Origin of the sequence: Sphingomonas beigongshangi (assembly GCF_016820445.1) — a bacterium.
GTDB classification, from domain to species: domain Bacteria; phylum Pseudomonadota; class Alphaproteobacteria; order Sphingomonadales; family Sphingomonadaceae; genus Sphingomonas; species Sphingomonas beigongshangi.
Genome location: NZ_JADHDT010000001.1, coordinates 448884 through 505220, shown reverse-complemented (window position 1 = coordinate 505220; position 56337 = coordinate 448884). Strand labels below are relative to the sequence as shown.

The 56337-nt window shown below is 68.4% G+C and carries 52 protein-coding genes and 1 tRNA gene (2 of these 53 running past the window's edge); 23 read left to right on the top strand and 30 right to left on the bottom strand.

Annotated features, from left to right (window positions below; all coding sequences use genetic code 11):
- The 7 genes from IQ292_RS02350 to IQ292_RS02320 form a co-directional block, all read left to right on the top strand.
- Positions 1-42, top strand: the final stretch of a protein-coding gene (locus IQ292_RS02350; RefSeq protein ID WP_238940718.1) for a glycoside hydrolase family 130 protein. 1077 nt of this gene lie to the left of the window's left edge; 42 of the gene's 1119 nt are visible here — the last part of the coding sequence; its start codon lies off the left edge, out of view; the stop codon is at positions 40-42.
- Between the two features lie 120 nt (positions 43-162).
- Complete coding sequence (locus IQ292_RS02345) at positions 163-1731, top strand: alpha-amylase family glycosyl hydrolase (RefSeq protein ID WP_203308688.1); 1569 nt, start codon at positions 163-165, stop codon at positions 1729-1731.
- Positions 1732-1897: 166 nt separating this feature from the next.
- Complete coding sequence (locus IQ292_RS02340; protein ID WP_203308687.1) at positions 1898-2908, top strand: glycosyltransferase family 4 protein; 1011 nt, start codon at positions 1898-1900, stop codon at positions 2906-2908.
- Positions 2909-3088: 180 nt separating this feature from the next.
- Positions 3089-4747: an efflux MFS transporter permease gene (locus IQ292_RS02335; protein WP_203308686.1), complete on the top strand. Its 1659-nt coding sequence runs from the start codon at positions 3089-3091 to the stop codon at positions 4745-4747.
- The gene (locus tag IQ292_RS02330; RefSeq protein ID WP_203308685.1) at positions 4744-5910 is read left to right on the top strand and encodes an HlyD family secretion protein; all 1167 of its coding nucleotides are present in this window, start codon (positions 4744-4746) and stop codon (positions 5908-5910) included. Before IQ292_RS02335 ends, IQ292_RS02330 begins: the two co-directional genes overlap by 4 nt.
- Complete coding sequence (locus IQ292_RS02325; protein ID WP_203308684.1) at positions 5910-7406, top strand: efflux transporter outer membrane subunit; 1497 nt, start codon at positions 5910-5912, stop codon at positions 7404-7406. The genes IQ292_RS02330 and IQ292_RS02325 overlap by 1 nt, the downstream gene beginning before the upstream one ends.
- Before the next feature lie 58 nt (positions 7407-7464).
- Positions 7465-9573, top strand: a complete 2109-nt coding sequence (locus IQ292_RS02320; protein ID WP_203308683.1) for an ATP-binding protein — start codon at positions 7465-7467, stop codon at positions 9571-9573.
- A gap of 97 nt (positions 9574-9670) precedes the next feature.
- Here IQ292_RS02320 and IQ292_RS02315 read toward each other — a convergent pair whose 3' ends face one another.
- From IQ292_RS02315 to IQ292_RS02300, 4 genes are read right to left on the bottom strand one after another with little or no spacing between them, the layout of a single operon-like run.
- Positions 9671-10498 (bottom strand): HpcH/HpaI aldolase/citrate lyase family protein, encoded by an 828-nt coding sequence (locus IQ292_RS02315; protein WP_203308682.1) that lies wholly within the window; start codon positions 10496-10498, stop codon positions 9671-9673.
- Between the two features lie 12 nt (positions 10499-10510).
- Positions 10511-13072, bottom strand: coding sequence for a bifunctional lysylphosphatidylglycerol flippase/synthetase MprF (gene mprF / locus IQ292_RS02310; protein ID WP_203308681.1), 2562 nt, complete (start codon positions 13070-13072; stop codon positions 10511-10513).
- A complete protein-coding gene (locus IQ292_RS02305) occupies positions 13072-13470 on the bottom strand; it encodes a DUF2147 domain-containing protein (RefSeq protein WP_203308680.1) in 399 nt (132 codons plus the stop codon). Before IQ292_RS02305 ends, mprF begins: the two co-directional genes overlap by 1 nt.
- Positions 13471-13472: 2 nt before the next feature.
- Complete coding sequence (locus tag IQ292_RS02300) at positions 13473-14234, bottom strand: AcvB/VirJ family lysyl-phosphatidylglycerol hydrolase (RefSeq protein WP_203308679.1); 762 nt, start codon at positions 14232-14234, stop codon at positions 13473-13475.
- A 286-nt stretch (positions 14235-14520) separates the two neighbouring features.
- On the opposite strand from IQ292_RS02300, the gene IQ292_RS02295 reads away from it, so the two are divergent.
- Together IQ292_RS02295 and IQ292_RS02290 are read left to right on the top strand one after the other, a co-directional pair.
- A complete protein-coding gene (locus tag IQ292_RS02295) occupies positions 14521-14874 on the top strand; it encodes a hypothetical protein (RefSeq protein ID WP_203308678.1) in 354 nt (117 codons plus the stop codon).
- Positions 14875-14877: 3 nt separating this feature from the next.
- Positions 14878-17601, top strand: coding sequence for a TonB-dependent receptor domain-containing protein (locus IQ292_RS02290; protein ID WP_203308677.1), 2724 nt, complete (start codon positions 14878-14880; stop codon positions 17599-17601).
- A gap of 55 nt (positions 17602-17656) precedes the next feature.
- On the opposite strand, the gene IQ292_RS02285 is transcribed toward IQ292_RS02290, so the two are convergent.
- The 4 genes from IQ292_RS02285 to IQ292_RS02270 all read right to left on the bottom strand — a co-directional run bounded on the left by IQ292_RS02285 (position 17657) and on the right by IQ292_RS02270 (position 23811).
- Positions 17657-21028: a class I SAM-dependent DNA methyltransferase gene (locus IQ292_RS02285; protein WP_203308676.1), complete on the bottom strand. Its 3372-nt coding sequence runs from the start codon at positions 21026-21028 to the stop codon at positions 17657-17659.
- 486 nt (positions 21029-21514) lie between these two features.
- Entirely contained in the window at positions 21515-22132 is a 618-nt protein-coding gene (locus IQ292_RS02280; RefSeq protein ID WP_203308675.1) for a hypothetical protein, read from the bottom strand.
- Positions 22122-23099, bottom strand: coding sequence for a hypothetical protein (locus IQ292_RS02275; RefSeq protein WP_203308674.1), 978 nt, complete (start codon positions 23097-23099; stop codon positions 22122-22124). Before IQ292_RS02275 ends, IQ292_RS02280 begins: the two co-directional genes overlap by 11 nt.
- A gap of 283 nt (positions 23100-23382) precedes the next feature.
- Positions 23383-23811 (bottom strand): hypothetical protein, encoded by a 429-nt coding sequence (locus tag IQ292_RS02270; protein ID WP_203308673.1) that lies wholly within the window; start codon positions 23809-23811, stop codon positions 23383-23385.
- A gap of 130 nt (positions 23812-23941) precedes the next feature.
- Between IQ292_RS02270 and uvrA the strand changes: the two genes are divergently transcribed.
- The 6 genes from uvrA (at position 23942) to IQ292_RS02240 (ending at position 28989) form a co-directional block, all read left to right on the top strand.
- Positions 23942-26845, top strand: coding sequence for an excinuclease ABC subunit UvrA (gene uvrA / locus IQ292_RS02265; RefSeq protein WP_203308672.1), 2904 nt, complete (start codon positions 23942-23944; stop codon positions 26843-26845).
- Between the two features lie 307 nt (positions 26846-27152).
- The gene (gene relB / locus IQ292_RS02260) at positions 27153-27329 is read left to right on the top strand and encodes a type II toxin-antitoxin system RelB family antitoxin (protein WP_203308864.1); all 177 of its coding nucleotides are present in this window, start codon (positions 27153-27155) and stop codon (positions 27327-27329) included.
- Positions 27326-27601, top strand: a complete 276-nt coding sequence (locus IQ292_RS02255) for a type II toxin-antitoxin system RelE/ParE family toxin (protein WP_203308671.1) — start codon at positions 27326-27328, stop codon at positions 27599-27601. Before relB ends, IQ292_RS02255 begins: the two co-directional genes overlap by 4 nt.
- A 108-nt stretch (positions 27602-27709) precedes the next feature.
- Positions 27710-28192, top strand: a complete 483-nt coding sequence (locus IQ292_RS02250; RefSeq protein ID WP_203308670.1) for a hypothetical protein — start codon at positions 27710-27712, stop codon at positions 28190-28192.
- A 38-nt stretch (positions 28193-28230) separates the two neighbouring features.
- Positions 28231-28710, top strand: coding sequence for a DUF3597 domain-containing protein (locus tag IQ292_RS02245; RefSeq protein WP_203308669.1), 480 nt, complete (start codon positions 28231-28233; stop codon positions 28708-28710).
- Positions 28711-28785: 75 nt separating this feature from the next.
- Positions 28786-28989: a hypothetical protein gene (locus tag IQ292_RS02240; protein ID WP_203308668.1), complete on the top strand. Its 204-nt coding sequence runs from the start codon at positions 28786-28788 to the stop codon at positions 28987-28989.
- 349 nt (positions 28990-29338) lie between these two features.
- Here IQ292_RS02240 and IQ292_RS02235 read toward each other — a convergent pair whose 3' ends face one another.
- Positions 29339-29500 carry a hypothetical protein gene (locus IQ292_RS02235; RefSeq protein ID WP_203308667.1) on the bottom strand — a complete coding sequence of 54 codons (162 nt, stop codon included), beginning with the start codon at positions 29498-29500 and terminating at the stop codon, positions 29339-29341.
- A gap of 114 nt (positions 29501-29614) precedes the next feature.
- On the opposite strand from IQ292_RS02235, the gene IQ292_RS02230 reads away from it, so the two are divergent.
- Positions 29615-31537: a S9 family peptidase gene (locus tag IQ292_RS02230; RefSeq protein WP_203308666.1), complete on the top strand. Its 1923-nt coding sequence runs from the start codon at positions 29615-29617 to the stop codon at positions 31535-31537.
- Between the two features lie 57 nt (positions 31538-31594).
- Here the strand turns inward: IQ292_RS02230 and IQ292_RS02225 are convergent, their stop codons facing one another.
- From IQ292_RS02225 to IQ292_RS02180, 10 genes are all read right to left on the bottom strand, one after another.
- Positions 31595-32629 carry a cell wall hydrolase gene (locus IQ292_RS02225; protein WP_203308665.1) on the bottom strand — a complete coding sequence of 345 codons (1035 nt, stop codon included), beginning with the start codon at positions 32627-32629 and terminating at the stop codon, positions 31595-31597.
- A 173-nt stretch (positions 32630-32802) separates the two neighbouring features.
- A complete protein-coding gene (locus IQ292_RS02220) occupies positions 32803-35634 on the bottom strand; it encodes a M16 family metallopeptidase (RefSeq protein WP_203308664.1) in 2832 nt (943 codons plus the stop codon).
- 483 nt (positions 35635-36117) lie between these two features.
- Entirely contained in the window at positions 36118-36333 is a 216-nt protein-coding gene (locus IQ292_RS02215; protein WP_203308663.1) for a hypothetical protein, read from the bottom strand.
- 1 nt (position 36334) lies between these two features.
- Complete coding sequence (tgt, locus tag IQ292_RS02210) at positions 36335-37471, bottom strand: tRNA guanosine(34) transglycosylase Tgt (RefSeq protein WP_203308662.1); 1137 nt, start codon at positions 37469-37471, stop codon at positions 36335-36337.
- A 187-nt stretch (positions 37472-37658) separates the two neighbouring features.
- The gene (locus IQ292_RS02205) at positions 37659-38132 is read right to left on the bottom strand and encodes an EF-hand domain-containing protein (protein ID WP_238940767.1); all 474 of its coding nucleotides are present in this window, start codon (positions 38130-38132) and stop codon (positions 37659-37661) included.
- A gap of 5 nt (positions 38133-38137) precedes the next feature.
- Positions 38138-39169 (bottom strand): tRNA preQ1(34) S-adenosylmethionine ribosyltransferase-isomerase QueA, encoded by a 1032-nt coding sequence (gene queA / locus IQ292_RS02200; protein ID WP_203308661.1) that lies wholly within the window; start codon positions 39167-39169, stop codon positions 38138-38140.
- On the bottom strand, positions 39166-39867 hold the full coding sequence (locus IQ292_RS02195) for a peptidylprolyl isomerase (RefSeq protein WP_203308660.1): 702 nt from the start codon (positions 39865-39867) through the stop codon (positions 39166-39168). Before IQ292_RS02195 ends, queA begins: the two co-directional genes overlap by 4 nt.
- A gap of 100 nt (positions 39868-39967) precedes the next feature.
- Positions 39968-40474: a pantetheine-phosphate adenylyltransferase gene (gene coaD / locus IQ292_RS02190; RefSeq protein WP_203308659.1), complete on the bottom strand. Its 507-nt coding sequence runs from the start codon at positions 40472-40474 to the stop codon at positions 39968-39970.
- Positions 40475-40485: 11 nt separating this feature from the next.
- A complete protein-coding gene (locus tag IQ292_RS02185) occupies positions 40486-41391 on the bottom strand; it encodes a polyprenyl synthetase family protein (RefSeq protein ID WP_203308658.1) in 906 nt (301 codons plus the stop codon).
- Between the two features lie 4 nt (positions 41392-41395).
- Positions 41396-41635: an exodeoxyribonuclease VII small subunit gene (locus IQ292_RS02180; protein WP_203308657.1), complete on the bottom strand. Its 240-nt coding sequence runs from the start codon at positions 41633-41635 to the stop codon at positions 41396-41398.
- Positions 41636-41695: 60 nt separating this feature from the next.
- On the opposite strand from IQ292_RS02180, the gene IQ292_RS02175 reads away from it, so the two are divergent.
- Complete coding sequence (locus tag IQ292_RS02175) at positions 41696-43054, top strand: NAD-dependent succinate-semialdehyde dehydrogenase (protein ID WP_203308656.1); 1359 nt, start codon at positions 41696-41698, stop codon at positions 43052-43054.
- A gap of 4 nt (positions 43055-43058) precedes the next feature.
- Here IQ292_RS02175 and IQ292_RS02170 read toward each other — a convergent pair whose 3' ends face one another.
- The 6 genes from IQ292_RS02170 to IQ292_RS02145 form a co-directional block, all read right to left on the bottom strand.
- On the bottom strand, positions 43059-43253 hold the full coding sequence (locus IQ292_RS02170; protein ID WP_203308655.1) for a hypothetical protein: 195 nt from the start codon (positions 43251-43253) through the stop codon (positions 43059-43061).
- Positions 43254-43358: 105 nt separating this feature from the next.
- Positions 43359-45029: a sensor domain-containing diguanylate cyclase gene (locus tag IQ292_RS02165; protein ID WP_338057568.1), complete on the bottom strand. Its 1671-nt coding sequence runs from the start codon at positions 45027-45029 to the stop codon at positions 43359-43361.
- 143 nt (positions 45030-45172) lie between these two features.
- Positions 45173-45430, bottom strand: coding sequence for a hypothetical protein (locus IQ292_RS02160; RefSeq protein ID WP_203308653.1), 258 nt, complete (start codon positions 45428-45430; stop codon positions 45173-45175).
- Complete coding sequence (locus IQ292_RS02155; RefSeq protein ID WP_203308652.1) at positions 45421-45633, bottom strand: hypothetical protein; 213 nt, start codon at positions 45631-45633, stop codon at positions 45421-45423. The genes IQ292_RS02160 and IQ292_RS02155 overlap by 10 nt, the downstream gene beginning before the upstream one ends.
- Positions 45634-45707: 74 nt before the next feature.
- Positions 45708-48023: an ATP-dependent Clp protease ATP-binding subunit ClpA gene (gene clpA / locus IQ292_RS02150; RefSeq protein WP_203308651.1), complete on the bottom strand. Its 2316-nt coding sequence runs from the start codon at positions 48021-48023 to the stop codon at positions 45708-45710.
- Between the two features lie 135 nt (positions 48024-48158).
- A complete protein-coding gene (locus tag IQ292_RS02145) occupies positions 48159-48353 on the bottom strand; it encodes a DUF1192 domain-containing protein (RefSeq protein ID WP_203308650.1) in 195 nt (64 codons plus the stop codon).
- A gap of 77 nt (positions 48354-48430) precedes the next feature.
- Between IQ292_RS02145 and IQ292_RS02140 the strand changes: the two genes are divergently transcribed.
- Both IQ292_RS02140 and IQ292_RS02135 read left to right on the top strand, forming a co-directional pair.
- Positions 48431-49432, top strand: a complete 1002-nt coding sequence (locus tag IQ292_RS02140; RefSeq protein WP_203308649.1) for an NAD(P)H-quinone oxidoreductase — start codon at positions 48431-48433, stop codon at positions 49430-49432.
- Positions 49433-49509: 77 nt separating this feature from the next.
- A complete protein-coding gene (locus tag IQ292_RS02135; protein ID WP_203308648.1) occupies positions 49510-50193 on the top strand; it encodes a hypothetical protein in 684 nt (227 codons plus the stop codon).
- Between the two features lie 124 nt (positions 50194-50317).
- Here IQ292_RS02135 and IQ292_RS02130 read toward each other — a convergent pair whose 3' ends face one another.
- Entirely contained in the window at positions 50318-50569 is a 252-nt protein-coding gene (locus IQ292_RS02130; protein ID WP_203308647.1) for a hypothetical protein, read from the bottom strand.
- Positions 50570-50761: 192 nt separating this feature from the next.
- On the opposite strand from IQ292_RS02130, the gene IQ292_RS02125 reads away from it, so the two are divergent.
- The 3 genes from IQ292_RS02125 to IQ292_RS02115 all read left to right on the top strand — a co-directional run bounded on the left by IQ292_RS02125 (position 50762) and on the right by IQ292_RS02115 (position 53064).
- Complete coding sequence (locus IQ292_RS02125; protein WP_203308646.1) at positions 50762-51433, top strand: DUF1013 domain-containing protein; 672 nt, start codon at positions 50762-50764, stop codon at positions 51431-51433.
- 133 nt (positions 51434-51566) lie between these two features.
- A complete protein-coding gene (locus tag IQ292_RS02120; RefSeq protein WP_203308645.1) occupies positions 51567-52424 on the top strand; it encodes a dienelactone hydrolase family protein in 858 nt (285 codons plus the stop codon).
- Between the two features lie 19 nt (positions 52425-52443).
- The gene (locus tag IQ292_RS02115; RefSeq protein WP_203308644.1) at positions 52444-53064 is read left to right on the top strand and encodes a glutathione S-transferase family protein; all 621 of its coding nucleotides are present in this window, start codon (positions 52444-52446) and stop codon (positions 53062-53064) included.
- Positions 53065-53316: 252 nt separating this feature from the next.
- Here IQ292_RS02115 and IQ292_RS02110 read toward each other — a convergent pair.
- Positions 53317-53391 (bottom strand) — tRNA-Val (locus IQ292_RS02110).
- 45 nt (positions 53392-53436) lie between these two features.
- On the bottom strand, positions 53437-53814 hold the full coding sequence (gene cpdR / locus IQ292_RS02105; protein WP_203308643.1) for a cell cycle two-component system response regulator CpdR: 378 nt from the start codon (positions 53812-53814) through the stop codon (positions 53437-53439).
- A 97-nt stretch (positions 53815-53911) separates the two neighbouring features.
- Here cpdR and IQ292_RS02100 point away from each other — a divergent pair, with 97 nt between their 5' ends.
- Positions 53912-54751 (top strand): N-formylglutamate amidohydrolase, encoded by an 840-nt coding sequence (locus IQ292_RS02100; protein WP_203308642.1) that lies wholly within the window; start codon positions 53912-53914, stop codon positions 54749-54751.
- 178 nt (positions 54752-54929) lie between these two features.
- Here IQ292_RS02100 and IQ292_RS02095 read toward each other — a convergent pair whose 3' ends face one another.
- Positions 54930-55478 carry a cytochrome b gene (locus tag IQ292_RS02095; RefSeq protein WP_203308641.1) on the bottom strand — a complete coding sequence of 183 codons (549 nt, stop codon included), beginning with the start codon at positions 55476-55478 and terminating at the stop codon, positions 54930-54932.
- Between the two features lie 135 nt (positions 55479-55613).
- Positions 55614-56337: the 3' portion of a SapC family protein gene (locus IQ292_RS02090; protein ID WP_203308640.1), read on the bottom strand. The gene runs 38 nt beyond the window's last position; only the last 724 of its 762 coding nucleotides appear in the window; its start codon lies off the right edge, out of view; it ends in the stop codon at positions 55614-55616.

Sequence of the window (56337 nt, the reverse complement as noted above, 5' to 3'; positions counted from 1 at the left end):
GCATGCCGGATGACGCGCATCGCCAAGACGCGCTTCGCCTGAACGGAACCGTTACGCCCGCGCACCGTTCCGCCTGCGCCTGTCGGAGCGGCCGGTCCCTCCCCTTCGAAGCGAGGATCACCGCTCCGGCAGGCTTGGGCGCGGACGGGGGTGCGAAGGCCAATGGCGACGTGGTGGCAATCGGGCGCGATCTATCAGGTCTATCCGCGCTCGTTCCAGGACAGCGACGGCGACGGCATCGGCGACCTCAAGGGGATCGAGGCGCGGCTCGACCATCTCGTCGCGCTGGGCGTGGATGCGCTGTGGATCTCGCCGATCTTCCCGTCGCCGATGGCCGACTTCGGCTATGATGTCGCCGACTATTGCGACGTCGATCCGCGCTTCGGCACGCTCGGGGATTTCGACGAGCTGCTCGCGGCGGCGCATGCGCGCGGGCTGAAGGTGCTGCTCGACTTCGTGCCCAACCATTCGTCGAGCGCGCATCCGTGGTTCCGCGAGAGCCGCGCGTCGCGCTACAATCCGAAGCGCGACTGGTACATCTGGCGCGATCCCGCGCCGGACGGCGGCCCGCCCAACAACTGGATCAGCGATTTCGGCGGCTCCGCCTGGGAATGGGACGCGGTCACCGGCCAATATTACTACCACGCCTTCCTCAAGGAACAGCCCGACCTCAACTGGCGCAACCCCGCGCTGCGCGCGGCGATGATGGACGTGCTGCGCTTCTGGTTCGACCGCGGCGTCGACGGCTTCCGCATCGACGTGCTGTGGCACATGGTGAAGCATGCGCAGTTTCCGGACAATCCGCCCAACCCCGCCTACCGGCCGGAGATGGGCGGGATGCACGCGGTGCTGCAGCTGCATTCCACCGACCAGCCGGAGGTGCATGCCATCGCCGCCGAGATGCGGCGGATCGCCGACGGCTATGACGGCGACCGCGTGCTGATCGGCGAGATCTACCTGCCGGTCGAACGCCTGATGCACTATTACGGGCGGGAGGCGCCGGAGGTGCACCTGCCCTTCAACTTCCAGCTGATCGAGGCGACCTGGGACGCGCGGCATCTCGCCGCCCTGATCGACGAATATGAGCGCGCGCTGCCACCCGGCGGCTGGCCCAACTGGGTGCTCGGCAATCACGACCGGCCGCGGATCGCGAGCCGCGTCGGGGAACGCCAGGCGCGCGTCGCGGCCATGCTGCTGCTGACGCTGCGCGGCACGCCGACGATCTATTACGGCGACGAGATCGGCCTCGCCGACGTCGCCATCCCGCGCGACCGGGTGCAGGACCCGCGCGAACTGCGCGAGCCCGGCCTCGGCCTCGGTCGCGACCCCGTCCGTACGCCGATGCCGTGGAACGACAGCGAGCATGCCGGCTTCACCAGCGGCGAGCCCTGGCTGCCGCTCGGCCCGGACTGGTCCACGCGCAACGTCGCCGCGCAGGGCGGCGACGAGGCGTCGATGCTCGCGCTCTACCGGCGCCTGCTGCACCTGCGGCGCAAGCACGCCGCGCTCGCGGTCGGCGACTTCCGCCTGATCGAGGCGGAGGGCGACGTCCTCGCGTTCGAACGGCGGCATGGCGACGAGCGGATCGTCGTCGCGCTCAATCTGGGTGCCGAGCCGCAACCGTTCGCGCTGCCGGAAGGGGACGTCCTGGCGAGCACACGTGGCGGGACGCCCAAGTCAGGTGTGTTGCGTGGCGACGAGGGCGTCGTGTTCCTCGCTCGGCCTGCATGACCTCCCATTTTCGCCACCCCCGCGCAGGCGGGAATGCAGAGACGCCGCCGTCCCGCTTCATGCCAGACCTGCGCGTCTGGATCCCCGCCTGGGCGGGGATGACGGCATAAGTTGATGATCGAGGACATCCCCCGCCCGATGAAGGTCGCCCGATGAAGATCGCCCCATGAAGATCGCGATGCTCGCCCCCATCTCCTGGCGCACGCCGCCGCGCCACTATGGCCCGTGGGAGCTCGTCACCAGCCTGCTGACCGAGGCGCTCGTCGCGCGCGGCGTCGATGTCACATTGTTCGCGACACAGGACAGCCAGACTGCGGGCCGTCTCGCCGGCGTCGTTCCCGCGCCTTATTCCGAAGACCCGTCGATCGACGCGAAAGTGTGGGAATACCGCCATCTGGCGCATGTCTTCGAGCATGCGGACGCGTTCGACCTGATCCACAACCAGGCGGATTTTCCCGCCCATGCCTTCGCCAATCTGGTCGACACGCCGATGGTGACGACGATCCACGGCTTCTCGTCGGACCGTATCCTGCCGATGTACAAGCCGTATGAGGATCGCGTCCATTACGTCGCGATCAGCGACGCGGACCGATCGCCGCACCTGCGCTATGCCGCGACGATCCACCACGGCATCGTGCTGGACGATTTCCCCTTCGACGCGCAGGGCAGCGAAGACCTCCTTTTTTTCGGCCGCATGCATCCCGACAAGGGCGCGGGAGAAGCGATCCGGGTGGCGCAGGCGACCGGCCGCGCGCTCGCCATGTATGGCATCGTGCAGGACCAGGGCTATTACGAGCGCGAGGTCGCGCCGCACCTGGACGGCGCGCGCATCCGCCACCCCGGCGCGGTCGGCGGTGCCGAGCGGACGCGCGCACTGGGCCAGGCGGCGGCGCTGCTGCACCTGATCAACTTCGACGAACCCTTCGGCCTGTCGGTGATCGAGGCGATGGCCTGCGGCACCCCGGTGATCGCGATCAACCGAGGCTCGATGCCGGAACTGATCGAGGACGGCGTCACCGGGTTTCTGGTCGATAGCATCGACGAGGCGATCGCCGCCGTCGGCCGCCTGGGCGAGATCGACCGTGCCGCCTGCCGCGCGGCGGTGGCGGCGCGCTTCACCGTCGAGCGGATGGCGGACCGGTACATCCAGCTCTACCGCGACATCCTGGGCGCTTGATCTTTGATGAAATCGGCGTGAGGATTTGCTCGAAACCATGGCCCCGATCCGTCCTGCCGGACGCGCGCCGGCAACGGTCAGTCCGCAGCCCCCGAGGTCGGCGTGTCCGCCGCGCGGCGGATGCCGGAACGGAACCGGCGTGACGGCACCGGCTCGCAAAGGGAGGAACCGCACGCCGCGATGCTGACCAGGTTGCGCCGTTTCCTGACCGAGGAACATTGGGAGTTCCTGCCGCACGAGCGACCGGCATTGCCTGGTTCGCCCGGCTCGGTCGAACATGCGACGCGTATCCGCGTCGCCTATGGCGTGATCGCCATCCTCGTCGGCCTGACCGGCGGGTTCGGCAACGCGCTGATCAGCGCCAACACGACGACGCTGCAGGGTGCGCTCGGCCTCGATCCCTCGGAGATCGCCTGGCTGCCGACGGTCTATGTGATGACCAACGTCAGCATCAACCTGCTGCTGATCAAGTTCCGCGCGCAATTCGGCCTGAGACCCTTCGCGCTGATCTTCCTCGGTCTCTATGTCGCGGTGACGCTGGGCCACCTGTTCGTCCGCGAATTCCAGACCGCGATCCTCGTCCGCGCGATCAGCGGCATGGCGGGTGCGCCGCTGTCCAGCCTGTGCCTCTATTACATGATGCAGGCGCTGCCGTTGAAATGGCGGCTGAAGGCGATCGTGCTCGGCATCGGCGTGCCGCAATGCGCGACGCCGCTCGCCCGCCTGTTCTCGCCCGAACTGCTCGCCATGTCGCAATGGCGCGAGCTCTACCTGTTCGAACTTGGCCTCTCCCTGATGAGCTTCGCCGCGGTGGCGCTGCTGCGCCTGCCGCCGACGACGCGGTCGAAGGCGTTCGAGCGGCTCGACTTCGTCACCTTTGCGCTGTTCGCCGTCGCGATGGCGCTGATCGCGGCGGTGCTCGGCCTGGGTCGCTACGTCTGGTGGACGAATGCCGCCTGGATCGGCTGGGCATTGCTTGCCGCGATCCCGATGCTCGCCGCCGCGCTGGTCATCGAACACAATCGCGCCAATCCGCTGCTCAACACGCGCTGGCTCGGCAGCGCCGACATCCTGCGCTTCGCGATCGTCACGATCATGGCGCGCATCGTCCTGTCCGAACAGACCTATGCCGCGGTCGGCCTGCTGACCGTGCTCGGCCAGAACAACGATCAGCTCGGCACGTTCTTCACCGTCATCTTCCTTTGCTCGGCGGCGGGCGTCGCGCTCAGCGCGATCACGCTGGACACGGACCGCACCGCGCATCCGATCATGCTCGCGGTCGGTCTGGTCGCGATCGCCGCCTGGGCGGACAGCTATTCGACCAGCCTGACGCGCGCGCCGCAAATGTACTGGACGCAGGGGCTGATCGCCTTCGCCGGCACCTATTTCCTGGGGCCGGCTTTGCTCTTCGGCATGCTGCGCGCGCTGCAGCAGGGCGCGGGCCACGTGATCAGCTTCATCGCGGTGTTCGGTATCGTCAACGGCATCGGCGGCCTGGCCGGATCGGCGCTGCTCGGCACCTACCAGATCGTCCGCGAGAAGGCGAACAGCGCCGGGCTCGTCCAGGCGATCGACCCGACCGACCCGATCGTCACGCAGCGGCTGGCGGCGGGCGGGCAGGCGGTGGCGCGTGTCGTCGGCGATCCCGCGCTGCGCAGCGCGGAGGGCGGCGCGCTGCTGTCGCAGACCGCGACGCGCGAGGCGAACGTGCTCGCCTATGACGACACGTTCCGCCTCGTCGCCGTGCTGGCGGCCGCGACGTTCGTCTACCTTCTTTTCCTCCTGATCCGCCGCGCCTACCGTGCCAGACGCGCAACGCCGGCAGGGGCCTCAGCATGACCGACACCCGTAGTTCCGCAAGCCAGAACCCTGTCGATTCGGCACCCGCCACCGACGAGGCGCGCGCCGAAGCGGCGGCAGCCGCCGCGGCGCCGGCCAGTTCCGGCTGGCGCCCGACCCCCCCCAGCCGAACGGCCACGATCGTCATCGTGATCATCGCCGTGGCGGGCCTTCTCGCGGTGCTCGCAGCCTGGCGCCTGCCGCCCTTCGCCACCGCCTACCAGTCCACCGACAATGCCTATGTGCGCGGACGCACGACGGTGATCGCGCCGCAGGTGTCGGGCTATGTCACGCAGGTGCTCGTCCGCGACTTCGAGCAGGTCACCGCCGGCCAGCCGCTGGTTCGGATCGACGACCGCATCTACCGCCAGCGGGTCGACCAGGCGGCGGCGCAGGTGTCGGCGCAGGCGGCGACGCTCGCCAACGCGCAGCAGTCCGAGCGCAGCCGCGAGGCGAGCCTCGCCGCGCAGAATGCCGCCGTCGCCAACGCCGAGGCGCAGTTGATGCGCGCGCAGGCGGACATGGCGCGCGTCAACGACCTGGTGAAGGACGGCTCCGTTTCCCTGCGCGAGCGCGACCAGACGCTCGCTGCGCTGCGCCAGGCGCAGGCCGGCGTGCAGCAGGCGAATGCCGCGCGCGAGATCGCCCGGCAGGATATCCGCACCGTCCAGGTCGGCCGCGGCGGCCAGCGCGCCGGCGTGTCGGGGGCGGAGGCCGCGCAGCGCCTGGCGCAGATCGACCTGGCCAATACGGTGGTCCGCGCGCCGGAGACCGGGCGCCTGTCCGAGGTGGGTGTGCGCGTCGGCCAATATGTGACCGCCGGCTCGCAGCTGATGTTCCTCGTGCCCCCCGAAACCTGGGTGATCGCCAATTTCAAGGAGGCGCAGACCGCCCGGATGATCGTCGGCCAGCCGGCCAGCTTCACCGTCGACGGCCTCGCCAATGCGCGGCTGACCGGCCGGGTCGAGCGCATCTCGCCCGCGGCGGGCTCGGAATTCGCGGTGCTGAAGGCGGACAATGCGACGGGCAATTTCACCAAGGTGCCGCAACGCATCGCGGTGCGCATCCGCATCGATCCCGGCCAGCCGCTGATGCAGCGCCTGCGCCCGGGCATGTCGGTCCAGGCGCGCGTCGACACCTCCTCCGGCCCGACGGTGCGATGATGGGGGACGGACGCGGCGCGCGACGCGATCTCCTGTTCAGTGGCGAGGGTCGGGGAACGGGAAGAGGCGCGGCCATAGCGGACACCGGATCGCGTCGCCGCGTCTTCGCGCGCACGTTTGCCGCATTGGCGGCGAGCGCGATCCTGGCGGGCTGTATCGGTCCGCGCCCCGCGCCGCCCGCCGCCAGCGCGGTCGCACCGCCGCCGGGATGGCGCACCGCGCTCGGGCCCGGCGCGCCGATCCGCGCCGACTGGTGGACCGCCTTCGGCGACCCCGTGCTCGCCGATCTCGTCGCCCGAGCGCTGGCCAACAACGTCGATATCGCCACCGCCGCGGCGCGCGTCGAGGAAGCGCGCGCGTCGCTGCGCCTCGCCCGCGCGCAGCAGACACCGCTCATCGGAGGACAGGTGCCATCGACCAGCGGTCAGACGGTGAGTCCGTTCGGCACGCCCAGCGACGCGATCGGGGCCGTCCCCGCGATCACCGCCAGCTACGACCTCGACCTGTTCGGCCGGCTGCGCCAGGCGAGCCGCGCGGCGCGGGCACAGGCGCTCGCCAGCGAGGGCGCGCGCGACACGGTGCGCCTTGCCGTCGCGAGCGGCGTCGCCACCGGCTATGTCACGCTGCGCGCGCTCGACCAGCGGCTGGCGGTGGCGCGCGAGACGCTCGCCGCCCGTGCGGAGGGTCTGCGCATCGCGCGGCGGCGCGCGGAGACGGGCTATACCTCCAACCTGGAACTGCATCAGGCGGAGGCGGAATATCAGGCGACGCTGCAGCTCGTGCCCGCCGCCGAACTCGCCGTCAGCCGCCAGGAGAATGCGCTGAGCCTGCTGCTCGGCGAGGCGCCGGCCGCCATTCCGCGCGGCCTGCCGCTCGACCGGCTGCTGACGCCGCCGATCCCCGACGGGCTGCCGGCCGACCTGCTGCGCCGCCGGCCCGACCTGTTCCAGGCCGAACAGACGCTGGTCGCCGCCGATCGCACGCTCGACAGCGCGCGCGCGGCGATGCTGCCCAATATCGCGCTCACCGGCACGGCGGGCGTGACGCTGTCGACCGTGCTTGCGAAGCCGATCGGCGTGTTCACTTTGGGCGCGAGCATCCTGTCGCCGATCCTCGACGGCGGGCGCCTGCGCGCGCAGGCGGACGTCGCGACCGCGCGACGCGACCAGGCGGCCTTCACCTACCGCCGCACCGCGCTCACCGCCTTTCGCGAGGTGGACGACGCGCTGGCGGGCGTGCGCCGGTCGGGCGAACAGGCGGCCGCGCTCGGCGGCCAGGTCGACGCGCTCGCGGCCGCGCTGCGCAACGCCAGCAACCGCTATCGCGCGGGCTACAGCAGCTATATCGACCAGCTCGACGCGCAGCGCGGGCTGCTCGCGGCGCAGCTGTCGCTGGTGCAGGCGCGCGCCGATCGCCTCAACGCCTATGTCGCACTGTACCAGGCGATGGGCGGCGGCTGGAGCGCCGACGACGTCGCGGCGACGCGGCGGCCATGACGATGAACCGCTGCGGGCCTAAGGGATCGTCCCTGCATCACGGTCGTTGCCGCGCTCGATGACACAGGACACACGTCATGCGGAGGACGCCGTCGCCAACGGACCGTCCAGCGTCGGCAGCTGGGACTGGGACGTCGGAGCCAACCGGATCACGGCGGATCCCGGGTTCGCCCTGCTCTACGGCGTGCCGGTCGACGTGGCGCAGGCGGGCGCACCCATCGAGCGGTTCTTCGCCGGCATCCATCCGGACGACCGTGCGCGGGTCGAGGCCGAGGTCGCGCGGACCGTCGTCGAACGGGGCGAGTTCGTCAGCGAATATCGTCTCGTCCAGCCGGACGGCCGCAGCCGCTGGGTGATGGCGCAAGGCCGCTGCGTGACCGAAGCGGGCGGCGAGGGGCTGCGCTTCCCGGGCATCAGCTTCGACATCGATGCGCGCAAGCGGTCGGAACTGCGCCTCGCCGCGCTGCTCGAACTCAACGACCGTCTACGCGAGCCGGGCGATGCCGCGGATCTCGCCTATGCGGCGGCGGAGATCCTCGGCCGCCTGTTCGAGGTCAGCCGCGCCGGCTACGGCACGATCGACCGCGCGGCGGAGACGATCGTGACCGAGCGCGCCTGGTGCGCACCCGGCATCAGTCCGCTGCCCGGCATCCTCCATTTCCGCGACTATGGCTCGTATATCGAGGATCTGAAGCGCGGCGACACGGTCGCGATCGGCAACGCCTATGAGGACCCGCGCACGCGCGACACCGCGGAGGGGTTGAAGGGGCTGTCCGCGCTGTCGTTCATCAACATGCCGGTGACCGAGCAGGGCGGCTTCGTCGCGCTCCTCTACCTCAACAATGCGGTGCCGCGCGCCTGGCTGGCGGAGGAGGTCATCTTCGTCCGCGACGTCGCGGAACGGACGCGCGATGCGGTGGAGCGTCGCCGCGCCGAGAGCGAGCTCGCCGCGCTGACCGCCTCGCTGGAAGCGCAGGTCGAGGCGCGCACCGCCGAGCTGATGGCGGCCGAGGAGCATCTGCGCCAGGCGCAGAAGATGGAGGCGGTGGGACAGCTGACCGGCGGCCTCGCCCACGATTTCAACAATATGCTGACCGGCATCTCGGGCGCGCTGGAGATGATGCAGGTGCGCATCCGCCAGGGGCGGATCGGCGAGCTCGACCGCTATGCCACCGCGGCGCAGGGCGCCTCGAAGCGCGCCGCCGCGCTGACGCACCGGCTGCTCGCCTTCTCGCGGCGCCAGACGCTCGACCCCAAGCCGACCGACGTCAATCGCCTGGTCGCCGACCTGCACGATCTCGTGCAGCGCACGGTCGGGCCGGCGATCGAGGTGGAGCTGGTCGGGCAGGCGGGCCTGTGGCCCGCGATGGTCGATCCCAACCAGCTCGAGAACGCGCTGCTCAACCTGTGCATCAATGCCCGCGACGCGATGCCGGACGGCGGGCGGATCACGATCGAGACCGCCAACCGCTGGCTCGACCAGCGCGCCGCCCGCGAACGGGACCTGGCGCAGGGCCAGTATCTGTCGCTGTGCGTCACCGACACCGGCACCGGCATGACGCCGGAGGTGCAGGCGCGCGCCTTCGACCCCTTCTACACCACCAAGCCGATGGGCGAGGGGACGGGCCTGGGCCTGTCGATGATCTACGGCTTCGCACGCCAGTCGGGCGGGCAGGTGCGCATCTATTCGGAGCTGGGACAGGGCACGACGATGTGCATCTACCTGCCGCGCCACTATGGCGACGCGGACGGGGATGCGGATCCCGGCACCGGGCGGGCGCTGCCCCGCGCCGGCGAGGGCAAGGCGACGGTGATGGTCGTCGACGACGAACCGACGATCCGCATGCTCGTCGCGGAGGTGCTCGACGACATGGGCCATACGGTGCTGGAGGCGGGCGACGCAGCGGCGGCGATGCGGCTGTTCGCGACCGGCGCGCACGTCGACCTGCTCGTCACCGACGTCGGCCTGCCGGGCCAGATGAACGGCCGCCAGCTCGCCGATGCGATCCGTCTCGAGCGGCCAGGGATGAAGGTGCTGTTCATCACCGGCTATGCGGAGAATGCGGTTATCGGCAACGGTCCGCTCGCCCCGAACATGGCGCTCGTGACCAAGCCGTTCGCGATGGATCATATCGCAGACCGAATTGCGGGCCTGCTGGAGACATAGAGCCTGATCCACGTGCGTGGCGGCGGTCCCGCCCCGATTGCGCCCGCCGATCAGGCAATCGTTTCTTCCCGTCCCGCATGCGCGCCAGGGGAGCGGGTCATAGCATCGCCAGCACCCGCTCCGCCTCGGCGAGATGCAGCCGTTCGACCATCGCGCCGTCCAGCCGGATCGCACCCTTGCCCACGGCCTCGGGGGCGGCGAATGCGTCGACCACGCGTCGCGCCCAGGCGATCCGGTCCGGGTCCGGCGCGAAGGCGGCATTCGCCGCGTCGATCTGGCTCGGGTGGATCAGCGTCTTGCCGTCGAACCCCAGCATCGCGCCCTGCGCGCACTCCGCCGCCAGCCGCGCCTCGTCGCCGATCGCGTTGCACACGCCGTCGAGCACGAAGAGGTCCGCCGCGCGCGCCGCCATCACCATCTGCGTCAGCGCGGGCACCAGCGGCATCCGGTCCGCGCCCGGCCGGCACCGCATCTCCTTGGCCAGATCGTTGGTCCCGGCGATCAGCATCGTGCAGCGCACCGCCGGCGCCACGTCGACGATCTCGGCGAGGCGCAGCATGGCGTCGCACGTTTCGATCATCGCCCAGATCGGGGGGCCGTCGTCGCCGATGGCGTCCCGTGCCGCCGCGAGGTCGGCGGCGCCCCCCACCTTGGGCAGTACCACCGCCAGCGCGCCGCGCGCCGCCGCGGCATCGTCCAGTCCCCAGGGGGTGTCGAGCGCGTTGATCCGGATCGCGGCGCGCGCTCCAGCCAGCACCGCGGCCGTGGCCGCGGCGCGCGCATCCGCCTTCGCGTCCGGCGCGACGGCGTCCTCCAGGTCGAGGATCGCCGCGTCGCAGGCGAGCGTCGTCAGTTTCGCGATCGCGCGCGGGTTCGACGCGGGCAGGAACAGCACGCTGCGCCAGCGTCCCGGGTTCGTCGTCATCGCCCCTTCCTCCTATCCGCTTACCAGCCGCGCGAGATCGAGCAACGCGCGCGGCATCGCCACGCCGGGCGGCGTCGCGATGTAGCGCGCCTCCCACACGGGGCCGAACTTCGCCTTGAACGCGCGCAGCCCCGCAAAGCCGTAAAGCCGCTCGCCGTTGGCGAACAAGGCATGGCCCAGCCGCGCCCAGATCGGGGCCAGCCGCCCCGTCGGCAGGCCGGCGAGCGGCGCCATGCCGAGGTTGAACCGCGCATAACCCTGCGCCCGACCCCATTCGATCAGCCGCACCATCATCGCCTCCATCGTGCCATAGGGCGCGTCGGGCAGGTGGCGCATCAGGTCGACGGAAATCTCGGCGCCGTCGCCGGAGGACCAGATGTTGGCGAAGGCGACGATCCGCCCCTGGCACCGCACCAGCGCGACGGGAAACCGGGCGAGGTAATCGGGATCGAAGGCGCCGAGGCTGAAGCGCTTTTCGCGGCCCTTCTTGTGCGCCAGCCACGCGTCCGACACCGCGCGCAATTCCTCGACCAACAGGGGGACCGCAGACGCCGGCTCGACCGAGAAGGTCGCGCCGGCCTGCTCGCTGCGCCGGATCGCATGGCGCAGCGGCTTCGCGCGCGGTCCCGCCAACGCGAAGGTGTCGAGGGGGAGCAGCGCCTCCTCGCCATATTTGATCGGTTGCAGGCCGAGCTCGACGAAGAGGGGCAGCATCCGCTCGCTCGCCTGATAGACGCACAATCGCCCGGCCCCCGCGTCGCATGCGCGGCGGATGCTCCACGCCAGTTCGCCCCAGGCGGCAACCGGGCCGATCGGATCGCCCATTACCGTCCATGTCCGGCCCTGCACGCGATACATCAGGAACGCGTCGCCCGCCGCCGACACGATGAAGCTCTTGTCCCCCGTGAAGGCGAGGTTGGCGTCGGCACGCGGCGCTCGGGCCAGCGCGTCCAGGACTGCCGGCGGCGGGGCCGCATCGGTGACCCGAGTGGTACGGCTGCCGGTCAGCAACTGCCACGCGCTCGCCGCGGTCAGCAGCACACCCGCCGCGAAGCTTGCGCGCAGGAAGCGCGGCGCGTTGCCGTCGAGCGCGAACCGCCACCACAGATCGTCGGCATAGGGCGTCCGCTTGTAGGCGAAGAATCCGGCCCAGATACTCAGGCCCAGCGCCGCGACCGCTGCCGCCAGCCACGGCCAGCGCGGCCGGTCGGTCAGGATGCCGCCGGTGCGATAGAAACTGGGCCGGCAATATTGCAGCACGCCCGCGACGACGAGCTGCAGCAGCGCCTCCTCCCAATCCAGGCCCTTCATGAGCGAGAAGATCGCGCCACCGACCAGCAGCGCGCGCGCCGCCGCCCAGCCGGAGCGGAGGCGCGCGTTGAGCGCGGGGGCGACGAGCAGCAGCGCGGTGCCGATCAGGCTACCCGCCATGTGCGACCCCTCGATGAAGGGCAGCGGCACCAGATCGTCGAGGTCGGCGAGCCGCCCCTTCACCCCAGGCAGCGCGCCCGACACGAGCAGCACGAATCCGGCGACGAAGACGAGGGCGGTGACCGCGCCCGGGCCAAGCGCCTGTGCCGCCCTGTCGGCGATGCCCAGCGACCGGCGCAGCGGATGCCGCAGCCGCCATCCTTCGGTCGCGGCGATGCCGATCGCGGCGATCAGCAGCGGCAGCAGGTAATAGATGAGCCGATACAGGAGCAAGGCGGCGAAGATCGTCGGGCGGTCGCCGGGCACCGTCGCCAGCACCACCGTCTCGAACACGCCCAGGCCGCCGGGGACGTGCAGGACCAAAGCGACGATGACCGCGACGGCATAGGCGACGAGGAAGTCGGGATAGGCGCCGATCGCGGTGCCGGGCACCAGCACGAACAGCGCGGCGGATGCGCCCGCCAGGTCGATCAGCGACAGGCCGGTCAGGGTGGCCATGTCGCGCACCGCGGGCACCGGCATCCGCCAGCGCGAGACGCCGATGCTGGACAGCCCGCGTGCCCGCGCGATCGGCGGGATGGCGAGCATCGCGATCAGCCCGGCGCCGATCAGCCGCGCGGCGAGGGCGGGCACCGTCACCGGTCCGAGCGCGACGGCACCCGGCGTCAGCAGCAGTCCGATCCCGGCCGCACCGAAGATGCCGCCCCAGAAGGAGACGCCGGCGATGCCCGCGACCTGCGCGACCTCGCCCAGGGACAGACCCGCAGCGCCATAGATGCGCAGTCGGGCCGATCCGCCGGTCAGCACCGCCATCCCGAAATTGTGGCTGAGCGTGTAGCTGGTGAACGAGCCTGCCGCCGCGATCCGCCACGGTTGCGGTCGGCCGATCGTGCGCAGCGCGACCCAGTCGAGCCCGGTCAGCACGAGATAGCTCAGCACCGTCAGCCCCAGTGCCGCCGCGATCCTGCCGTCCGGGATGGCATGGAGCGCGGCGCGCACGTCGCGCAGATGCACCTGTTTCAGGACGATGTGCAGCGCCTCGAACCCGATCAGTGCGATCAGCGCGACCGCCGCCACCGTCAGGATGCGACGGTAGCGCGCGGCCAGCGCCAGCGCGGCATCGATCCGGGCGTTCACATCCATCAGCCGATCCGGTGCCAGACCTGCGATTTGCACAGGAAACGGCCGAGCAGGCATTGCGATATGGTCAGCCGCGCCGGGGAGTGTTGCTGGATGTGCGAGGCATAGCTGCGACCCATGTCGGGTATGAAGACGCGGCCCTCCCAATGACCCGCGCCGACCCGGCGATAATCATGGAGCAGGCGCGTGCCGACCAGCGGCGGCAGCTTCGCCTGCCGCGCCGCGGCCTGCGCATGGGCGCTCGCCCAGACGATCGTGCCGCACAGCGTGCCGTCGGGACAGGGATGGGTCTCCACGGCCAATGTGCCCTTGGGATTGCTCCAGCGCCCCATCACCGGGTCGCGGGCCGCGGGCGGTGCCTGCGCGGCGAGTGCGAACAGCATGGCGACGATTGCCGGCATGGTCAGCGGACCGCCCCCGCCGGGGCGGGCAACGCACGGCGGACCGCGTCCATTTCGTGCGCGACGAGCGCGCTGTGATCGTTTTTCAGGAAATGCCCCCCCGGCATCGCAATGACGCGCGCTTCGCGTCTATGCACCAGCGGACAGGCGCTGTCGCCTTCCTCGATGCCGTAGATGCAGGTCAGCGGCGTCCAGTCGCTTTCGTTCACCGTGTCGGCGGCGCGCGATGCGGGCTTTCCCAGATAGGCGATGCCCGACGGATCCGCGCGAAAGAATATCGTTTCGCCCGGCACGACCAGGACCACGCCCGCCACACGCGCGCGCAGGTCCGCGGGCAGCGCGATCAGGCCGGTCTGCAGGATGTCCGCGCCAAAGGACTGGCCGATCAGGACCAGCCGCTCCGCGCCCGTCCGCGCCAGGCCGGCGCGCACGCCGTCGGCGACGATGCGGTCGACCGTCGCGGCGCTGCGCCATCGGCCGAACAGCGTCGGCGTATTGATGCCGAGGACGGTGACACCCTGCGCCGCGAGCCCTTCCGTCGTCTCTGCCGCCATGCCGAAGCGCAGCCCCAGATCGCCGGAGAATACCACCGCCGCGATCGGCAGCGCGGGTGCGCGCGCCGGGTAGAGGCGCGTCGCCTCGCCGGCGAAGAAGCCAGCCGCCGTCCACAGTCCGGCCATGCCGCACGCGATCGCCGCCGCGATCCCGCCGACCGCGACGGCGCGTCGGCGCGGGCGGCGAGAGGGGGCGGACGGAGACGACATGGGGTCAGGCTCTGCGCTTTTGTTGCAGCCGCCGCAATGTCCGCAGGCCGCGAAATCACACGTCGCGCGTCGCGCCTAGATCACTGCCACCGCGGCATGCGAATGGTCCGTGACACGGACGTTTCCGCATGTTGCCGACTGTGTCTTCCGCGCAACATATCGGAAAAATGATGAAGACCACGTCACTAGGTCAGTGGTCCATCTGTTTGAAACACTCTAGGGGCGCCGATCCGGTCAGCTATGCTGCCCGAGTTGGTCGATAACAAGACATTTAGGATCAGGGACCATGACCATCGCGTACCGTCGCCAGTTGCTCGCGACCTCTCTTCTCGTCGGCGCGGCCATGCTCGCGACGCCCGCCGCCGCGCAACAGGCCGGCACCCCGGCACCCGCGGCGCAGGACCAGACGGTCCCGAACACCGGCACGCCCGCCGACACGACCAACGACCAGGCCGCCAGCCCCGCCGCGACCGGCGTCACCCCCGCTGGCGACAACGCGACGTCGACGCAAGCCCCGACGCCGGGCGGCGACATCGTCGTGACCGGTTCGCGCATCGCCTCGCCGGCCGCCGCCAGCGCGTCGCCGCTGCAGGTGATCGGCGCCGAGCAGATCCAGCAGCAGGGCGCGATCAACGTCTAGGAAGTGCTGCAGCTCAACCCCGCCTTCGGTTCGCCGGGCATCAGCCGCACCAACTCGTCCTTCGCGACCCAGGGCGCGGGTGCCGCGACCGTCAACCTGCGCAACCTCGGTGAGGACCGCACGCTCGTGCTGGTCAACGGCCGCCGCTTCGTCTCGGGCCAGCCGGGCAGCCAGGCGGTCGACCTCAACGTCATCCCCACCCAGTTCATCGACCGGATCGACGTGCTGACCGGCGGCGCCTCCGCCGTCTACGGCTCGGACGCGGTCGCCGGCGTCGTCAACATCATCTACAAGAAGAACTTCGAGGGCCTGCAGCTCGACGGCCAGATGGGCATTTCCGAGCATGGCGACGGCGCCGACCGCCAGGTCAGCCTGCTCGGCGGCAAGAACTTCGCGGACGGCCGCGGCAACATCATGCTGTTCGGCAGCTATTCGAAGCAGGGCACCGTCCTGAAGCGCAACCGCTCGACCGAAGCCGGCTCGAGCGCGGTCGATTCGACCAGCAACGACATCTATCCGAACGATCCCGTGCGTCCGTTCCTGTCGAGCTATGCGCCGCAGGGCCGCATCATCGCCGGCGGGCAGAGCTTCACCTACGGCCAGGACGGCGCGCTGCGCAACTGCTTCAGCGCAAACGGTACGGGCGGCTGCGTCAACGCCAACGGCACGGTCGCCGGGCCTGACGGCTTCAACCGCTCCGACTATCGCTACCTCGCGGTACCGGTCGAGCGCTACGTCGCGGCGGGCCGCGCCAATTTCGAAGTCTCGCCGGCTGCCAACCTGTGGCTCGAGGGCAATTACGCCAAGACCAAGGTGCAGACGGTGATCGAGGCCTTCCCGCTCGATTCGACCTTCGGCGACCCGCGCCGCAGCGCGCAGATCCCGATCGAGACGATCGTCGGCGGCGTGCGCTATCGCAACCCGTTCGTGCCGGACGCGATCTTCAATGCGGCGACCGACACCAATGGCGACGGGCTGAAGGACGTATCCTTCACGCGCCGTCTGAACGACTTCGGTCCGCGCACCAGCAGCGCCGATCGCGACCTGTTCCGCATCGCCGGCGGCCTCAACGGCAGCTTCGCGGGCGACCGCTGGAACTACGAGCTCTACGGCATCTACGGCCAGTCGAAGGAGCATCAGGAAGGTTCCGGCCAGTTCAACACGCTGAACTTCATCCAGGCGCTCAACGCCTATCGCGACCCCGCGACCGGCCAGATCGTCTGCGCCGATCCGACGGCCCGCGCGGCGGGCTGCGTCCCGGCCAACGTCTATGGCGGTGCGGGCCTGCTCGCCCCGGCGGCCGGCTATCTCGCCGTGCCGACCACGCTGGACGCGAAGGTGACGCAGACAGTGTTCGGCGGCAACGTCACGGGCAAGCTGTTCTCGCTGTTCGGCGCCGACCCGATCGGCATCAACATCGGCACCGAATACCGCCGCGAGACCAGCAGCAACACGTTCGACCTGCTGACGCAGCAGGGGCTGAACGGCAACAACGCGCTGCCCGCTACCTCGGGTCGCTTCCACGTCTGGGAAGGCTTCGGCGAGGCGATCGTCCCGATCATCCAGGACAAGCCCTTCTTCCATTCGCTGTCGGTACGCGGCGCGGTCCGCGTGTCGGATTATTCGACGGTCGGCACCACGGTCAGCTACAATTACGGCGGCGAATGGGCGCCGGTGGAGGACATCCGCTTCCGCGTGATCAAGGCGCGCTCGGTGCGTGCGCCGAACATCAACGAGCTGTTCTCCGCCCCGCAGCAGAACTTCCCGTCGGGTCTGGTCGATCCGTGCACCGGCGTCACCGCGACGTCGACCGGCATTGTGTCGACCAACTGCCGTGCGGCGCCGGGCGTACTCGCCAATATCGCGGCGAACGGCGGCGTGTTCACGCTCAACCAGTCGGATCGTCAGGGCATCACCAGCTTCGAGGGCGGCAACCCCAACCTGCAGGAAGAAAAGGGCGACAGCTTCACCGCCGGCGTCGTGATCAACCCGCGTTCGGTCAACGCGCTGCGTAACTTCGTCCTGACGGTGGACTATTTCAACGTCCGCATCCGTGACGCGATCGTGCAGACGCCGCTGCAGTACATCCTCAACCAATGCTACCAGGGCGGCGCGACCGATTATTGCAATCGCATCACCCGCCGTGCGGCAGTGAGCGGCCCGAACAGCGCCGGTTCGATCCAGCAGCTGACCACCTCCTATCTCAACAGCGGCGGCGTCAAGACGTCGGGCATCGACACCACGGTGACCTGGCGCCAGAACCTCGCCGACTGGGGTCTGGACGGTACGCTCGGCCTGCGCGGTTCGTACACGCACCTGATCTCCGGCTATACCGTGCCGCTGCCGGGTGCGGATCGCGACTATTTCGCCGGCGAGATCGGCGCTTCCCGCGACAAGTTCACCGTCAACGGGTCGTGGGATATCGAGGGCGTCGGCCTGACGCTGACGGGCACGTGGCTCAGTCAGGCAAGCGTCGACGATCAGATCACCGGCGAGCGTCCGGGCTCCGATCCGCTCGTCCGCGTCCGTCCGCAGTTCTACCTCGACTCGCAGATCCGCTTCCGCACCAAGGACAATTTCGAGTTCTTCGTCGGCGGCGACAATCTGCTCAACAACAAGCCGCCGTATCTCGCCGACATCGGCGCCTCGGCGGGTCAGGATACCGATGCCGGTACCTACGACCCGCTCGGCCGCCGCTATTATGCGGGCGTGCGCATCGGCTTCTGATCGACCCGATCGTCAGCAGCACCTGGGGGAGTGGCCGCAAGGCCGCTCCCTTTTCTTATGCGGCACGGCGCAGGCGATAGCCTTCACGATCCCGCGCGACATGGCCGAGCCGCGCCAGCGCCTCCAGCGTCGCCGCGACACGGCGTTCGATCTTGCGGCCTTGCGAAAATCCCCGCGCGATCATCGCCGCATCCAGCACCGCACCGGCACGCAGCGCGGCAAACACCGCCGCCGTCTGGCCGACCGCATCGCGCGGGAACCGGGGCTTGGCGTCCGGCGCGTCGAAGGGCGCCTCGAACTGCTCGGACGGCGCGCCGATGCCGGGCAGCGCGCTGAGCCCGGCGCGCGCGATCTGATACGACGGGCGCAGCCAGCGCACCTTGCCCCGCCGCTCCTCCGCCCGGCGCTCGGCGTTGAGCGCGACGAGGCGGGCGACGATCTCCTCCGCCGGCAGGTCGACCGGCCAGCCATAGGCGTCCGCCACGGCGACATCGATCCGGTCGTGCAGTTCCGCGATGATGTCGACATGGCCCCGACGACGCTGGTCCTGTTCCCTCCTGGCCAAGGTGGCGCCGTCCTTCACCTTCTGAAGGATGTTGTACATCACGGTCAGCGTAATATCCGGGTGATCAGCGGCGACGGAATCACGGAGGGCTTGAAGCTCCTCCGCAAGGTCGGCGATGCGCGATCGGGTCGGGGGCGTGAGAGGGGGCAGGGGAAAAGGATCGAAGCTCGAAGTCTTTGCGTAAACGGCGGGCTTGTTGAAGATCCCGATCATCCCCGCATTCGCAAGGTACCATTTTCGATGAACCCGTGAGTGGAGGATGCCCATCACGGCGGCGTCGTCTGCCGCGATGCACACTATCTTGTTGTCGGGCAGCACGCTCGCGTCGACGAAAGTGAAGATCCGATGCTTGGCCGTCTCGACGGTCGCGATGTAGCGGGTAAGGTGCGCCAAAGCCGGACGCAGTTCGCGACGGGGTTCGCCGAAAAGCCACCATTCTTCGCGGTAGCTTGCCCTGCTATTGCGAAGGCGATCCGGCTTAATTGTGATCAGCAGATGCTGGTAGACCTCCGGATACCGCCGCCGCACCTCTGATTCGTTCAAGCCGAGCAGATCGATCACGAGCATGCCGCGCGGGCGTCCGACGAGGTCGCGACCGTTCAGATAGGACCGGATGTGGCCGGACAGGCCATCGCGGCGGAGCCTGCCCATCGCCTCGGCCTGCGCCGGCGTGACGATGAAGCCGGCACCGTGAAGCTTGACGCCTGGCGAACACAGCCATCGATTGGCAACGAGCGCCTGCGCCGATTGCAGGTCCGCACCCGTGCTGAAGTCCGCATGGATGCGCCCCTCGCGCGCAGCAAAGCCGATCTCCGGTGCGTCGCTGTCCAGCCCGCGCTCCTCCGTCACCGTCAGCGCGACGCCGTCGTGCACGCCCGCCTCCGCCACGCTCATCGCGATCCGCACCGCGGCGGCGTCGCGGGTCGCCTTGGTCCACGGGTGATCGGCGATCGCCATCACCAGCGAGACGGGCCGGGCGCCCGCCATCCGCCGGGCGATGACGCGGCGGCTGAAGGTCTGGGTGATCGAGTTGGTCGTGACGAAGCCGAACCGCTTCAGCCGTGTGCCCGGCTCCGTCAGCCGCTCGGCCGCGCGATCCCACCAGTACATGACGTAATCGGCCGACCGGTTGACCTTGGGATGCGCCTTCCACAGCGCGGTCGCATAGGCATCGCCCAGCCGCGCACGGATATCCTTGCCACCGATGAAGGGCGGGTTGCCGACGATATAATCCGCCTCCGGCCATGCGGGTCGCGTCGGCCGGCCCGCGGCGGGACCCTCGTGGCGCAGGACCGCGTCGCCGACCTCGATCGTGCGGAGCGTCTCGAGGACAGGGTCCGACACCGTGCCGCCATTGCGGATCTGCCACTGCAGATAGCCCAGCCACAACACCAGCTCGGCGATCGCCGCGGCGCGCGGATTGACCTCGATCCCCAGGAAATGGCGCGGGTGGACGGTAGCGGTCTCGAGCGCGAGCGCCTCCTGGCCGCCGAGGTCGGCGAGCACCTCCAGCACGTCGCCCTCCAGCCGCTTCATCAGTTCGAGCGCGACATAGAGGAAGTTGCCGGTTCCGCATGCCGGGTCGAGCACGACGATCCCCGCCAGCTTCTCGTGAAAATCATGCACCGCGCGGATCGCGGCGGCGGGATCGGCGCTGCGCTCGCGCTCCACGGTGCCGAGCACGATCTCCTCCCATTCGCGTTGGAGCGGCGCGATCACGGTGGCGACCACCAGCCGCTCGACATAGGCACGCGGCGTGTAATGCGCGCCCAGTCGGCGACGCTCGCGCGTGTCGAGCGCCTGTTCCAGCAGCGTGCCGAAGATCGCCGGCTCCACCTCCGTCCAGACATGGCGCGCGGCCTCGTGCAGTTCGCCGATCTCCGCGGGTTCCAGCGGGATCGCGCGCGCATCGGCGAACAGGCCGCCGTTGAACCGGCGGATCGGCCGGTGCAGCACGTGCGAGAAGCCGCCGCGGTTCATCTCCGCCCATAGCCCCTCCAGCAGGGGCGCGAAGGCCTCCGGCGCCGCCCGCGTCTCCGCCAGCAGCCGCGTGAAACAGCCCCGTTCCAACAGGCCGGTGTCCTCCGCGAACATCGTGAACAGGCAGCGCATCAGGAAATGGGCGACGGCCTCGGCGTCGTGGCCGCGATCCTCCAGCCGCTTGCTGACGCGCGCCAGTCGCCCGGCGATGTCGCGCGTCACGGTCGCGGCGCGACGCGCGGGATCGAGCGCCTGCGGATCGGTCCAGATGGCGACCAGCCGCGCGCGCACCTCGGCACGGCGCAGGTCGTCCAGGTAGATGCGGTAGCCGCCGCGATCCGGGAACTGCCGGTAATTCTTTCCCTGACCGGAAAAGTCCGCGAACACCTCGATCGCATGGCCGACGTCTGCGACCAGGATGAACGGCGGCCAGCCGTGGCTTTCCGGCAGCGCGCGGGCATATTGCTCCGCCTGCTCGCGCGCGTTGCGCATCAGCACGTCCCAGCCGCGATGCGCGCTGCGTCTTCCCCGCATCGCCGCCTCGAAGCCGGGTAGCGTCGCCTGCGTGCCGCCGAGCGACACTTCCTTCGCCCCGCCGGGCTCGCGGCTCTGCTTCGCCTCGAGGACGAAGCAGCCTTTCTTGTAGAGGTCGATGCGTCCATGCCCGGTTCGGTCGGCACCGTCGTGGAAGGTCACGGCGCGCTCGAAAACGTAATCGTTGCGCGCATGGTCAGCCTCGGCAGGGTCGGGACGATCGAGCCCGAGAAGATCGCACAGCTCGGTCAGGAACAGCACATAATTCGCGCGCTCGGCGCCGCCCTCGTTGCGGCGCCAGCGCTCGATGAACCGGTCGATCCGTATTGTTTCCACATCGTCCGCCATGGCGTTCCCCCTGTCGGCAGGGTGGCGCGGCGGGACGACCAAGCTCCAGCACAGATGGCTCCGATTTGCTGTTCAAAACCGAGCATTCTTCTTTTGTTTTCGACCATGTCGACGGTGCTCGGGCCGGACGGCACCCGTGTCCGGCAAGGTTGCCACAGCGCGATCGGCAGCCTCCGGCTTGCGAAACCTCCGTCGGGACAAGGGTGGGGCGACGCGCCATGGCCTGTCCGACCGGCGGGCGTGACGAGAGGCTCGGCAAGCGGGCGGCGGGCCTGCGATCGCACGGCGGCGACGTCCTGCCATGAAAGAAACGGCCGGCGACCCGGCGGGTCGCGGCAACCGGTGCCGGTATTTCGGATCGATCGGGCGCCGTCATGAGGCTGGCGCGCCCACGGTTTCTTCGCGCGATCTCACCGTCGAGACCGCGTCGTGCGACATCGGGAGGCGGCAGCCCGGCCGCCGCCTCCGACCGCATGGCGAAAGGCTTTAAGCGAACGCCTTGTCCGTCAGTTTCTTGATGGTCGCCAGTATCGTGTCGTAAAGGTATTTGACGGTTCGCGCATCGACACCGTCGAAGTTATCGATGGCGGTGATGTCCTCCGCCTCCGGTACGCTCGCTCCGACGCCATAAGCGATATTCGCCAGGATGGCGGCATTCGGAGGCAGTCGATTGCATTTCCGGAACGAATAGCCGTCACCGCGGGCGAGGGGGCTGTTGAAGTGATAACGCTCCGCTGTGGGCGACGCCTTGGTGACGAGCATCACGTTGCCCGCCGGGCTGAGCCCGACGATCATGCCGCAGGTGTTCCACAGTCGATTGTGCCAGCGCGGTTCGAACTGCGGCTGGCTCGGATCCGTCAGCCAAGCGCGAAGCGTCGGCAGCGGCACGATCCTGTCGCCGCCGTCCGCCCCTGCGCCGACGATGTCCATGAATCCGTATGCGGCGCCGTCTATCGTCGTGCCGTAGCGACAGCCCAACGTGTGGTTGAAGATGAAAAGCGCTTCTTGTGGTGTCGAAGGCACGGTTGATCCTCCTTGCAGGATTCGTTCGCTGTCTGACCCGACGGCGCCCGGGCGGGCGCCCGGGTGCGGTTTAGGCGGCAAGCCTTTCCCGGATGTGGCGCCGCGCCAGCGCGGCTTCCCAGGGGTTGAAGAGGTGGTCGATCTGGAGTGCTTCGCTCGCGGCAGCGGCGACGCCGAACTCCGTCAGATCCAGTTCGTCGAACAGCCGGTCGACCGTATCCGTGACGGTCTTGTACTTGTTGTATTGCTCGATCACCTTGTCGCGATCCGCCTTGGTGTCATCGAGCGCGAGGTCGTAGGCGGCCTTTGTCGACTGGTAATCCTTGATATCGTTCTTCAGGATTTCTTTCAGGCTGGCGGCCTGTTCCTGCCGGATCGTGATGATAAGATCGTTGAGGATGGCCAGTTCCTGTTCGGTCGTCGCCAGGATCTGCTGGATTCCCACGTATTTCGCTTCGTCGGCACTCACATAGGCCTCGAACACGATCTGGAACGCACCGATGAACTGATTGCTGAAGAAGCGGTTTTCCTTGTAGACCTTGCCGGAAGACGCAAAGAATAGATGAAGGCCGCCCGATAACGGCAGGTCGCGCAGTTCCGACTTGTGAGTGACCTCAGACCTGATCGAAAACTGGCTGAGCGCGCCGGAAATCAGGGCCTGCACGCGTGCGACGATCAGCGAATAATCGCCGGCGAAAATGCCCTTGAACTTCTTCGCTTCTTCGATCGTGCTCTTGCTGGCTTCGTCAGACCCGGGCACCTTGGAGGACGGGTAATCACCGGCGGCCAGCGCGTCGCCGATCGACTTGATGATCGCATTGACGCGATCCAGTCCCCAGTCGCTGTAGTTCTGATAGTCGCTGCGTCGTTCGCCGAACAGTCGCGCGTGATCCCATCCGTTCGCTTCGTAATGCTCGTCGACCGATGTGCGAATTTCGGCAAGAAGCTTGTCTTCGTCGGCCTTCGACTCGGTGCCGAGCTTTTCCATGAAGCTTCGAAATTCGGCGTCCTGTTTTTCCTTGTCCTTGATCGTTGCAGTCTTCCCCACGGCATTGCTCCCCTGCGAAATGCAGGGAGTCGTGTAAATCGCAGGGGAGTCGGAGAGTAGGCCAGACGTATCCGTAATGGCATCTTATCGCGTCATGCAGATGCGCATTCGGGGCCGCGATGCACTGCCGGTCAGGAAGGCGCCTGATTCATAAGGAATTGGGTAGACCCGTTTCGGATGTGCTCGGCGATGTCACGGCCAGTTCGGATCCATGCGATCGTACGTCGGAAAAGACCATGCGATCGTGGAAAGTGAAAGGTCATGCCGGCTGACCTTTAGCATGTCATGCCTTCTTCGCGAACAGTTTGCCCAGCACCGTTTCGGCCACCGTGCCCACCATCGCCAGCATCGCGGCGGGATCGGGATCGCGGTCGGTACCCCGAGGCGGGGCGGGGGGCGGCGGTGGGGAGGGTGGCACCGCGCCATCCGCGGCCGACTCCGGCGGGACGGGTTGGGGCTGGGCCGCCTGGGACGGGGCGGCGTCGCGCTTCGCCCGGCCCTTCGCCACCGCCGCGCTCGCCGCCGCGGCCGCCATGGTCAGGCCCGCCGCCAGCATCTCCCGGCCCTGCGGCGTGTTGGCCTTTTCCAGCACGGCGCCGCCGATCTCGCGCACGTCCTTCGGCAGGCGGATGCCCATCACCTCCTTGGGCAGCTTGGTCTTCTTCGCTTTCCCGGCCTTCTCGGCCTTCTTAGCCTTCTTGTCCTTCGCCATCGTCGCCTCGTCGCTGTGCCTGACCAAGGTAATACACATGCGGGAGGGATCAATGGTGCTGGCAGCAGCTTTCGCGCGTTCCTATCTCCAAACCTAGCATATTTCCCGGAACAGAAGTAGAACCGCGAGCATGAGCCTCACCACCATTTCCGTCCGCGGCGCGCGCGAGCACAACCTCAAGGACGTCGACGTCGACATCCCGCGCGACACGCTGACGGTGATCACCGGCCTGTCCGGCTCGGGGAAGTCGAGCCTCGCGTTCGACACCATCTATGCCGAGGGGCAGCGGCGCTACGTCGAATCCCTGTCGGCCTATGCGCGCCAGTTCCTCGAGCTGATGCAGAAGCCCGACGTCGACCATATCGAGGGCCTGAGCCCCGCGATCTCGATCGAGCAGAAGACGACCAGCCGCAATCCGCGCTCGACGGTGGCGACCGTCACCGAGATCTACGATTACATGCGCCTGCTCTGGGCGCGCGTCGGCATCCCCTATAGCCCCGCCACCGGCGAGCCGATCGCCGCGCAGACGGTCAGCCAGATGGTCGATCGCGTGATGACGCTGCCGGAGGGGACACGCCTCTACTTGCTCGCCCCCGTCGTGCGCGGCCGCAAGGGCGAATATCGCAAGGAGTTGGCCGAGTGGCAGAAGGCGGGCTTCACCCGCGTCCGCATCGACGGCGAGATTTACGAGATCGACGAGGCGCCCGCGCTCGACAAGAAGTTCAAGCACGACATCGAGGTCGTCGTCGATCGCCTCGTCATCCGCGAGGATATCGCCACGCGGCTTGCCGAAAGCTTCGAGACCGCGCTCGGCCTCGCCGACGGGCTCGCCTATGTCGATCCGGCGGATCCAGTCGAACCGCACACACCCAAGTCCGCGGTGCTCGGCGATCACGCCCCGCCGGGACGGATCGTGTTCAGCGAGAAGTTCGCCTGCCCGATTTCCGGTTTCACCATCCCGGAGATCGAGCCGCGCCTGTTCTCGTTCAACGCGCCGCAGGGCGCCTGCCCGGCGTGCGACGGGCTGGGGGAGAAACTGCTGTTCGACGAGGACCTCGTCGTCCCCAACCACGACCTCAGCATCAAGAAGGGCGCCGTCGTCCCCTGGGCCAAGTCCAACCCGCCCAGCCCCTATTACATGCAGGTGCTCGGCAGCCTCGCGCGCGAGCTCAAGTTCGACCTCGACACGCCGTGGAAGGACCTGCACCCCGAAATCCAGGACAAGATCCTGTTCGGCACGGGCAAGACCGCGGTGACGCTGACCTTCATCGACGGCAAGAAGAGCTACGACGTCAAGAAGCCGTTCGAGGGGGTCATCGGCAACCTCAACCGCCGCATGCTCCAGACGGAGAGCGCCTGGATGCGCGAGGAGCTGTCGCGCTACCAGTCGAGCCGGCCGTGCGAGGTGTGCCACGGCGCACGGCTGAAGCCCGAGGCGCTGGCGGTGAAGATCGCCGGCCAGGACATCGCGCATGCGACGCACCTGTCGGTGGTCGACGCGCTCGCCTTCTTCACCGACATGCCGCAGACGCTCTCCGACCAGCAGCGCGCGATCGCCGAGCGTATCCTGAAGGAGATCGTGGAGCGGCTCGGCTTCCTCAACAACGTCGGGCTCGACTATCTCAACCTCGACCGGACCAGCGGCACGCTGTCGGGCGGCGAGAGCCAGCGCATCCGCCTCGCCAGCCAGATCGGCAGCGGCCTGTCGGGCGTGCTCTACGTGCTCGACGAGCCGTCGATCGGCCTGCACCAGCGCGACAACGACATGCTGCTCGCGACGCTCCGGCGGCTGCGCGATCTCGGCAACACCGTGCTCGTCGTCGAGCATGACGAGGATGCGATCCGCACCGCCGATTACGTGATCGACATGGGGCCGGGCGCGGGCGTCCACGGTGGCCAGGTCGTCGCGAAGGGCACGCTGCCCGAACTGCTCGCCAGCGACGGGTCCGTCACCGCCGATTACCTGAACGGCGTGCGCGAGGTTCCGGTGCCGGAAGCCCGCCGTAAGGGCAACGGCAAGAAGCTGACCGTACACAATGCCCGCGCGAACAATTTGACCGGCGTCACCGCCAGCATCCCGCTCGGCACCTTCACCTGCATCACCGGCGTCAGCGGCTCGGGCAAGTCGAGCTTCACGATCGACACGCTTTTCGCCGCCGCCGCGCGCCAATTGAACGGTGCGCGCATCCTCGCCGGCAAGCACGACAAGGTGACGGGGCTCCAGCACCTCGATAAGGTGATCGACATCGACCAGTCGCCGATCGGCCGCACCCCGCGCTCCAACCCGGCGACCTATACCGGCAGCTTTACGCAGATCCGCGACTGGTTCGCCGGCCTGCCGGAGGCGCAGGCGCGCGGCTACAAGCCGGGCCGCTTCAGCTTCAACGTCAAGGGCGGCCGCTGCGAGGCATGTCAGGGCGACGGCGTGCTCAAGATCGAGATGCACTTCCTTCCCGACGTCTACGTCACCTGCGACGTCTGCCACGGCGCGCGCTACAACCGCGAGACGCTGGAGGTGAAGTTCAAGGGCAAGAGCATCGCCGACGTGCTCGACATGACGGTCGAGGATGCCGCGGAGTTCTTCAAGGCGGTGCCGCCGATCCGCGACAAGATGGAGATGCTGGTCGAGGTCGGCCTGGGCTATGTCAAGGTCGGCCAGCAGGCGACGACGCTGTCCGGCGGCGAGGCGCAGCGCGTCAAGCTCGCCAAGGAACTGTCACGCCGGGCCACCGGCAACACGCTCTATATTCTGGACGAGCCCACCACCGGGCTCCATTTCGAGGACGTGCGCAAGTTGCTCGAGGTGCTCCACCAGTTGGTCGAGCAGGGCAACACCGTGGTGGTGATCGAGCACAACCTCGACGTCATCAAGACCGCCGACTGGATCATCGACCTGGGGCCGGAAGGCGGCGTCAAGGGCGGCGAGATCGTCGCGACCGGCACGCCGGAAGAGGTGGTGAAGGAGAAGCGGAGTTATACGGGGAAGTATCTGGCGCCGTTGTTGAAGGGCGCGCGGGCGGAGGCGGCTGAGTAGGTGCGGGCGCGTTAGGCCTGGGTCAGTTCCCTTTCGAAGCATAGCGGTTCGTTGCGGTCGTTGGGCGTCAAATATCAAAAGGCGCGATTGCTCGCCGAGCGGCTCTAGAAACGGTAGATTGCAACGTCATGAGACGATGTACCTTGCTTTCTACGTCCAGGTGATTTTGTATGCTTCGTAGGGTATCGTCGCAGCTTACAGGCAATTAATACGTAAAGTCCGCCGTATTGCCGAATTGGCGTGGACCAAAGTTTATCCGGCTCGCCCACGTCTTCCATGCCTTTCAATTATGGGCTAGCCAATGAGTATGGCCGACCTAACGCCCATCGAGTCTGAGTTTGCCACCAGCGAGGATGCCGCCGCCTATGACGCATGGTTCCGCGCCAAGGTGGAACGGGCGATGGCCTCCACGGCACCCAAAATCCCCCACGATCAGGTCATGGCCGAAATGTGGGCGATCATCGAGCGCGCCAAGCACCGATGACGCTGGCGGTCGAATGGAGCGATGAAGCCCGCGACGACCTGCAGCACATCACCCGTTACATCGCGGATCGTAATCCGACCGCTGCCGCCAAGATCGGTGGCGCGCTTCAGCACACCGCCGACCGCCTGCCGGATCACCCCTATGTCCACCGCCCCGGCCGCGTGCCCGGCACGCGCGAGGCGATCGTCCACCCCAATTACATCCTCGTCTATCGTGTCGGCGCGGCGATCGAGATCCTCGCCGTCCTCCACGCTCGCCAGCAATATCCGTGACGTCGCTGCGGCGCCGCTTTCGTCCGCACCATCCGCCACCACGACGGAACGCCGCCGTACCTTGACCCGTTGGGCCATCGATCCCCGACCGGCGAAAGGACATTCTCCATGGTTTACAAGAAGATCGCCTTCGGCCTCGGCGCGTTCGCCGCCGGTGCGGCGGCGTGGACCGCGGGCGCTGCCGCTTTCGGTCCGCAGCCCGGCAGGAAGCCCGGCCGCCGCGACGACGCCGCCAACGACGGCGCGTCCGATCCGCTGAACGCAGGCGTCGGCGCAGTGCCCGGCGATAGCACCACCTCGCCGATCCATCCGCGACCCGCGACCATGGCCGCCGCGCCGGTCGGCCGCGCCGAGGAAGAGAAGCATTTCGAGGAGCGACCCGGCAATCCCGCCGCCGAGCATGTGCCAACCGACCTGATGGGCGATGCGCATCCCAGCGCCGACAGCCGCGCGCCGGACGCCTTCCGCCCCGATCCCACCGCCGTGCCGACCGACGCCGAGAAGGAAGCGCTGCGCCCCGCGACGGGCCCCGCGCCGACATTGGTCGCCGATCGCGGCAGCGGCTTCAGCGAAGGCGCCGGCGCGGCCTGAACGCCTCTCATTCGTCTATCTGTAGCAGGAGTATATCGATGAGCATCTTCGGCGCGATCCGCCATGCGATCTTCGGCGACAAGGGGCCGCTGGGTGGTCAATTCTCCGGCCATGCCGCCAACACGCAGAGCGGGCATCCGCAGACGACCGACGCCGAACCGGAGCGGCCCGCCGCGCCGGCACCCCAGGCGCCCGCCGCCGCGCCCGCCCCGGCCCCGACCCCAGCCGCGCCTGCACAGGCGGCTCCCGCCGCGCAGCCGGTCGACGCCGAGGCGGCCATCGCCCGCATCGCGCAGGAAAAGGGCAATCCGAACCTCGACTGGCGCCATTCGATCGTCGACCTGATGAAGCTGCTCGACCTCGATTCCAGCCTCGACAACCGCAAGCAGCTGGCGACCGAGCTCGGCTATACGGGTGCCAAGGATGGATCGGCCGAGATGAACATCTGGCTGCACCAGGCGGTGATGCGCGAACTGTCGCAGAACGGCGGTGCGGTACCGGCCGGACTGAAGGACTGATCCGCCTTATCCGGCAGGAGCGCGGGCCGGTCCGATCCGTTGGGCCGGCCCGTTCCGTGTTCCGGAAACAATCTCATGGATTATAAGAGGCTTATTATCGGTCTCGGCGTCTTCAGTATCGCGCTCGGCGCCGCCGCCCGTCGCGCCCCCGGCAACCGCGCCGTTCAGGCGGCGCTCGCGTTCGTCGCGGCCGTCACCGCCCTCGACGTGGTGACCGCGCTCGGGCTCGACCGCCAGACCGGGAAGGCGCTGCCGCTGCGCGAATCCGCGTCCGCCTGACGCGCGGCGCCGCCGGCCGCGTCCGGTCGCCAGGGCATGGACGGCGATCCGCGTCGGCCGGCTGACGCAGAATCCCGGCCCACGGTGCGATCGGCGTTGATGGGTCGGGGCGGGAGCCACGGGCGCGGCGACGGCCCACGGCGATGGCGTGCGACCGATCTTCCCGTCATTGCGCGCACGGAGGTCTATCGAGCGGCGGAATCGCCGCCCGGCATCGCGCCGCCGTGTGTTGATATTCGATACGCCGTCCCGGCGCGGAGGGGCAGCGGCGGCGATACCGGGGCAGGGCCGCGCACAGGGAATGCTCCCGCGGGAGGCGCGCGACCGGTGTCGTCTCGGCCCGGCGGCGCTAGGCGTTCTTGGTGAGCGACGACTTTCGCGAGATCGTCTCCGCTTCGGGCTGTCCCTTGTCGAGCGTCTCGCTCGGGCGGCGCGCATCGCCCGGGCGCTGATGTTCGGTCGACAGATTGGGGTCGCGCGTTTCGGTCGTCGGCTTGAGATCGTCCTTCATCGTCCGGCACTTGTGCTCATTCGCGGCCAACGGTCAGCGCCGCTGACCCGTTCCCCTTGCGGGCGCGTCGAGGCACGCTAAGCTGCGCGCATCCACCGCCCGTCCGGAGCCGTCATGCGCTTGAAATCCGCCGCCTTTGCCTCTGCCGCCATCCTCGTCTCCGCGATCCCCGCCGCGTCGCAGACCGTGCCCGTCATCCATCAATATGGGGCGCTCGCGCTCAGTCCCGCCGGCGACCGGATCGCGACGATCGAGGCACAGGCGGGGCGTGGCGTGGTGACGTTGCGCAGCGCGGCTGACGGCAAAGTCATCGGCACGCTCGATCCCTGCGCCAGCTGCGGCTATTCGGGCCTGACCTTCGCCCCTAACGGCGACCTCGTCTTCCTCGCGCGCGATTACAAGGCCGGCACGGTCGCGCTCGATTATGCCGATGCGAAGGGCAAGGTGCGGACGCTCGCCACCGTGCGCGGCATCGCGCAGACGCCGCGCGTCTCGCCCGACGGCAGGCGCGTCGCGCTGCTCGTCACGCTCGGGGCGGCGAAGGAATCGGGCGCAACGCAGGCCGGCGTGCGCATGATCGGCGAGATCGGCGAGCATAACGACGAGCAGCGGCTCGCCGTGTTCGACGTCGCCGCCAGCACCGTCGCGGACGTGCAGCCGGTCTCGCCGCAAGGCCGCTACGTCTATGAATATGACTGGACGCCCGACGGCCGCGGCTTCGTCGCGACCACCGCGCTCGGCAACGGCGACAACAATTGGTGGGTCGCGACGCTGGACGCGATCGACGCGCAGACGGGCGCCGTGCGCCAGATCGCCAAGCCCGCGACGCAGCTCAACCAGCCACGCGTTTCGCCCGACGGCCGCACGATCGCCTATATCGGCGGGTTGATGAGCGACTTCGGCTCGATCGGCGGCGACGTCTTCACCGTGCCCTTCGCCGGCGGCACGCCGCGCAACGTCACGGCGGGCGCGAAGGAGACGGTGACGACGATCGACTGGACGCGGGGCGGGCTGCGCACCGTCAGCCTCGTCGGCGACCGCGTCCGGCTGGGCATGCTGGAGCCCGGCCGTGCGGTCGCTCCCGGCTTCGCCCAGGCGGCGAGCGCGAGCGCGGGCGACGGGCGCGCCGTCTTTTCCGCCGATGGCCGCATCGCCGCGGCGGTGATGCAAGATTACGAGCATGCGCCCGCCATCTATGCCGGCCCCGTCGCCGCGCTGCGCCAGCTCACGCACGACAATGACGCGGTCCAGCCCTCCGTCGCCGCGCGCAGCGTCAGCTGGAAAAACGAGGGCTTCGACGTGCAGGGCTGGCTGCTCGGCCCGCGCACCGCGCCCAGCGCCAAGGCGCCGATGATCACCATGGTCCATGGCGGCCCCTCGGCGGCCTCGACGCCGGGCTTCGTCATGCCGACGACGATGGTCGGGCAGCTGGTGAACGCGGGCTATTACATCTTCCTGCCCAATCCGCGCGGCAGCTATGGCCAGGGCGAGGCGTTCACCGCCGCGAACAAGCGCGACTTCGGCGGCGGCGACCTGCGCGACATCCTCGCCGGCATCGACGCGGTGGAGAAGGTCGCACCGGTCGACGATGGCCGGCTGGGCCTCGGCGGGTGCAGCTATGGCGGCTTCATGGCGATGTGGGCGAACACGCAGACCAACCGGTTCAAGGGGATCGTCGCGGGCGCCGGCCTGTCGGACTGGGTCAGCTATTACGGCACCAACGGCATCGACCAGTGGATGCTGCCCTTCTTCGGCAAGACGATGTACGAGGACATGAAGGCGTATCAGGACGTCTCGGCCGTCTATTTCGCCAAGAAGGCGAAGACGCCGACCTTCATCTACGTCGGCGAGCGCGACATCGAGGTCCCGCCGACCCAGTCGATCGAATGGTGGCACGCGCTGAAGGACATGAACGTGCCCGTCAGCCTGGTGATCTATCCGGACGCCGGCCATTGCGTCCCCGCGCCGGAACAGTCGCGCGACGTGACGCAGCGCGCGATCGCGTGGTACGACAAATATGTGAAGGCAGCGCGCTGACCCCGGTCGCGGCGGACGGATGCCGTCCGCCCCGGCATGGGGCGAGGGCGGGACGCGTCACTTGAGCGGCTTGCCGGAATCCTTCCATTTGTCGAGCACGGTGGAGGCGGGCGGCAGGTGATCGTCGCTCGCGGAGGCGGGCAGGGCGGTCGCCTGCCCTGCTCCCACGATCGGAGCGCCCGTGGCGACCGCGGGCGCGACCGGCACCGCGGCGGTGGTTGCGATCAACGTGGCCGGCGGTGGCGGCGCGAGCGGCGGCGCATGCGGCCCCGGCACCGGCTCGCCGCCGCGATAGGGACGGGTGAAGGCCCCGGCCGTGCCCCAATAGCCCTTCCAGCGGTGGAACAGGTGCGCGCCGACCACGTCGGTCAGCACCAGCATCCGGTTCCACGCCGGCGTCACGGCATAGGTATGGTAATGCGTCGCCAGCCCTACCGGTGCGAAGACATAGCCGCCGAGCGCCCGGGCCGCCGCCCGCGCCGCGCGCGCCCAGCCCCCGCGCGACGGCACGCGCGCCATCGCGCCGTCGCAGGCGAAGCTGAACTGGCAACCCGATCGCTCCGACCCCTGATAGACGACGCCGCAGACGGTGGCGGGGAAGGCGGGGTGACGGACGCGGTTGAGCACCACCTGTGCCACCGCCGCCTGACCCGCGTCCGGCTCCGACGCCGCCTCGAAATAGATCGCCGCGGTCAGGCATTCGACGGCGCGACCGCGATCGGTCGCGCTCCCCAGCCGCATCGAGAAAGGCGCGGCGCCAGCGCCCGCCTGGAGCCCCGCCGAGAGCTGGGCCGCGGCGGCGGGCGGCGGCGGCAGCGCGATCGTACCGGTCACGCCGGCTGCCGGCGCGGCCTGTTCGGCGGCGGCGGGCATGTCCTCCGCGGCGGCATAAAGCAGCGCCGCGCCGGGGAAATGCGCCTCCGCCTCGTAACCGACGGTTGCGGGCATCGGTGGCACGCTACCCGCCGGGTGCGCTGCGATGGCGAGCCACGCCGCCCGCATCGCCAGCGCGACGAGCACCGCAAGCGCAAGGCCGATCGCGACCAGCCAGCCGCGCGCCACCTTCCGCATCGTCTCTGCACGCACCCGCATGCCCCGCCCATAGCCGATCGTGCCGTGCAAAGCGCCCCTTTGCGGACACCCGTCGATGCCCAAAGCGGCACAGGTCGTGGGGCGGCCTGGCCATCCGGCTCCCGATCAGCAGCCTTCGCGTCGGTGATGCACGGCATTGCCGCCGATACGCACCACCGACACCCTCCGGACGCTTATTTCAAGGTCGCGCTGTCCAGGTTGAGCTGTCCCTCGCTCAGCGTCTCCACCGTCGGATAGGCCTGGCGGAGCGGCGCGATGAACTGCTTGGCGTCGCCGACCACGGCGATGCTCGCCGCCTTGGGATCGAGCAACGTCGCCGACACCCTCTGCACCTCCGCCGGCGTCACCGCCTCGACCTTCGTCGTATAGCGCTGCAGCTCGTCGAGCGGCACGCCGTCGAGCACATAGGTGCCGAGGATGCCTGCCACGCCCTCGGTGGTCTCGATGCCGCGGCCGAAATTGCCGACCAACACCGCCTTGCGCGACGCGAGTTCGCTGTCCGGCACGGGCGCGGCGCCCATCTTGGCCATCTCCGCCGTCATCAGCGTCACGACTTCCGCCGCGGTCGGGTTCTTGGTCTGCGTCCGCGCCGCGAAGCTGCCCGTCGCCCGCGCCGCGTCAACGCCGCTCGACGCACCATAGGCGAGGCCACGCTTGATCCGCACCTCCTGGTTGATCCGCGACGAGAAGCCGCCGCCGAGCACGGTGTTGGCGACGGCGAGCGGGTAGAAGCGCGGATCGTTGCGCGCGATCGCCGGACGCTCGACGACGACGCCAGCCTGCCCGGCGCCGGGCATGTCGACCGCGACGACGCGCGGCGCGGGCAGGGCCGGCGCGGCCGGCAGGGGCGTCGCACGACCCGCGACCCGCCAATTGCCCAGTTGCGCCTCGGCCAGCACCTTCGCCCGCGCCGGCGTGACGTCGCCGACCAGGATCAGCGCCGCCTGATCGGGCCGCCAGGTACGCGCATAGGCGGCGGTCACATCGGCGCGGGTCATCGCCTTGAGCGACGCGGGCGTACCGTTGCCCGGCGCGCCATAGGGCGAGGCGCCGAAGGTCGCGCGATCGGCGACCAGCGCGGCGAGCTGGGCCGGATTCTTGAACGCGACGGTGACGCCATCGACCGCCTGCGACCGCGCGCGCTCCAGCTCCTGCGGCGCGAAGGCGGGATGCTGCGCGACATCCGCCAGGATCGTCATCGCCGGCGCAAGTTGGTCGGACTTGACCGTGACGGCAACGGAGCCGCCCTCTTCGGCCGCGTCAGCGCCGATCGATCCGCCCAGGCTTTCCATCTGCCGTGCGATCTCGGTCGCGGAGCGCGTCGCCGTGCCCTTGGTCATCAACGTCGCGGCAAGCTGGCTGACGCCGGGGCGATTGGCGGGGTCGAGCGCCTCGCCGCCGGTGGCGACCAGATAGGCGGTGGTGATCGGCAGGTCGTGCTTCTCCACCGTGATGACGCGCAGTCCGTTGGAAAGGCGCGTTTCGACCGGCTGCGGCAGATTGGCCTTGACCGGCGCACCCGGCGCGGGCGGCATCACGCGCTGCCCCTCGGGTGCGGGCGTCACGACGGCGATGTTCGCGGGCGGCGTCAGCGGCTCGGTCTGCACCGTGGCGGCGACCTGGATCGTGTCGCCGGTGGAAGTGGCCGGCTTTGCGCTGTCCGGCAGGTAGCGGATCGTCGCCGACTGGTCGTCGTTCAGATATTTGCGCGCGACCCGTTGCACGTCGGCGGCGGTGACCCGCGCGATTTCGGCCAGCTGGCGGTCGGCGGCGCGCGGATCGCCATCGATGATCACGGAGGAAGCGAGGATGCGGGCCTTGCCCTCCGCGGTCTCGCGGCTCTTGATCGCGGCGGTAAGGATCTCGTTCTTCGCCTCCGCCAGTTCGGCGGCACTGACCGGCGCGTCACGGAAGCGCGCGATCTCCGCCTTCAGCGCGGCGGCGCCCTGGTCCGCCGTCTTGCCGCCCGCCAGGATCGCATAAGCGACGAGGTTGCCCGTCCCCTGCTTGGTGTCGAGGAACGACGCGGCATCCTGCGCGAGCTGGTCGCGATAGACCAAGTTCTCGTACATCCGGCTGCTCTCGCCGGTCGACAGGATCGTGTTGAGCACGGTCAGCGCGGGGACGTCGGCGCTGCGGTCGGCCGGGACGTGCCACGTCATGAGCACTGCGGGCAGCGGTGTATTGGGCTCGTAGACGGTGTAGCTGACCGCCTTCGTCCGGTCGGGTTCGGTCGCCGTCACGCGCGGGATCGCGCCGGCGGGTTTGGCGATGCCCGCGAAATACTGGTCGACCCAGCGGTTCAGCGTCGCGGGATCGAAGTTGCCGGCGACGACCAGGATGGCATTGTCGGGCCGGTAGTAAGTGGCGTGGAAGGCGCGCACGTCGTCGATGCCGGCCGAATCGAGATTCTCGATGCTGCCGATCGTCGAGCGGGCATAGGGATGGCGCGTATAGGAGGCCGCGGATAGATAGGTGGAGAACAGTTTGCCGTAGGGCCGCGCGAGCGTCGACTGGCGCAGCTCCTCCTTCACCACGTCGCGCTCGGACGCGAAGCTCTTGGGCTCCACGACCAGGCTCGCCATCCGGTCGGCTTCCGCGAACAGCAGCCGCTGCAGGTGGTTGGCCGGCACCACCTCATAGTAATTGGTATAATCGTCGTTGGTCGAGGCGTTGTTGTAGCCGCCGACGTCCTCGGTCAGCCGATCCATCTGTTCGGAGACGAGATTGCGCGTCGCCTTGAACATCAGATGCTCGAACATGTGCGCGAAGCCGGAGCGGCCCTTGGGATCGTCCTTCGACCCGACGTCATACCAGACCTGTACCGCGACGTTCGGCGTCGACGTGTCGCGGATGGCGTAGACGCGCAGGCCATTGGCCAGCGTACGCTCGGTGAAGGCGATCGGCTTGACGGCCGCGGCGTCGGTCGTGGCCGCCGTCTGGGCGGTGGCGGCGAGCGGCAGCAGGGCAGCGCCCAGAAGAAGGGCGGCACGGACGAGACGCATGTGTATAGGCTCCGGCAAGCGGCGGTTCGGGAGCCCCGGAGGGTGGCCCGTCCGGCCGGGCGGTGTCAATCGGCGCTTCGCATCGCCCGACGGCGGCGGAGGGGTGCCACTTTCGCCCGGTTGCCGAATCGCGTCCGCGCATGTTTCCGGCGTGGTTTCTTCCCCGGTCGGGCCCACCCCCAGCCCCTCCCGCAAGCGGGAGGGGAGCGGGATGTCGGAGCTGCACTGTGTTCGTCTCGGGTATGGAGCCGGCGAAACGCATCCGCATCGCGTGCGGCCATCTCGGCGCCGACCAGGTCTGTCGCCGGCCTGCGCAACCGACATCCGATCACGCCACTCCCGCTGGCGGGAGGGGGCGGGGGTGGGCGCGTCGTGACGTCCGATGTCGGCCGTCGTATTGCGTCGGCGCACGTATCCGGCGTGGTTTCTTCCCCGGTCAGGCCGACCCCCCAGCCCCTCCCACAAGCGGGAGGGGAGCGGCCGTCAGCCCCGCGTCTTGCCCTTCTTCCGCCCGGAATTGGCGAACAGCACCGCCGCGGCCACCGCGGCCGACCCGATACCCACGCCGATGATCCGCATCGGCCAGTGTCCGGTCTTCGCAGGATCCGCGGTGCGCGTTTCCGCGGCGGCGCCGCGCGCCTTGGCGGCAGCGGCGGCTTCCAAGATCTCGTTGGGCTGTTCGTCCGGCTGGTCGGCCATCTTACTCTCCCTTTTCGCGCCGATACGTTGCGCGAAACGTCGTGGCGAATGCGGTCAACGCGCCATCTGCAATGGCGCTTCGCAGGTCCGCCATCAACCCTTCATAAAAAGCGATGTTATGCTCGGTCATCAGCATCGCGCCCAGGATCTCGCCGGCGCGAACCAGATGGTGGATATAGGCCCGGCTCCAAGTCGCGCACACGGGGCAGCCGCATGCGGGATCGAGCGGACCCGTATCCTCCGCGAATTTCGCGTTGCGCAGGTTGATCGGGCCGCCGCGCGTGAACGCCTGGCCGGTGCGCCCCGATCGCGTCGGCATGACGCAATCGAACATGTCGATGCCGCGCTCGACCGCCCCGACGATGTCATCGGGTTTGCCGACCCCCATCAGGTAGCGCGGCTTGTCGGCGGGTAGCTGTTGCGGCGCGAAGTCGAGGCAGCCGAACATCGCCTCCTGTCCCTCCCCCACGGCCAGCCCGCCGACGGCATAGCCGTCGAAGCCGATATCGATCAGCGCGTCCGCGCTCGCCTTGCGCAGCGACTCGTCCAGCGCGCCCTGCTGAATGCCGAAGATGGCGTTGTTCGCGGCATGGTCGCCGCCACCGTCGAAGGCATCGCGGCTGCGCTTCGCCCAGCGCATCGATCGCTCCATCGCCGCCGCCTGCACCTCGCGCGTCGAGGTGGTCGGCACGAGCTCGTCGAACGCCATGACGATGTTGCTGCCGAGCAGCCGTTGGATCTCGATCGATCGTTCGGGGCTCAGCATGTGGCGCGTGCCGTCTAGGTGCGACTTGAACGCCACGCCCTCCTCCGACCTCTTGGTCAGGTCGGACAGGCTCATCACCTGGTACCCACCCGAGTCGGTCAGGATAGGGCGTTGCCAGCCCATGAAATCGTGTAGCCCGCCGAGCTTCGCGACCCGCTCCGCGCCGGGGCGCAGCATCAGGTGGTAGGTGTTGCCCAGGATGATGTCCGCACCCGCCCGCTCGACATCGGCGGGCTTCATTGCCTTGACGGTGGCGGCGGTGCCGACGGGCATGAAGGCGGGGGTGCGGATCGTGCCGCGCTGCATCCGGATGGTGCCGGTACGCGCGCGACCGTCGGTGGCCGCGATGGTGAAGGCGAAACGCTCGGTCATGGGGCAGGGCTCTTGGCGAAAGCGGCGCCGGCTGTCGAGGATATGCCGCGCCGGCCAAGGCTTTCGACGTCATGGCGCGACCCGTGCGGCGTGACGGCGTGGCAAGCGGTGCGTCGTGCGCGCGGCGGCATGGAGGCCGGATCGCGTCGGCATCGCGACGGCGGACGCATGACGATCCGCAATGCCCCTAGGGTCGCTTGCGTCGTCCCGCCGGCGGCCCGTTAGCCATGCCGGCATTGGCGCGGATCGTCAGCGCCTCCTTGCGCGTCACTGCGCCGTCGCGGTCCTTGTCGAGCCGATCGAAGATGCGCGCGAAGGCCGCCTCCAGCTCCGGCAGCGTGATCCGGTTGTCGCCGTCCGCATCCACCTCGAACGGGCTCGGCAGGGCATTGGGATCGCCCAGCCACCGCGTCGCCCAGTCTGCGAAGCCGATATAGCCGATGGAACCGGTCGCGCTGCCGTCGACGCCGGCGAAGCTGCGACGGACCCCGGCCTGCATTTCCACGCGTGTCGTGCGGCCGTCGCCGTCCGCGTCCCAGGCGACGATCGCCATCGCCGCGGGCTCGACGACGAAGGTCGCGGGCGGCTGTGGCTGCGTCGGCGGCTGCGTCGGGACGGGCGCGGCCGAAACCTGGGCCTGGAGCAGCAGCGCGAGCAGCATGGGGGTCACCGTGGCGGCAGGAGGAGCGACGAATCGCCGTAGCTGTAGAATCGGTAGCCGCTCGCGATCGCATGCGCATAGGCCGCCTGCATCCGCTCCAGTCCCATCAGCGCCGATACGAGCATGAACAGCGTGCTCTTGGGCAGATGGAAATTGGTCATCAGCCCGTCGATCGCGCGGAACCGGTAGCCCGGCGTGATGAAGATCGCGGTGTCGCCCTCGAACGGTGCAATCGTGTCGTCGTCGCGGGCGGCGCTTTCGAGCAGGCGCAGCGACGTGGTGCCGACGGCAATCACGCGGCCGCCGCGCGCGCGCACCGCATTCAGCCGATCGGCGGTCGCCGCATCGATGCGCCCCCATTCGGTATGCATCCGGTGTGCGTCCGTATCCTCCGCCTTCACCGGAAGGAAGGTGCCCGCCCCGACGTGCAGCGTCAGCGTCTCGTGCCCGATCCCGGCGGCGTCGAGGCGCGCGAGCAGGTCCGGCGTGAAGTGCAGCGCGGCCGTAGGCGCCGCCACCGCACCCGGCTCGGCGGCGAACATCGTCTGATAATCGTCCGCGTCGCGCGCGTCGGTCGGCCGCTTGGCGGCGATATAGGGGGGCAACGGCATGCGCCCCGCACGCTCCAGCAGCTGTTCGACCGGCTCGTCGCCGGCGAAATCGAGTGCGAAGCTGCCATCCTCCGCCCGGTCGCTGGCGGTGGCGGAGACGCCGGCGCCGAAGTCGATCGCGTCGCCCTCGCGTAGCCGCTTGGCGTTGCGGATGAACGCGCGCCAGCGTCGCAGCCCCTCGCGCTTGTGCAGCGTCGCGCCGATGCTCGCGTCGCCGCGCCGACCCTCCAGCTGCGCCGGGATCACCCGCGTATCGTTGAACACGAGGCAGTCGCCCGCGCGCAGCTGCGCCGGCAGGTCGCGGACATGGGCATCGCGCGTCGCGTCGCCGTCGAGAACAAGCATCCGCGCCGCGTCGCGCGGCGAGGCTGGGCGCAGCGCGATATTCTCCGGCGGTAGCGCGAAATCGAAGAGTTCGACCCTCACTTCGCCTTCGGTGCCACCTTCTTGGGCGCCGACTTGCCGGCGGGAGCACCCGAACCGGGCAGCGTCACCGGTGCCCCGAGGCTGACCGGCGCGGGGGCGGGTACATTGACGTAGGGCGGGGGATCGTCCGCGGCGATATAGGCATGGACGATCTTGGTCGGGTCCGAGGGCGGCTCGCCGCGCTCGATCCCGTCGACATATTGCATACCGTCGATGACGCGGCCGAAGACCGTATATTTCTTGTCGAGGTTCAGCTTGGGCTGGAAGACGATGAAGAACTGGCTGTTGGCGCTGTTCGGGTCGTCCGCCCGTGCCGCCGACACGGCCCCGCGGACGTGCGGCAGGTAATTAAATTCGGATGGGACGTTGGGCAGCGTCGAGCCGCCGGTGCCGTCACCCTTCGGGTCGCCACCCTGCGCCATGAAGCCGTCGATCACCCGGTGAAAGACGAGGCCGTCATAGAAATGCTGCCGGGTCAGCGTCTTGATCCGCTCGACCATCTTGGGCGCGACGTCGGGGCGCAGCCAGATCGTGACCCGACCGCCGTCGGACAGGTCGAGCAGCCAGAGGTTCTGCTTGTCGGTGATCGGCGGCGGAGTCTCCCGGCCGGCGACATTGGCTTCGATGACCTGCGCCGCGACCGGCGCGGTCGCGAGGCACAGGGTGGTCAACGCAAGGGAACGGGCGAACGCGCGCATGGAAATCCTATCCAGGTGATGGCGGCGACTTAGACCAGAATGCGGGTTGCACCAAACTGAACGTTGCGGGGGCGGCAGCCTCTCGCTGGACGAGGGGCGGTCAGCTACCCTTTTGACCCATGGTCTTGACGCGCGCGACGACCTCCTCGCAGACCTGCGGCGTGACGAAGCGCGCGATCGGGCCCCCGAACAGCGCGATCTCCTTGACCAGGCGGCTTGCGATCGGCTGCAGCGCGACATCCGCCATCAGGAACACCGTCTCGACCCGCGGATTGATCTGCTGGTTCATGCCGGCCATCTGATACTCATATTCGAAATCGGCCACCGCGCGGAGGCCGCGAACGATCACCTTGGCGCCCTCGCGCTCTGCGAAATCCATCAGCAGCGAATCGAATGCGACGACCTCGATCGCCCCCGCGATATCCTCGACCTCGCGCCGCACCATCGCCATCCGCTCGTCCAGCGTGAACATCGGCGACTTGGACGGGTTGGTGGTCACGCCGATCACCAGCTTGTCGACCAGCTTCGCGCCGCGCCGGATGATGTCCATATGGCCCAGCGTGATGGGGTCGAAGGTCCCGGGATAGACGCCGATGCGGCTGGTCATGGGGCTCGTCCTTACCGATCGCGCGCGACGACGTAGCGGGCCAGTTCGCGCAGCACGTCGGCCTCGGCGCCATGGCCCTTGAGATGCGCGATCGCCTGGTCGACCAGCATCGCGCATTGCTCGCGCGCGCGCTCGATTCCGAGCAGCGTCAGGAAGGTTTCCTTGCCCGCGTCCGCATCCTTGCGCAGCCTTTTGCCAGCCGCCTCCTCATCGCCTTCCGCGTCGAGCAGGTCGTCGGCGATCTGGAAAGCGAGGCCGAGGTCGTGGGCATATCCGCGCAGTGCGCGACGACCGTCGACGGGCACGCGGCCCAGGATCATCCCCGCCTCGACCGAGACGGAGATCAGCGCGCCCGTCTTCATCTGCTGCAGCCGGGTGACCGTCGCCAGGTCGAAGCGCGAGCGTTCTGCGACCAGGTCCATCATCTGGCCGCCGGCCATGCCCGATGGGCCCGAGGCGTGCGCCACGGCCATCACCAGTTCCGCGCGGACGAAGGGGTCGGGATGCGTCGCCGGCTCCGCCAGCACCTCGAACGCCAGCGCGTGCAGGCAATCGCCGGCGAGGATGGCGGTGGCCTCGTCGAACGCCTTGTGCACCGTCGGCTTGCCACGGCGCAGGTCGTCGTCGTCCATCGCGGGCAGATCGTCATGGATCAGTGAATAGACGTGGATCGCCTCGATCGCTGCCGCGACCTCTCCCGAACATGCCCGCGACACGCCGAACAGATCGGCCGTGGCGCGGACGAGCAACGGGCGCAGTCGCTTGCCGCCGCCGATCGCGGCGTGGCGCATCGCGCGGTACAGGTCGGCGCGCGCGTCGTCGGGCACCGCCAGCAGCCGGTCGAAACGCCAGTCGATATCCGTCGCCACCTCGGCCAGGGCGGTCGCGAGCGTGGGGTGGAGCGGGGCGGCGGCCATCGGCTCAGCCCGCGGCAAAGGGACGCGTACCGGCGGCCTTGCCCTCCGCGTCGAGGCGTATCGCCTCGATCCGGGCCTGGGCGGCGTCGAGCCGCTCCGCGCAGCGCTGGCGAAGGCGATCACCGCGTTCGTACAGCGCGATCGATTCGTCCAGGCTGGCTTCCCCGCTCTCGAGTCTGGACACGATGCGTTCCAGCTCCTTGAGGGCTTCCTCGAACGACAGGCTCTCGATCGGCGTATCCATGGGGACGCGCTATGCGGCAGGGCGCGGGATCGGGCAAGCATTCCAAGCGTTCGCCGACGCATGTTCACCAGCATCAATCCCGCGACCGGCGAGGCCGGAACTCCGATTCCAGAAATGACCGCCGACGCGGTAGAGGCGCGGATCGCGCGCGCCGCGGCGACGTTCGCGACGTGGCGCGTGTCCTCCTATGACGAGCGTACCGATCTGCTCGAACGGATCGCGGAAGCGTTCGAGGCGGACAAGCGGCGGCTCGCGGAGATCGCGACGCGCGAAATGGGCAAGACCCTCTCTTCCGCGATCGCCGAAGTCGAGAAATGTGCCGCCGCCTTCCGTCATTATGCGCAGGAAGGGCCGTCGATGCTGGCGCCCAAGTCGTTCGAGACGGCATCCGGCCCGGCGACGGCCCGCTGGCTGCCGATGGGGCCGGTGCTGGCGGTCATGCCGTGGAACTTCCCTTATTGGCAGGTCATCCGCTTCGTCGCGCCGACGATCATGGCGGGGAATGTCGGGCTGCTCAAACACGCCTCGATCACGCAGGGGTGTGCCGCCGCCATCGAGGAAACGATCATCGCGGCCGGCGCACCCGCCGGACTGTTCCAGAATCTCGCGATCCGTTCGGACAAGGTGCAGGCGCTGATCGACGACCCGCGGATCGTCGCCGTCACGCTGACCGGCAGCGAGGGCGCGGGCATGAAGGTCGCGGAGGCCGCGGGACGCAACCTCAAGAAGGTGGTGCTCGAGCTCGGCGGCTCCGACCCGTTCATCGTCATGCCGTCCGCCGATCTCGACAAGGCTGTCGCCCAGGCCGTCAAGGCGCGCGTGCAGAACACCGGCCAGTCGTGCATCTGCGCCAAGCGCATGATCGTCCATGCCGATGTCTACGACGCGTTTCTCGACCGCTTTTCCGCCGCGATGCGCGCGGTGAAGGCGGGCGATCCGATGGCGAGCGACACGGACATGGGCCCCTTGTCCAGCGAGGAGCAGCGGCAGACGACGCTTGACCAGCTCGCCGCCATCCAGCAGGCGGGCGGCCGGCTGCTGTTCGGCGGAGAGGCGCTTCCAGGCAAGGGGGCCTATATGTCGGCGGGCGTGCTGGTCGATGTTCCGATCGATCATCCGGCCGCGCAGGAGGAGCTGTTCGGCCCCGTCGCGATGGTGTTCAGGGCGGATGATATCGATGCCGCCATCGCCCTTGCCAACGACGTGCCCTTCGGCCTCGGATCCTCGGTCTGGACGAACGACGCCGCAGAGCGGGAACGGTTCGAGCGCGACATCGCGGCGGGCATGACCGCGGTCAACGCCATGCTCGCCTCGTCACCCGAAGCGCCCTTCGGCGGGATCAAGCGCTCCGGTCACGGTCGGGAACTCGGGCCCTATGGCCTGCACGAGTTCATGAACCTGAAGACGGTTTTCGGCTGATCGGTCAGCGCAGGCGCTGGGTCCAGGTGTAGAGGATCGAAACGCCGACGAGGCCGAAGTCGATCGCGGCCTGCATCCGGTGGGGCGTTGGATCGGCCATGTCGTGCGTGATGACGCGAATGTCCGCGGTCGGGTGGCGCACGGCGAGAATCGCGATGGCAACGCCCACCCCAATTGCAATCTTCCGCCGGTCGCTCATCCGCGTGTCTCCCGGCTGCGAACGCTAGCATCGACGCGAATTTAAGGCCAGTAGTTTAGAGTGTGATCCACGTGCGTGGACGATCCAGCTATGCTGGATCGCACACTAGGCGGCGGAGTAAAGCCGCGCGGCGTCGCGAACCCGGTCGCGGCCTGCCGCCTTCGCTTCGAAGAGCGCGCGATCGGCACAGCGGTAAAGGGCTTTCCAGTCCGTTTCGCGTACCAGGGGGCCGTTGCAGGTGCCGATGCTTGCGGTGACGGTGAGGTCGAAAGGCATCCGTTCCGCCCGCATCGCGTCGAGCGCCCGGTCGGCGTCGAAGCCGGACGCGGCGGGCACGAGCAGCGCGAATTCCTCACCGCCGAATCGCGCCACCAGGGCGCCCGGCGGTGCCACGCTTACCAAAGCCCGCGCGACGCGTCGCAACACCTCGTCGCCCCCGTCGTGGCCGATCGTCTCGTTGACCGCCTTGAAATGATCGATGTCCGCGATGACGAGCTGCTGGTCGCCCTCTCTGCCGATGGCCTGTTCGAGGAATGCGCGGCGGTTGAGCAGTCCCGTCAGGGGATCGGTTGCGGCCAGCAGGCGAGCGGCGATCTCCTGCTCGCGCGCGACATCGCGCTCAACGCTGAGAAGACGGATGCGGTAGGCGACGCCAAAAGACGACAAGGACGCTTCCAGTGCCATCGCCAGCAACGTCGACTGATCGATCCACCAATGCCAGCCGATGACGTTCATCGCAGCGAGCACGCGCACCGAACAGAGGGCGACGGGCGCGCCCCATGCGATCGCGAAGATCCAGAGATGGTTGCTGCGCACCCGCCACGCGCGCCAGAGCACGGCCCCGACAAGTCCGATGAGCAGGAGATAGGACAGGTTCACCGCGAGGTTGATCGCGACGGCAAAACGCGGGGAGAGCAGCGCGAATGCCGAGGCGGTCGCCAGCACGCCGAGCCCGACCGCGGTGCTGGCCGGGCGCAACCAGCCATCGAAGACGCGCCGTTCGAAGAAGGTGCGCGCAAAGGTGACGGCCGCGGTCGCCGCGGCGGCCAGCAGCAGATAATTCAACCGCATGCGATCGTTGTTGTCGATCGCGGTGATCTGTCCCAGCAGGCCGGACGAACTGAACGCATAGCCGAGCAGGCACAGGACCATCAGGCAATAGGCCGGCTGGAAAGCCTGGCGCAGCGCTGCCCACAGCGCGAGATTGTAGATCAGGAGCGCGATGCACATGCCCGCGAACGCCGCGTAGAGCGCCGCCATTGCGAGTTCGTATCGGGCACTGTCGGTATAGTTGCCGACGAGCGGGCCATTGACGATGCCGCGCAGGTTCAACGATCCGCGGACATGCCACAGCAAGCGGGTGGGGGGCGCCTGCCGCGGCGGAACGATCAGCTGGAATGTCGCGCCCAGCATCAGCGCGCGGCCAGCAGTGCGGCTGTCGAAGCCGGTGCGTCGGATATGGCCGTCGGCATACAGGATATAGAGCGCGACGCCGTGCTGCCACGTGCTTGCGAACCGAACCGTCGCCGCGCCTTTGGGCAGCGGGCCGAGCTTCTGCGACAATATCCAGAAATCGCCAGAGCCGTACGCATTCTGCGGCCCCTTGCAGTCGAACCGGGCGGTATGGGCGAACAGGCGTGCCGGCGTGTCACCGGGACGCGCGCGCGTCACACAGGTCGCGACCGGCTTGCCCGGCATCGCCATGGCGGGCATCGGGCATGCGAACAGGGTCAGCGCCCCCAGCAGCGCGAACAGTCGTGACAAGGCAATGTTCACCGACATCGCATTGGCGATACGGCGGGTTCACCAAGCAATGGTTAACGCGGCAACAGGACAAGCTGATGCGTGGAGTGCGGCCGAGGCGCACCCAACGCCTGTGGAGCTTTTCGGAGGCGTCCAGCGCAGCGCGCCGCGGCGCGTCAGCGGAGAGGGCTGCCGCATTGCCTCACGGCCAGGACGAACGCCGTGGGTCCTTCGCCATGGACACGCAGCACGAACGGGGCAAGGAGCGGGACATCATGGCATCCGTCGGTATGGATCGGCGCTGCGTCGAGCCGCCGGCTCGTATCCACGATCGCCCATGCCAGCCGCAGTTCGCCGCCGCCCCCGATGGCGCGCAGGTAGCGGCGAACGTGTTCCAGATCGGTGACGGCCCCTTCCGTCCAGATCAGCGACATCGCGGCGCCTCGTCGCCCGTCTGGCTCCACATGCCAAGCCACACGGTCACCGCCTCATTTCCGAGCAGTCGCCCCGCGGTAATGTCGCGATAACCGCGCATGTCGAGGCGACGGATCGCCGCTGGATTGTCGAACAAGGCGTGATCGTCGAGCGATGCATCATCGTCGTCCGGGCAGCCCGGGTCATGTCCGTCGGTGTTCATGCAAACGAAGATACGGCGAAAACGGAGCGAATCTCGCCGAGACCGCTCCGTTTCGGATCAAAAAGGGCGAAGGCTCAATCGGCGTCGATCGGCTCCGCCTTTCCCTTCTTCTTGGGCTTCTTCGGGGCCGCGGGCTCGATGCCGAACGACAGCTGGCCGTCCTTCAGCCGCACGGTCACCTCGCCGCCATGTACCAGCTTGCCGAACAGCAGCTCTTCGGCGAGGGGCTGCTTGATCTTCTCCTGGATGAGGCGACCCATGGGACGCGCGCCATACAGGCGGTCATAGCCCTTTTCCGTGAGCCACGTCTTCGCGGCTTCGTCCAGATTGATATGGACCTGCCGATCCGCCAACTGCAGTTCGAGCTGGAGGATGAACTTGTCCACCACACGCGCCACGACTTCGGTCGGCAGGTAGCCGAACGGCACGATCGCATCCAGGCGATTGCGGAACTCGGGCGAGAACATCCGCTGGACCGCCTGCTCGTCCTCACCCTCGCGGGTCAGGTTGCCGAAGCCAACCGTCTCGCGCGCCATGTCGGCGGCGCCGGCATTGGTCGTCATGATGAGGATGACGTTGCGGAAGTCGACGGTCTTGCCGTGCTGGTCGGTCAGGCGGCCGTTGTCCATCACCTGCAACAGGATGTTGTACAGGTCCGGGTGCGCCTTCTCGATCTCGTCGAGCAGCAGTACGCAATGCGGGTTCTGATCCACCGCATCGGTCAGCAGCCCGCCCTGGTCGAAGCCGACATAGCCCGGAGGCGCGCCGATCAGCCGGCTGACCGAATGGCGTTCCATATATTCGGACATGTCGAAGCGCTGCAGCGGAATGCCCAGGATCGCGGCGAGCTGCTTGGCGACCTCCGTCTTGCCGACGCCCGTGGGCCCGGTGAACAGATAGTTGCCGATCGGCTTTTCGGGATCACGCAGGCCGGCGCGGCTGAGCTTGATCGCCGCACTGAGCTTCTCGATCGCGCCGTTCTGGCCGAACACCACGCGCTTGAGGTCCGTCTCCAGCGTCTCCAGCACCTTCTTGTCGTCGGAACTGACCGACTTGGGCGGGATGCGCGCCATCGTCGCGATCACCGCCTCGATCTCGCGCGCGGTGATCGTCTTCTTGCGCTTGTTGGCAGGCACCAGCATCTGCATCGCCCCGACCTCGTCGATCACGTCGATCGCCTTGTCGGGAAGCTTGCGGTCGTTGATGTAGCGTGCCGACAACTCGACCGCCGACTTGATCGCGTCGGGCGTGTACCGGACCGAATGATGTTCCTCGAAGGCGGACCGCAGACCGGCGAGGATCTTGATCGTGTCCTCCACCGTCGGTTCGTTGACGTCGATCTTCTGGAACCGGCGCAGCAACGCGCGGTCCTTCTCGAAGTGGTTGCGGAATTCCTTGTAGGTGGTCGAGCCGATGCAGCGGATCGTCCCGCCCGACAAGGCCGGCTTGAGGAGGTTCGAGGCGTCCATCGCACCGCCGCTGGTCGCGCCGGCGCCGATCACGGTATGGATCTCGTCGATGAACAGCACCGCGTGCGGCATCTTCTCGAGCTCGGAGACGACCGCCTTCAGCCGCTCCTCGAAATCGCCTCGGTAGCGCGTGCCGGCCAGCAGCGCGCCCATGTCGAGGCTGTAGATCACCGCCTCCTTCAGGACGTCGGGCACCTCGCCCTCGACGATCTTGCGCGCAAGACCCTCCGCGATCGCGGTCTTGCCGACGCCGGGATCACCGACATAGAGCGGGTTGTTCTTGCTGCGGCGGCACAGGATCTGGATCGTGCGATCCACCTCCGGCCCACGGCCGATCAGCGGATCGACCTTGCCGTTCTTGGCCTTTTCGTTGAGGTCGACGGTGAACTGCTTGAGCGCGCTCTCGCCCTTGCCCTTGTCGGCCGCGGCTTTCGGCTTTTCCTCCTCCGCGCCCTTGGGCGGTGCGGCCTCCGCCGCCTGGCCGCCCTTGCCGACGCCATGGCTGATGAAGCTGACCGCGTCGAGACGGCTCATGTCCTGCTGCTGCAGGAAGTAGACGGCATAGCTTTCGCGCTCGCTGAACAGCGCGACAAGGACGTTGGCGCCGGTCACCTCGTCGCGGCCGGACGACTGGACGTGCAGGATCGCGCGCTGCACGACGCGCTGGAACCCGCTGGTCGGCGACGGATCGGTGACGGCATCGACCTTTAGCGCGTCGAGTTCGGTATCCAGATAATGGGCGACGGTGGTCTTCAGATCGCCGAGATCGACGTTGCAGGCCTCCATCACCTTCGACGCATGCTCGTCGCCGATCAGCGCGAGGAGCAAATGCTCCAGCGTCGCATATTCGTGGCGGCGGGACGACGCGGCCTCGAGCGCCTTGTGCAGCGTGGTCTCGAGCGCGGGGGCGAAGGATGGCATGAGAAACTTACTCCACTCGGGCCGCGGACAATGACGCGACCCTTTCCACCAATGTCGGTATCGCGGGGCCGTCCATCAACCGGTCGGGCATCGTACCGGCGCGTATCGAACGCGCGGGGACGGTGCCCGGTCCGGTCATCGGCGAAATAGCGCGTCGGCGCTTGCCCGATGGTTAACGGCGCGTTCGCGATGGGCGCGAATGCGGGCGATCTCCGCTTCCAGCGCCGCGACGCGCGCGTCCAGTTCGGCCACGGAAAGCGGGTCGAGGTCCTGCCGGCGCAGCGCGGCGAGCGCATCGTCGGGACGAGAGGGAAAATCGTCCGGGTCCATAACGTGGCTCAACGTTGACCCGTGGCGAAGCGATGTCAATAAGCGACGGACCGCGCCATGAACGAGGATGCGACCGGATGAGCGATATCCCCGAAACGATGCAGGCGATCGACCCGGAAGGGGCAGGCGGGCCGGAGGTGTTGCGGCTCGTATCTCGGCCCGTCCCCCAGCCCGGCGAGGGCGAGGTGCTGATCCGCGTGGCGGCGGCGGGGGTCAATCGACCCGATGTGCTCCAGCGCAAGGGAGGTTATCCGCCACCGCCGGGGGCGCCGTCGATCCCCGGGCTCGAGATTGCGGGCAGTGTCGTCGCCCTCGGCGCCGGCGTCGACCAGGCGCTGCTTGGCCAGCGGGTGTGCGCGTTGCTCGGCGGCGGCGGCTATGCCGAATATGCCACGGTCGCGGCGGGGCAGTGTCTGCCCGTGCCGGACGGACTCGAGATGTTCGAGGCCGCGGCGCTGCCCGAGACGGTCTTCACGGTGTGGACCAACCTGTTCGAGCGGGCCTTCGCCGCGCAGGGCGACACGGTGCTGGTCCATGGCGGCACCAGCGGGATCGGTACCACCGCGATCGCGCTGGGGACGTTGTTCGGCCTGACCGTGATCGTCACCTGCGGCAGCGCCGCCAAGTGCCAGCGCGCCCTCGAACTCGGCGCCGCGCACGCCATCAACTATCGCGAGGAGGATTTCGTCGAGAGGGTCCGCGCGATCACCAACGGCACGGGCGTTGCGGCGGTGCTCGACATGGTGGGCGGCGATTATGTCCCCCGCAACCTGCAATGCCTTGCCGAGGACGGGCGGCACGTCTCCATCGCCGTCCAGCGCGGCATGGAGGCGACCGTGCCGCTGTTCGATATCATGCGACGCCGCCTGACCCTGACCGGTTCGACGCTCCGGCCGCGCGACGCCGTGTTCAAGTCGCTCGTGGCCGACGAGATCGCGCGCCACGTCTGGCCGCACGTCGAGGCGGGACGATTGCGCCCGGTCATCGACCAGATCTATCCGCTCGGCGAGGCGGCCGCCGCGCATGCGCGGATGGAGGCGGGCGATCATGTCGGCAAGATCGTCCTGACCGTCGGCTGATGCGGGCGCGATCTGACACGGCCGGATCGAACCTGCCGGGCCAACGTTGAACGGGCATAACGGGCGAGGATCGGCGGATGCGGTTTTGGTTGGGCGGTGCCATGATGGCCGCGACGGTGATCAGCTGTCCCTGCGCCGCAGAAACCGCCCGCGACGTCCTGACCCAGGCTTCGTTCAACGATCGTGATCCGAACGACGCATTGAAGCGCATCGGCATCGCTCAAGCGCTCGCCGCGTCCGCGCTCAAGCGCAACCCGGACGATCGCGAGGCGCAGCTGATGCAGGCGACCGCGCTGGGGTACCGGGCCCGGCTCGACGGGAGTCGCACGGAGGCGATCGCGGCCCGTAAGCTGTTCGAGGCACTCGTCGCGCGCGATCCGCGCAACCCGGAAGCGCAGCTTGCGCTCGGTGCCTGGCATGTCGGCGCGGTGTTCCGGCTCGGCCGGTTGGGTGGCCGCGCGATCCTCGGTGCGCAGAAGCCGTTGGCCTATGCAGCCCTCGACAAGGCGGTCGCGCTCGGCGGGGATCGGGCGCTCTTCCCCGGCCTCAGCGCGCTGTTGCGGCTGGAGCTCGATCCCGGCGATGCCCGCGCGCGCCAGCTGGCCGAAGTGGCGGTCAAGGCGGGTACGCAGACCGCGATCGACCGGATCATCCAGCGCGCGGTGTCGGCGGTGCTGATACCCCTGCGCGCCGGGCGCAGCGACGAGGTCAAGCAGCTCGCCGCGGAGCTGCTGCCTTTTGGCCGCCTGCGCAAGGACTGACCGGCTCAGGGACTGGCCGCGTCAGGGATCGGCCGCCACGTCGGGCGGACCGGGCATGCAAAAGGCCCCACGGCGCCAGCCATGGGGCCTCGAAGCGCACGACCGAAGCCGGTGCGCGTTGCGATCAGTTGCTGTCCGACTTGTCCGTCGCGACGAGGACGATGGCGGTCAGCGCACCGAGGATGCCGATGCTGATCAGCGTCGCGGTCGAGACCGACGCGCCGATCTTGCTCTTGCCCGCTGCCGGGGCGGCGGCGCGCGCAATGGAAAGGCTGGCCGCCGGATTGGCGGTCGCCGGCGCGGCGGAGGCCGCGACGGGCGCGGCGGCCAGCGCGGTGCCCGCGACGATGAGCGACAGGCTCTTGAAAATGGTCATGTTTCCCGAACTCCCTGAAGATCTTCTGTTTGACGATGCGGCGCCATAGTCGGGAAATGTGACAGTTCGGTCAACGCGAGTGCCACAAAATGCCTGACGGGTTGCCCTTCGGCCACACGCGCAGTACATCGTCGTGGTACGACGGCCGCTCCGTGATGGGGCGGCCCTATTTATTTCTACGGAGTAAGACCCGTGTCCCAGCCGCTTATGCCCCATGCGACCGCTTCCTGGCTGGTCGACAACACCTCGCTGTCCTTCGACCAGATCGCCGACTTCTGCGGGCTGCACATCCTCGAGGTGCAGGCGATCGCCGACGATACCGCCGGCACCAAGCTGACCGGGCGCGATCCCGTGCGTGCGCACGAGGTGACGCAGGAGGAAATCGAGAAGGGCCAGGCCGATCCCGCCTATCGGCTCAAGATGACCAAGGGCCCCGAGCAGGTCCGTCGCACCAAGGGGCCGCGATATACGCCCGTCTCGAAGCGTCAGGACAAGCCGGACGGCATCGCCTGGATCATCCGCAACCACCCGGAGATCAGCGACGGCGCGATCAGCAACCTGATCGGCACGACGCGCACGACGATCGCCGCGATCCGCGACCGCAGCCATTGGAACATCGCCAACATCACGCCCAAGGATCCCGTGACCCTCGGCCTGACGACGCAGCGCGAGCTGGACGCCGCCGTGTCGAAGGCCGCGAAGGCGACGGGTGCCGAGCCGGCGCCGCAGGATACGCGTCTCGAGGGCGACCGCGAGGCGCTCATCGCGTCGCTGAGGGCGGAGCGCGAAGCCGCCGCGCGCGGAGTCGAGGAGGGCGAAACCGACGCCCAGGCCGAAGCGCGCGCCCTGTTCGGCGACCGCTGATCCGACGGGACGGACCCATCGCCCCCGGCGGTTCCGGGGCGGTGGATGCGCGACGCGCCTTGCGTCAACATACTGGCGGTTCGCCTATTCGTGAGCTAGCGTCGCGCCCGGATGTCGGAACGGGAGAGGCGCGATGTGCGACGAATGGACCGCCGAGGATAACGAACACCACCTGTCCCGCCGCGCCTTCGGGGCGGCGGCAGGGGCAGCGGGCATCGCGATGATGCTGCCGGTCGCCGCGGACGCGATGCCCGTCAAGGGTCGCGACGTGACGATCGCGACGCCGGACGGACACTGCGACGCCTATTTCGTCGCACCCGCGGGCGGGCGGCACCCGGGCGTGCTGATGTGGCCGGACATCATGGGCCTGCGCCCGGCGTTTCGCCAGATGGCGGACCGGCTGGCGCAGAGCGGCTATGCCGTGCTGGTCGTCAACCAATTTTACCGCTCGACCAAGGCGCCGTTCCTCAAGCCGGGCGAATCCTTCGACCAGCCCGCCGTGCGGGACCGGATCATGCCCTGGCGCGAAAAGCTGACGCCGGCCGCGACGGACAGCGACGCACGAACCTTCATCGCCTTCCTCGACAAGCAGCCGCAGGTGGATACCCGCCGCCCGCTCGGAACGGCCGGCTATTGCATGGGTGGCCCGTTCGTCCTGCGCACGGCGGCCGTCGATCCCGCCCGCGTCCATGCCGGGGCATCGTTCCACGGTGCGGCGCTCGTCACCAAGGATGCCGACAGTCCGCATCTGCTCGCGTCGAAGCTGCGGGGTGCCTATCTGATCGCGATCGCCGAGAATGACGATGCGCGAAGCCCCGGTGACAAGGACGCGCTGCGTGCCGCGTTCGCGGCGGCGAAGCTGCCCGCGGCGATCGCGGTCTATCCGGGTGCGATGCACGGCTGGTGCGTCATCGACAGTCGGGTCTACAACGCCCAGCAGGCCGAGCGCGCATGGGGCGGGATGCTCGACCTGTTTAAGCGGACTCTGTGATCCTGTCGGGGAGCGACACGTGGCCGACCTGACGCTGTATACCAATCCGATGTCGCGTGGCCGGATCGCGCGCTGGATGATCGAGGAAACCGGCCAGCCCTATCAGACCGTGGTGCTCGATTATGCGAGCGACATGAAGGGCGAGGCCTATCGTGCGATCAATCCGATGATGAAGGTCCCCGCGATCCGCCATGGCGACCAGGTCGTCACGGAAGGGGCTGCCATCTGCGCCTATCTCGCCGACGCCTTTCCGGAAGCCGAACTGGCGCCGACGGCCGCGGAGAGGGCGGACTATTATCGCTGGCTGTTCTTCGCGGCCGGACCGCTGGAGGCAGCGATCACCAACCGCTCGATGGGTGTGGAGCCGAATATCGACCAGCAGCGCATGGCGGGCTACGGCAATTTCGACCTCGTCGCCGGTGTTTTCGAGCAGGCGGTGACGCGTCATCCGTACATCGCCGGCGATCGCTTTACCGCGGCCGATGTCTTCGTCGGCTCGGCGGCGATGTGGTACACGCAATTCGGCCTGTTGCCCAAGACGGAGGGGATCATGGCCTATGTCGCGCGTCTGGCGGAACGGGCAGCCTATCGGCGGGCGGGCGAGATCGACGACGCGCTGATCGCCAAGCAGCCCGGCTGAGGCTCGTGCATCGGTAGCGGGGGGTGCCGCGCCGTTGGTGCATGGCCACCGCTCCCCATCGTCGGCGCTTGCCCCACTCGCACGTCCCGCTGACCCCAGTTGCGGTCCAGCGAGGCTGGATCGTGGCGGCACCGCTTCCGCAAAAACGGATCAGATTTTAGGGGGCGGTCCCTTGCCGTGATCGTGGCGGGACCGCTGAGGATCCTGAGACTAAAAACCCCGCTAAGCCGGTGGCCTAGCGGGGTTTTTAAGTGGTGGGCGTGGCAAGGATTGAACTTGCGACCCCTGCGATGTCAACACAGTGCTCTACCACTGAGCTACACGCCCGCCGGGAGTGGCGCTGTTAGCCGCGCCGTTCGGGGGATGCAAGCGTCAATTGATGCCGCTCGCATTTCCCGTCTCGAAGACGCGATCGACCTCCGCGACCAGGTCGCGCAGGTGGAACGGCTTGGACAGCACGCGGGCGTTCGGCATCTCGCGCCCCGCCTTCAGCGTCACCGCGGCAAAGCCCGTGATGAACATGACCCGCAGACCCTGGACCATCTCGCTCGCGCGACGGGCCAGTTCGATGCCGTCCATCTCCGGCATCACGATATCGGTCAGCAGAAGGTCGAACCGTTCCGCCTGCAGCAGCGGGATCGCGGCGGTGCCGCGATCGACCGCCGTCACCGCATATCCCGCCCGTTCGAGCGCGCGGGTGAGATATTCGCGCATCACCTGGTCGTCTTCCGCCAGCAGAATCCGGATCATGACTCGTGTCTTCGTCCCTGTTCGGCGGCGATTATGATCGCGGCACCTTAATATTTCCAGCGCACGCAACGCGCGGGCAGGCTATGGCGTGCCATTGATGGACGGTTCGTTCGACCTGATCGGCGCAACGCCGCCTGCCAGCCCGGTCATCCTGTCGGTGCCGCACGCCGGGCGCGACTATCCGGCGGCGCTCGACGCCGCCCGGCGCGTCCCGGCCTCCGCGCTGATGATTCTGGAGGACCGCTATGTCGATGCGGTGGCGCAGGGTGCGCGCGGCGTCGAGACGATGATCGTGCAACGCCGTGCGCGCGCATGGATCGACCTCAACCGCGGCGAGGACGAGCGCGATGCCCGGATCGACGAAGGCGCGCGACCGACTGCGCAGGCGCAGGCCTCCGTCAAATTGCGCAGTGGCCTAGGGCTGATCCCGCGTCGCGGCGGACCCGCGGGCGATCTGTGGCAGCGGCGTTTTACCGCGTTTGAGGTGGAGGCGCGCATCATCACGGATCATCGCCCCTATCATGCCGCCCTGGCGGACGCGCTGATCGCGGCGCGCGCACGATTCGGAGTCGCCGTCCTGCTCGACGTCCATTCGATGCCGCCGCTGGACGGAAGGACGCGCGTGGTCCTGGGCGACCGGTTCGGCAAGAGCGCCAGCCCACGGTTCGTCGCGCGGCTCAAGGCGGCCACGGCAGAGATGGGCATGGGCTGTGCCGTGAACGCACCCTATGCGGGCGGCCATATCCTGGCGCGCCATGCGGCGCCCGCCGCGGGCATCCACGCGGTTCAGATCGAACTCGATCGATCGCTGTATCTCGACAGCGCCCTCGACCGGCCGGGGCAGGGGATGGGCGCCAGTGTCGCGCTGCTCCGTCACATGATCGCCGCGGTCGAGGACGAGGCGCTGGCGGGCGGCCGCACGCTCGCGGCGGAATGAGCGCATAAAAAAACCACCTCGTGCAGCGCACGAGGTGGCCAAGGTTCAGGGAGGAGACACACCCGAAGGCGTGCCATACGGTGTCGCGAAAGGGGGGACACGGCACCGTACGATTGATAAAATAGGCAGGCGTCGATTTGGTTCAACCCCCCGGCGTCGAACGCGGTGATTTTGTCGGTCAGCCGCGATCGAGCACGGGCGCCATGCGGACCAGGATCCGGTCGCGGCGGATGAAATGGTGCCGCAATGCCGCGGCGACATGCAGCACCACCAGCGCGAGCATGGCCCAGCCGAGGACGCCGTGCGCTTCATGGCCGAAACCCGCCGCGCCCTTGCTCGCTGGCAGAAACGGCATGTTGAACAGGCCGAACCAGGTCATCGGCCGGTGCGGCCCGGGGCCCGACATCATCAGCCAGCCGGTCAGCGGCAACGCCAGCATCAGGACGTAGAGCAGCCACTGATTGGCGTGGGCCATCCCTTTTTCCCAGCCCGCCATCGAATTGGGGTAGGATGGCGCACGATGGCCAAGCCGCCAGCCGAGCCTGAGCACGGTCAGCGCCAGCACGGTCAGGCCGATCGCGAAATGCGCGCCCATCAGCGCCCGCAACGCAGGGACGCCGTCATGGCCGATACCGATGATCAGGTTCGCGATGATGAGCAGCGCGATGATCCAGTGAAACCAGATCGCGACGGTCGAATAGCGCTCGTCGCGCGGCAGGCGGCTCATCGGCAGCATCCTATGTTGGGATAGAGAGATATTGAGCTTCGCGCGCGCTGGCAGAACGGTCAAGCGCGCATGCGGAAAGGGGCGGCGCCAGAATGCCGGCACCGCCCCTTTTCATCGTCAGTCAAAAGCGCGTTGTCAGCCGATCTGCGGCTGCGGCTGCTTGCCCTGGTCCATCTGGCGCGCGAACACCTCGCGCATCAGCGACAGGGAGAAGAGATGCGCATAGAGCAGCGGCAGCATGCCCGACTGGCTCATCTTGCGCAGCTGGTCGCCGCGCAGGTTCGCCAGCTTCTCTTCGTTGATCATCTGGAAGCCGCGATAGACGAACGGCTGCTGGTTCTGGTCGACCTGGATGGTGACCTCGCCCTCCATCAGCAATTCCATCTCGCGCAGCTCGTTCATGAAATTCTGCGTGCGGGCACCGGCCTGCTCGAACTGCTCGGCGAAGCCCAGCACGCTCTTCGTGAACTCGGTGGGCTGGCCGCCCTCGAACAGCGCCTCTCCGTCCTCGAAATCGCCGATCGTCTCCGACGTCGGATCGAAGCAGAGCGACAGCTCCTCGCTGTCCGGGCGGAGGCGCGCCAGCATATAGGGATAGCGGCGGATATAGGCGGGGACGTAGAAATTGGTTTCGGTCAGCTTGCCGTCGTCACCGACGAAGACGTTGACGCCCTCGTTGAGGCCCATCAGCGCGAGTGGGATCGCATCGTCGCCGCTGGAGAAGACGATCGGCATGAAACGCTGCACCAGCGGGAATTCGTCCGTGGTGATCGGGATGGCGTGCTGGCCGGCGAGGAAGGGCGCGCTGTCCTGCGGCCGGACGCGCCAGGTCGCATGCGTCTCGCTCGAGAGCGGCTCC

Excerpts from the sequence above, each read along its gene's own strand:
- IQ292_RS02170 (WP_203308655.1), bottom strand. The coding sequence starts at position 43,253 with ATGAGCGACCGGCGGAAGATTGCAATTGGGGTGGGCGTTGCCATCGCG.
- cpdR (WP_203308643.1), bottom strand. The coding sequence starts at position 53,814 with ATGATCCGGATTCTGCTGGCGGAAGACGACCAGGTGATGCGCGAATAT.
- IQ292_RS02330 (WP_203308685.1), top strand. The coding sequence starts at position 4,744 with ATGACCGACACCCGTAGTTCCGCAAGCCAGAACCCTGTCGATTCGGCA.
- IQ292_RS02095 (WP_203308641.1), bottom strand. The coding sequence starts at position 55,478 with ATGAGCCGCCTGCCGCGCGACGAGCGCTATTCGACCGTCGCGATCTGG.
- tgt (WP_203308662.1), bottom strand. The coding sequence starts at position 37,471 with ATGACCGAGCGTTTCGCCTTCACCATCGCGGCCACCGACGGTCGCGCG.
- IQ292_RS02100 (WP_203308642.1), top strand. The coding sequence starts at position 53,912 with ATGGACGGTTCGTTCGACCTGATCGGCGCAACGCCGCCTGCCAGCCCG.
- uvrA (WP_203308672.1), top strand. The coding sequence starts at position 23,942 with ATGAGCCTCACCACCATTTCCGTCCGCGGCGCGCGCGAGCACAACCTC.
- IQ292_RS02335 (WP_203308686.1), top strand. The coding sequence starts at position 3,089 with ATGCTGACCAGGTTGCGCCGTTTCCTGACCGAGGAACATTGGGAGTTC.
- IQ292_RS02220 (WP_203308664.1), bottom strand. The coding sequence starts at position 35,634 with ATGCGTCTCGTCCGTGCCGCCCTTCTTCTGGGCGCTGCCCTGCTGCCG.
- IQ292_RS02205 (WP_238940767.1), bottom strand. The coding sequence starts at position 38,132 with ATGCTGCTCGCGCTGCTGCTCCAGGCCCAGGTTTCGGCCGCGCCCGTC.
- IQ292_RS02145 (WP_203308650.1), bottom strand. The coding sequence starts at position 48,353 with ATGGACCCGGACGATTTTCCCTCTCGTCCCGACGATGCGCTCGCCGCG.
- IQ292_RS02135 (WP_203308648.1), top strand. The coding sequence starts at position 49,510 with ATGCGGTTTTGGTTGGGCGGTGCCATGATGGCCGCGACGGTGATCAGC.
- relB (WP_203308864.1), top strand. The coding sequence starts at position 27,153 with ATGGCCGACCTAACGCCCATCGAGTCTGAGTTTGCCACCAGCGAGGAT.
- IQ292_RS02340 (WP_203308687.1), top strand. The coding sequence starts at position 1,898 with ATGAAGATCGCGATGCTCGCCCCCATCTCCTGGCGCACGCCGCCGCGC.
- IQ292_RS02345 (WP_203308688.1), top strand. The coding sequence starts at position 163 with ATGGCGACGTGGTGGCAATCGGGCGCGATCTATCAGGTCTATCCGCGC.
- IQ292_RS02240 (WP_203308668.1), top strand. The coding sequence starts at position 28,786 with ATGGATTATAAGAGGCTTATTATCGGTCTCGGCGTCTTCAGTATCGCG.
- IQ292_RS02130 (WP_203308647.1), bottom strand. The coding sequence starts at position 50,569 with ATGACCATTTTCAAGAGCCTGTCGCTCATCGTCGCGGGCACCGCGCTG.
- coaD (WP_203308659.1), bottom strand. The coding sequence starts at position 40,474 with ATGACCAGCCGCATCGGCGTCTATCCCGGGACCTTCGACCCCATCACG.
- clpA (WP_203308651.1), bottom strand. The coding sequence starts at position 48,023 with ATGCCATCCTTCGCCCCCGCGCTCGAGACCACGCTGCACAAGGCGCTC.
- IQ292_RS02250 (WP_203308670.1), top strand. The coding sequence starts at position 27,710 with ATGGTTTACAAGAAGATCGCCTTCGGCCTCGGCGCGTTCGCCGCCGGT.
- IQ292_RS02285 (WP_203308676.1), bottom strand. The coding sequence starts at position 21,028 with ATGGCGGACGATGTGGAAACAATACGGATCGACCGGTTCATCGAGCGC.
- IQ292_RS02270 (WP_203308673.1), bottom strand. The coding sequence starts at position 23,811 with ATGGCGAAGGACAAGAAGGCTAAGAAGGCCGAGAAGGCCGGGAAAGCG.
- IQ292_RS02320 (WP_203308683.1), top strand. The coding sequence starts at position 7,465 with ATGACACAGGACACACGTCATGCGGAGGACGCCGTCGCCAACGGACCG.
- IQ292_RS02230 (WP_203308666.1), top strand. The coding sequence starts at position 29,615 with ATGCGCTTGAAATCCGCCGCCTTTGCCTCTGCCGCCATCCTCGTCTCC.
- IQ292_RS02305 (WP_203308680.1), bottom strand. The coding sequence starts at position 13,470 with ATGCCGGCAATCGTCGCCATGCTGTTCGCACTCGCCGCGCAGGCACCG.
- IQ292_RS02315 (WP_203308682.1), bottom strand. The coding sequence starts at position 10,498 with ATGACGACGAACCCGGGACGCTGGCGCAGCGTGCTGTTCCTGCCCGCG.
- IQ292_RS02295 (WP_203308678.1), top strand. The coding sequence starts at position 14,521 with ATGACCATCGCGTACCGTCGCCAGTTGCTCGCGACCTCTCTTCTCGTC.
- IQ292_RS02215 (WP_203308663.1), bottom strand. The coding sequence starts at position 36,333 with ATGGCCGACCAGCCGGACGAACAGCCCAACGAGATCTTGGAAGCCGCC.
- IQ292_RS02185 (WP_203308658.1), bottom strand. The coding sequence starts at position 41,391 with ATGGCCGCCGCCCCGCTCCACCCCACGCTCGCGACCGCCCTGGCCGAG.
- IQ292_RS02255 (WP_203308671.1), top strand. The coding sequence starts at position 27,326 with ATGACGCTGGCGGTCGAATGGAGCGATGAAGCCCGCGACGACCTGCAG.
- IQ292_RS02195 (WP_203308660.1), bottom strand. The coding sequence starts at position 39,867 with ATGCGCGCGTTCGCCCGTTCCCTTGCGTTGACCACCCTGTGCCTCGCG.
- IQ292_RS02225 (WP_203308665.1), bottom strand. The coding sequence starts at position 32,629 with ATGCGGGTGCGTGCAGAGACGATGCGGAAGGTGGCGCGCGGCTGGCTG.
- IQ292_RS02120 (WP_203308645.1), top strand. The coding sequence starts at position 51,567 with ATGTGCGACGAATGGACCGCCGAGGATAACGAACACCACCTGTCCCGC.
- IQ292_RS02325 (WP_203308684.1), top strand. The coding sequence starts at position 5,910 with ATGGGGGACGGACGCGGCGCGCGACGCGATCTCCTGTTCAGTGGCGAG.
- IQ292_RS02235 (WP_203308667.1), bottom strand. The coding sequence starts at position 29,500 with ATGAAGGACGATCTCAAGCCGACGACCGAAACGCGCGACCCCAATCTG.
- IQ292_RS02155 (WP_203308652.1), bottom strand. The coding sequence starts at position 45,633 with ATGAACACCGACGGACATGACCCGGGCTGCCCGGACGACGATGATGCA.
- IQ292_RS02245 (WP_203308669.1), top strand. The coding sequence starts at position 28,231 with ATGAGCATCTTCGGCGCGATCCGCCATGCGATCTTCGGCGACAAGGGG.
- mprF (WP_203308681.1), bottom strand. The coding sequence starts at position 13,072 with ATGGATGTGAACGCCCGGATCGATGCCGCGCTGGCGCTGGCCGCGCGC.
- IQ292_RS02180 (WP_203308657.1), bottom strand. The coding sequence starts at position 41,635 with ATGGATACGCCGATCGAGAGCCTGTCGTTCGAGGAAGCCCTCAAGGAG.
- IQ292_RS02140 (WP_203308649.1), top strand. The coding sequence starts at position 48,431 with ATGAGCGATATCCCCGAAACGATGCAGGCGATCGACCCGGAAGGGGCA.
- IQ292_RS02175 (WP_203308656.1), top strand. The coding sequence starts at position 41,696 with ATGTTCACCAGCATCAATCCCGCGACCGGCGAGGCCGGAACTCCGATT.
- IQ292_RS02300 (WP_203308679.1), bottom strand. The coding sequence starts at position 14,234 with ATGTCGTCTCCGTCCGCCCCCTCTCGCCGCCCGCGCCGACGCGCCGTC.
- IQ292_RS02160 (WP_203308653.1), bottom strand. The coding sequence starts at position 45,430 with ATGTCGCTGATCTGGACGGAAGGGGCCGTCACCGATCTGGAACACGTT.